Origin of the sequence: Streptomyces sp. NPDC004667, from assembly GCF_040609475.1 — a bacterium.
Lineage (GTDB): Bacteria > Actinomycetota > Actinomycetes > Streptomycetales > Streptomycetaceae > Streptomyces.
In genome coordinates this window covers 30,615-72,791 of the sequence record NZ_JBEXKC010000040.1, presented here as the reverse complement: position 1 = coordinate 72,791, position 42,177 = coordinate 30,615, and the positions used below count along the sequence as shown (strand labels likewise).

The following is a 42,177-nucleotide window of genomic DNA, read 5'->3' as shown; positions in this document are numbered from 1 at the left end:
GCGGGCGGGGGCGGTGGCAGGGGCGGGGACGGCGGGCCGTGGCGCTCCGGCCGTGGCGGGCGGGCCGGGGGGCCCGGCCGAGAGCCCGGCCGCCGCCGGGGGCGGCGGAACGGAAGCGGGCACCGGGCCGCCCGCGGGGGGCTCCGCCGCGGAGGCCGTCGCCTGCGCCCACCACCCGCCGCTCCCCCGCTCCGGCTCGGGCTCCCACTGCGGCCGGGAACCCGGCACGTGCACGCGTACGGGTTCCAGCGCGGGCACCGCGCCGCCCTCGCCGGTCCCCCAGGAGGTGGCCCGCGATCCGTCCAGCGCGTCGGCGCCGCTCGGCGCGTCCGCGCCCAGCAGCCCCTGGGGCAGCACCAGTACGGCGAGCACCCCGCCGTAGATGTTGGACTTCAGCTCGACGGCGATGCCGTGGCGGCGGGCCAGCGCCGAGACCACGAACAGCCCGATCCGCCCGTCGGCCAGCAGGTGCCGCACGCTGACCTGGTCGGGGTCCCCCAGCAGGGCGTTCATACGGTGCTGCTCCCCGGCGGGCATGCCCAGTCCGCGGTCCTCGACCTCGACCGCGATCCCGGCGGTGACCCGCTCCGCCCGCACCACGACGTCGGTGTCGGGGGCGGAGAACACCGTGGCGTTCTCGACGAGTTCGGCCAGCAGGTGCACCACGTCGGCGACGGCGTGGCCGCGCACCGTGCCGCCCGCCGGCGGCACCACCTTGACCCGTGTGTACTGCTCGACCTCGGCCACCGAGGAACGCAGCACCTCGCTCAGGTCGATGGGCCGGGTCCACTGGCGTCGCGAGGCGGCCCCGCCGAGCACGGCGAGGTTCTCGGCGTGCCGCCGGATCCGGGTGGCGAGGTGGTCGACGTGGAAGAGCTCCTTGAGCAGGTCGGGGTCCTCGACCGTGTCCTCCAGCTCGTCGAGGAGGGAGATCTCGCGGTGCACGAGCGACTGAAGCCGGCGCGCGAGGTTGACGAAGACCTCCACCTTGCGGTCGCTGTCGCTCGGGGCGGCCGGGACGGCCAGTCGCACCAGGGTCGTGTGCGCCTGTTCCCGGGCACCGCGCAGCTCCTGCGCGAGCAGCCAGAACTCGTCCACCCCGGCCGGATCGCCGGCCGCCGGCGGACCGCTGGGCCCCCCGCGCACGGGCCGTCCCGGACTCTCCCCCCGCTCCAGCCGCTCGGCGGCCGTCCGCAGCTCCTGGCGGCCCCGCACGCTGGAGCGGCGCAGGGCCTCGCAGCGGTCGCGCACGGCCTTGGCCGCCCGCTGCGCCCCGAGCAGGGCGCAGGCGAGGGCGCCGACGACGAGCAGGGCGCAGCCGGTGAGGACGGGCCACAGCCGGGCGTCGCGCGCCCCGGCGCCCCCGCCGAGCTGCAGGGTGAAGATGACCGCGGCGGTGCCGCTGAGCCCGGCGGCGAGCGTGGGCAGTACGGCGGCGCGCAGCAACTGGGGGCGTATCTGCCGGCCGGGTCCGGTGACGGCGTGTCTCGACGGGGCGTGGCGGGCGGCGCGGAATCCGGACATCGGCGTCCTCGGTACGTGGGGCCCGGCCACCGGCGGTCCCGGGGCCCGGTGTTGATCACCGGATACCCACGCTAGACCGCATGCTCCCGCCCCTGACGCCCAGTTGGGGAACTTCGGCGGGCTGCTTCCCGCTCCCGATGGAGCGCTCGTACGAGAGGCCGAATGCGCCGGGAGCGCGTGCCCCGGCACGGCCGGGGGGCGTACGCCGCCCGGCCCTCGCTCCCCACGAACGCCGGGGCCCAGGCGTCCCACCGGGCCCCCGCGCCCCCGCGCCACCGGGGGCACCGGGTCCCCGGTCCGCTACGACCCCACGGCCTCCGGCTCGCCCTGTCCGGCCGGTGCCGGGGCGACGGGAGCGGCCGCGGGCCGCGCCCGTACGGGGGTGGTCGTCACCGGGGCCGGGGGCGCGGCCACGAAGGGGCGCCACCAGGCCCGGTCCGGGGCGTCGGCCGCGCCCGGTTCGAAGGGCTGGCCCGGGATCGGCAGGGCGACGGCCGCCCCGGCCGCCCCGGCGGCGGCGACGGTCCCCTCGCCGGGCTCGTCCCACGGGTGCGGGGCCAGGTTGAAGGTGCCCCAGTGGATCGGCAGCATCGTCCCGTGCGGGAGGCCGCCCTGGAGGTCGAGGTGGGCCTGGATCCCCTCCGCGGGGGTCATGTGGATGTCCGGCCAGTACTCGGAGTAGGCGCCGATCTGGATCATCGTCGCGTCGAAGGGGCCGTGCGCGGCGCCGATCTCCTTGAAGCCGGGGAAGTAGCCGGTGTCCCCGCTGTGGAAGATCCGGTGTTCCCCGCCCGTCACGACCCAGGAGGCCCAGAGGGTGAACTGCTGGTTGCGCAGCCCGCGGCCGCAGAAGTGGCGGGCCGGGGTGGCCGTGAGGGAGAGCCCTGCGACCTCGGTCGTCTCGTTCCAGTCGAGCTCGCGCAGCCGGTCCGGCGACACGCCCCAGCGCTCCAGGTGCGCGCCGACGCCGAGCGGGACGGCGAAGACGGTGTCCGTACCGGCCAGTGCCTTGATGGTGGGCAGGTCGAGGTGGTCGTAGTGGTCGTGGGAGATCACCACGACGTCGACCTCGCCGAGGGAGGCCAGCGGCACGGGGACCGGGTGCAGCCGCTTGGGTCCGGCGAACGGGAAGGGGGAGCAGCGCTCGCCCCAGACCGGGTCGAAGAGGACCCTGCGCCCGTCGATCTCGGCGAGCACGCTGGAATGCCCCATCCAGGTCAGGCGCAGCCCGCTGACCGGCGGTTTCGCCAGCTCGGCGAGGGTGGTGGGGTACACCGGGATGGGGGCGCCCGGGTTGCGCCGTACCCGCTGCTCCTTGTGGAAGTAGATCTTGGCGAACTCGACCATCGACCCGGAGGGCCTGGTCCGTGCGCCCACGGGGTTCTGGAAGACGCCGTCGGCGAAGTTCGGCGAGCGCAGGATCCGCTCCAGCCGTGCGCCGGAGGGGTCCGCGCCGAAGGCTTCGGGCCGCAGGGCGCGCAGCCGGGGACGCAGGGGTTGGGAGCCGGTCAAGGCGCCTCCTGGAGGTGCAGGGCGGTGTGGGACGGTCGTACGACCACGACCATCCCAACGCGTACCGGCCCCCCAGGATTCCTCGTCCCGCCCGCGAGTCGGCCGGATCTCCCGGCCGACTCCCCAGGGACCGCCCGTGCGGGCGCTCCTCCGGGCCGCGGGGCCCCGTCGTCACCGTGGCGCCCGGCCCGCGACGCCTTTGACGGCAGGGCCTAGAGCGGCAGCAGGTCCGGGCGCTTGGCCTCGACGTGGTCGCCGGAGGACTCCCCGCGCAGCCGGCGGCCGATCCAGGGCACGAGGTGCTCGCGCGCCCACTGGATGTTGTCCCGGGTGACGTCCACCGATCCGCGCGGCGGGGTGGGCGGCCACGGCTGGTCCGGGTCGGCGGGGATCTCGTAGCCGAGGACCTGTGCGGCGCGGAGCGCGACACGGGTGTGGCCCTCGGGCGAGAGGTGCAGCCGGTCGCCGTCCCAGGCCCGGCGGTCCTGCACCGACTTCAGCGACCAGAGGTCGAGGACCGGGCAGTCGTAGCGGTCCGCGATGGAACGTACGTGCGCGCTGTACGTCGCGACCTTGCCCCGCAGGTGCTTGAGGACGGGGACGCCCCGGGTGTCGAAGCCGGTGGTGATCATGACGAGGCCGACGGCCCCGGTGAGGTCGGCCACCGCCGCCTCGAACCGCTCCGCCACGTCGTCCGGGTCGCTGCCCGGCCGGATGATGTCGTTACCGCCCGCGCAGAAGGTGACCAGGTCCGGGGCGAGGTCCTGGGCTCTGGGCACCTGTTCGGCCACGATCTGGTCGAGGAGCTTGCCCCGCACCGCGAGGTTCGCGTACCGGAAGTCGTGCTCGTCGCGCTGATCGGCCAGGAGGACGGCGAGCCGGTCCGCCCAGCCGAGATAGGAATCCCCGGGTCCCGGGTCCCCCACGCCTTCGGTGAAGCTGTCCCCGATCGCCGCGTACGAGCCGATGGTCTTGAGTGTCGTCTTCGTCGCTGCCACGGGACGACATCCTTCACCCCCGTCACCAACCTACGCCAACGTAATGAGGGGTTGACGGACCGTGATCTATACCACGCGGGGGATAAGGAATAAGTACACGTGGGGCCGGGACCCCCCTCAGGTCCCGGCCCCACGCGTGTCCGTGCCGCTGCCGCGGCTCCCGTCAGACGTTCACGCCCTTGGAGCGGAGGTAGGCCAGCGGGTCGATGTCCGAGCCGTAGGACGGGCCGGTGCGGATCTCGAAGTGGAGGTGCGGGCCCGTCACGTTGCCGGTGGCGCCGGAGAGGCCGATGCGCTGTCCGGCGGTGACGCTCTGGCCCACCGAGACGGACAGCTGGGAGAGGTGGCCGTACTGGGAGTACTTGCCGTCGGCGTGGCGGATGACGACCTCGTTGCCGTACGCACCTCCCCAGCCTGCGGAAACCACCGTGCCCGCGCCGACCGCCTTGACGGTGGTGCCGGTGCCGGCGATGAAGTCGACGCCGGTGTGGTAACCGGAGGACCACATGCTGCCGCTCTGGTGGTACGGGGTGGAGGTGCCGCCGTCGACCGGGGCGACGAAACCGGAACCGCTCGCGGGGGCCGCGGAACCGGCCGGGGCCGTGGGCGCGGAGGGCGCCGGGCTCTGGGCCGGGGTCTTGGCCGCCGGTCCGCGCGAGGCGGCGGACCGCGGTGCGGGGGGCGCGGCGGGGGCGTCGGCGGTGTCCCCGCCGGCCGCGGACGGGGCCTCGTCGGCCGCCGGAGTCCCGCTGGAGGATTCCTCGGCCGCGGCCTCAGGAGCCTTCGGCGCGGGGGTCCCGGCGGGACCGTCCAGCGTCAGCCGCAGGCCCGGGTGGATGAGGGAGGGATTCGCGCCGACGGCCTCGCGGTTGTCCGCGTAGAGCCGCTCCCAGCCGCCCTGGAGGTGGCGCTCCGCGGCGATCTTCGACAGGTAGTCGCCCGGGACGACGGTGTAGACGGCCGGAGCGGCAGCCGGAGCGGCGGCGGGGGCGGCGGCCGGAGCGGCGGCGGGGGCGGCGGCCGGAGCGGCGGCGGGGGCCCGGAGGGTCTGGGGCACCTGCGCGGGCGTCACGGCCCCGGTGGCGGCGTGGGCGCCGGCGGCGACCGTCAGCGGCAGCGCGAGGGCGGCACCACCGGTGCCGGCCACGGCGAGGCCACGGGATATGGAACGGGACTTCGGACGGCGGTGCTTACCCTTTGCGGGCATGGCGAATTCCTCTCCGGCGCCTGCGAGGTGAGCTGTCGGGTTCGGACTGGAGATGTCCGGCCGTACCCGTGGAACACGCGTACGACTTCACCCCGAGCCGCCCGGAAGTGATCCGGAACGGCGACTTACCTGGTTCCCCCGCTCCTGCCGCGCGCGTCGATGGTCGGGTGCGGTTCCCGGGCGGCGGCAGGATGAGGCGGTCCACCCGGATCGATCGCGAAGGTAATCCAGCGGGAGTGCGCACAACAAGCCGTGAATTCCCTGACGGAATAGCAGGCGTGAGGGATCAACGGAATTCCCGTCACCCTCCGTCCATTCCCCTGCGGCAACAACCGCCCTGGCAAGGGAATTCGGATTTCGCGATCAGGCACGGACGGTCACCGTATGATCTGGCTCACGGGGCCTGGCGCGATCTCGCCTCCACATATGGCAAGTTGTTCCCAACCAGATCAATTCGGACACGCAGGACACACGCAGGACACGCGGAGGAGCGCACGTGACCCAGCAGATACCCCAGCCCCCGTCGAGCACCCCGGAGCCGGAGCGCGGGCTCTCCGGAGTGCGCAATTTCCGTGACGTGGGCGGCCTGTCGGCCGCCGACGGGCGGAGGGTCAGGCCGGGACGACTGTTCCGAAGCGGACATCTCGCACATGCCACCGAAACCGATACGGAGTTCCTCGAATCCCTCGGGCTGCACACCGTCTTCGACTTCCGCAACGGAGCCGACCAGGCCCTGGAGGGCCCGGACGTCGAGCTGGCGGGCGTGCGCAACGTGAACATCCCGCTGTCGGATCCGGCCGACGGACGGGAGTTCTGGAAGATGGTCCGCGACGGGGACCTCGCCCGGCTCCGCACCGTCCTGGGCGACGGCAAGGCGGCCGCCCGCATGAGGGACTCGTACCGGACGATCATCCTCACCCGCACCGCCGAGCACGGCCGGGTGGTGCGCGCGCTCGCCGAGGACAGCGTCCCGGCACTGATGCACTGCGCCGCGGGCAAGGACCGCGCGGGACTGTCGATCGCCGTCACCCTGCTCGCCCTGGGCGTCGGGCGCGACGCGATCGTCGCCGACTACCTGGAGTCCAACGCCCCGCACAACCGCTACCGCGTCCGGCGCGGCGGCGACGCGCCCGAGGACCGCTCCCCCGAGGTCATGGAGCTGCTGGCCCCGCTCTTCGAGGCGCGCGCCGAGTACCTGCTCGCGGCGTTCGACACCATCGACGGCCAGTGGGGCGGGGTGGACGGCTACCTCGCCGGGGGACTCGGCCTCGCACCCGCCACGCTGGAGCGGCTGCGCGAACGGCTCCTCGTCGGCTGACGCCGACGGGGCCCGCGGCGGGGGCACACCCGGCCCCCGCCGCCCGCTCAGCGGTTGCCGACCGCCTGCTTGACCAGGGTCCTGCCGAAGTCCCACATCAGGCCGCCCCCGCCGTGCGCCTCGTCCATGACCTCGCGGAACGCCCCGACGAACCGGTCCACGTCCCCCTCGTCCACGATCAGCGGCGGGATGAGCTTGATGACCTCCAGGTGGTCGCCGGAGACCTGGGTCAGGATCCGGTGCCGGTTCAGCAGCGGCGCCACGACCATCTGCGCGAACAGGCCCTTGCGGGCCGCCTGGAGCACGGCCCAGCGGCTGCGCAGCCCCAGGGAGGACGGCCGGCCGAACTCGATGCCGATCATCAGGCCGCGCCCCCGCACCTCGTGCAGCAGCTCGTACTCGTCCACCAGCGCCGCGAGCCGCCCGCGCAGCAGGTCGCCCGTCGCGCGGGCGTTGGCCACCACCTGCTCGTCCTCCATGACGGCGAGGACCGCCAGCCCGGCCGCCATCGCCTGCGCGTTGGAGCCGAAGCTGGCGGAGTGCACCAGCACGCGGTCCATGGAGGAGTAGACCTTCTGGAAGATCCAGTCCTTGCCGAGGGTCGCCCCGACGGGGACGTAGCCGCCGGAGAGGGCCTTGGCCACGCACACCAGGTCCGGTTCCACGCCCGGCTCGTGCTGGTACGCGTAGAAATCGCCCGTCCGTCCGAGGCCGGTCTGGACCTCGTCCGCGATGAGCAGCGCCTTGTGGCGGTGCAGCAGTTCCTGTGCGGCGCGCAGGTATCCGGGCGGGGCGGCGAGCACGCCCTTGCCCTGGACCGGCTCGACGATCAGGGCGGCGACGTCCCCGCGCCGGAGCTCCGCCTCCAGGGCGTCCAGGTCCCCCAGCGCGATCTTCGTGTCGGGGAGCAGGGGGGCGAAACCGTCGCGGAAGCCGCCCTCCCCGTTGACCGACAGCGAGCCCGTGGTGAGCCCGTGGAAGGCGTGGTCGCAGTAGAGGATCCTGGGGCGGCCGGTGGCGTAGCGGGCGAACTTCAGGGCGGTCTCGACGGCCTCGGTGCCGCTGTTCCCGAAGAAGACCCGGTCCAGGTGGGGGCTGTGGCCGAGGAGCTTCTCGGCCAGCAGTCCGGGCAGCGGCTGGCAGTCGAAGCGGGTCAGGTCGGCGAGCTGGGCGTCCAACACGTCGTGCAGGGCGCGGCGCACGACGGGGTGGTGGCGGCCCAGGCCCATCACGCCGAAGCCGGCCAGCATGTCGAGGTAGTCGTTGCCCTCGTCGTCCCAGAAGTGGGCGCCCTCGGCCCGTACGTAGACCTTGTCGAAGCCGATGGTGCGCAGCATCCGGGGCAGCTGGTGGTTGAGGTGGCGGGCGTGCAGCTCGTACCGCTCCCCGCCGCGCTCGGCCAGCAGCGCGGCGAGGTCGAAGCCCCCGCCCCCTCGGGGCGCGGGGGTCATGACGAGCCGGCCCGGTTGCCGCCGATCGTCTCCCGGGCCGCGCGCAGGGACTCCTTGAGGGATCCCATGGTGGCGAGGACGGCGGTGGGCTCGTAGCCGCAGTGCGCCATGCAGTTCGCGCAGCGCGGGTCCTTCCCGCGGCCGTACTTGCTCCAGTCGGTGTCCTCGATCAGCTCCCGGTACGTGGGCACGTAACCGTCGCTCATCAGGTAGCAGGGGCGCTGCCAGCCGAAGAGGGAGTAGTTCGGAATGGCCCAGGCCGTGCAGGGGAAATCCGCCTTGCCTTCGAGGAAGTCGAGGAAGAGCGGGGAGTGGTTGAGCCGCCAGCGCAGCCGGTTGCCTCCGGCGAAGGCCTTCTTGAAGAGTTCCCGGGTCTGTTCGACGCCCAGGAAGTGTTCCTGGTCGGGGGCCTTTTCGTAGGCATAGGCGGGCGAGATCATCATTTCGTCGACCTTGAGGTCGTCGTTGAGGTAGTTCAGCACCTCGATGATCGTCTGGGGCGTGTCGGTGTTGAAGAACGTGGAGTTGGTGGTGACCCGGAATCCGCGGCGCTTGGCCTCCTTGATGGCCGCCACGGCTTCGTCGAAAACGCCTTCCTTGGCCACGGATTCGTCGTGGCGTTCGCGCAGCCCGTCGATGTGCACGGCGAAGGCGAAATACGGGGAGGGGGTGAACTTCTCGATCTTCTTGCGGAGCAGCATCGCGTTGGTGCAGAGGAAGACGTATTTCCGCCTGGCCACGAGCTGCCGCACGATCTCGTCGATCTGCGGGTGCATCAGGGGCTCGCCGCCCGCGATGGACACCATCGGGGCGCCGGACTCCAGGACGGCGCCGACCGCCTGGGCGACCGGCATGCGCTGCTTGAGCACGCCCGCCGGATGCTGGATCTTCCCGCACCCCTCACAGGCCAGGTTGCACGCGTAGAGCGGCTCCAGCTCGACGATCAGCGGGAACTTCTCGCGCTTGCGGAGCTTCTGTTCGAGAAGATAGGTCCCGACCCTGATGGACTGTCGCAACGGCATGGCCATCTGGCTCACCTCCTGGGGAGCAGCAACGAACGGTGCCAGTCATGGAACGCGGGCCGTACGGCACGCAGCACGCGGAAGGCCGATATTCCACCGCGCACCGTGCCGATACGGACGAGCTCGTGCTCCGGAGCGTCCACGATCACCCGAACGGCCGCAAGGGGACGGTCGGCGCCCCCGTGCGCGGTCCACAGGGTGGCCGCGGACTCCATGTCGACCGCGATGGCACCGGTGGCGCGCAGTTGCGCGCGCTCCTGCCCGCGGACGACGTGGTCGGATCCGGTCAGTGCGCCGAGGTGCACGGTCCGGCCGGGCACCGCCCGGGCCAGTGCCTCGGCGAGGAGGGCGGTGCCGGTACAGGCGACCGCCCCGCGCGGGTCCCGGGTCTCCTCGGCGACGACCAGGTCGCCGGGGTGCATCCCGGGGACGAGGCCGGCGCAGAAGCCGGTCGCCAGGACGGCGGCCCGCTCCATGCCCGGCCGCCCCAGGGCCCGGGTGAGGGCGCGCTCGGCCGCGCGCGGGCCCATGCCGGTGCGCAGCAGCGCCCCCTGCGGTGCGCCGCCGCGGCCCGCGCTGCGCAGGGCCGCCTGCTCGATGCGCAGGGCGCAGGCGATCAGCAGCGGGGGCCGGGGCGGCGGCGCTCCGGCGGCCATCACGCCCCTCCGGCCGGCCGGCGCGCCCCGCCCGCGCGCGGACCGTCGGGGCCGAACGGTTCTCCGTGGAGGTAGCGGCCCAGGGCGGTGAGGGGGAACACCTGCCGGTAGAGGTGGTAGTTGATGGAGAAGTCCCAGGGGAAGCCGGTGCCGGTGAAGTACGGCTCGTCCCAGGTCCCGTCGGGGCGCTGGGTCCTGACCAGGTACGCCAGCCCGCGCTCGACGGCCCCGCCGTCGCGCTCCCCCGCCGACAGCAGCGCCATCAGCGCCCAGGCGGTCTGGGAGGCGGTGGAGGCGCCCTTCCCGGCCCAGGAGCGGTCCTGGTAGGAGCGCTGGTCCTCGCCCCAGCCGCCGTCCTCGTTCTGTACGGATTCCAGCCAGCCCACGGCCCGCCGGATCGCGGGGTGCGAGGGGGCGGTGCCGGCGGCGGTGAGGGCGGGGACCACCGAACCCGTCCCGTAGACGTAGTTGGTGCCCCAGCGTCCGAACCAGGCGCCGTCCGGCTCCTGTTCGGCGAGCAGCCAGGCGATGCCGCGTCGGGTGCGCGGGTCGGCGGCCTTGCCCTCGAAGGCGAGCATCTCGACGACGTGGGCGGTGACGTCGGCCGAGGGCGGGTCGATCACCTCGCCGAAGTCGCAGAAGGGCAGCCGGTTGGGGAAGGGGCTGGTGTTGTCGGCGTCGAAGGCCCCCCAGGCGCCGTTCTTCGACTGCATGCCGAGGTTCCAGGACACCCCGCGGGCGATGGCGGCCTCGACCTTCGCCGGTTCGGGGTGGTGGATGCGGCGCAGGGCCAGGACGACTTCGGCGGTGTCGTCGATGTCCGGGTAGTTGTCGTTGTGGAACTCGAAGGCCCAGCCGCCCGGTTCGAGCCCGGGGCGGCGCACGGCCCAGTCTCCGCTGCGCCGGATCTCCTCGCCGAGCATCCAGTCGGCGGCCTTGACCAGGGCGGGGTGGTCGGGGCGCACCCCGGCGTCGGCGAGGGCGATCGCGGCGAGGCAGGTGTCCCACACGGGGGACTGGCAGGCCTCGATCATCCGGGCGCCGTCCTCGCGCCAGACGGCGAACCGGTCGAGGGACTCCAGTCCGGCCCGCATCACCGGGTGCCCCAGGTCGTAGCCGAGCAGGTGCAGGGCGATGACGGAGTACACCGCGGGTGGCTGGATCCCGCCCCAGCAGCCGTCGTTCTCCTGGCGCTCGACGATCCAGCGGCCGGCGGCCGTCATGGCGGCCTTGCGCAGTCGGCCCGGGGCGAACCGCCGGTAGACGTGCAGGGCCTTGTCCATGCGCTGGAAGGCCCCTTCCCAGGTGGCGAGCGGAGCGGTCGGCCTGGCCGGGAAGGGGTTGCGCGCGTCGGTGTGCAGCTCGTCGAGCGCGAAGGGGGCCGGGCGGACGGGCCGCAGGGCCGAGACGACGGTGAGCGGGACGATGGTCTGGCGGGCCCAGCAGCCGAAGTCGTAGATGTTCAGCGGCACCCAGGAGGGCAGGAAGACCAGCTCGGGCGGGAGTTCGGGCAGGTGGTCCCAGTTCCACCAGCCGAACAGGGCGAGCCAGATCCGGGTGAACACCCGGGCGGCGGCGATCCCGCCGTGGGCCCGGATCCAGGCCGAGGCGCGGGCCATGTGCGGGCTGCCGGGGTCGTCCCCGGCGAGGCGCAGGGCGACGTACGCCTCGATGGTGGCGGAGAGTTCGGGCGGGCCGCCGTGGAAGGTGGCCCAGGTCCCGTCCTCGCGCTGTTCGCCCCGGATGAAGAGGGCGGCGGCGCGCGTGGTGGCCTCGTCCCGGATGCCGAGGAACTGCCGCAGCAGCAGGTCCTCGGCGTCCATGGTGACGTTGGTCTCCAGGTCGCCCTTCCACCACCCGGCCGGGTCCTGGCGCTCCAGCAGCGCGCGGACGGCCTTGTCGGCGGCCTCCTGGACACCGCGCGGCGGGCCGCCGGGCCCGCCCCCGCCCCCGGGCGGCCCTCCGGGCGCACCCGTCGGCGCGGCGGGCACCGAGGTGGTGGGCGCCGGGCCGGCCGTCCCGGCCGGCCCTTCTGCGCGCTCCGGATCCGCACCGCGGGCCATCGCACCGGCGCCGTCGGTCGTCGCTGTCATGGCTTCCCCTTAGAACAGTGTCCTCTGCTGTGCTGGGGTCTGCCGTCGGCCGGTGCGCGCTAGCAGGTGGCGGCGCCGGCCGGCGACTCGCGCTTCATATCCGCTGCCGGGTGGCGATCACCTCTTGCGCACGACGACGAAGTCGGCGAGGGCGACGAGCTGGTCCCGTACCCGCTGCGGCATGTTCACGTCGTCCAGGGCGCGGATCGCCACCGCGTGCTGGCGCCGGGCCTCGTCGGCGGTCCACTGGCGGCCGCCCGCGGCCTCGATGAGCGCGGCGCGGTGGGCGAACTCCTCCTCGGAGAAGTTCTCGAAGTCGTTGCTCTTGGCGTCGGCGGCGAGCAGCCGGGCGAGTTCCTCGCAGGCGGGTCCGCCGGCCGCGAGGGCGGCGACCACGGGCAGGGACTTCTTGCGCTGGCGCAGGTCGCTCCAGGTCTGCTTGCCGGTGGCGTCCGGGTCGCCCCAGATGCCGAGGAGGTCGTCGACGGCCTGGAAGGCGAGGCCGAGGTGGTAGCCGTACTCCTCCAGCTTGTCGGCGGTGCGGTCGTCGGCGCCGCCCAGGACGGCACCGATGGAGACCGCGCAGGCGAGCAGGGCGCCCGTCTTGTTGCCCTCCATCTCCAGGCACTCCTCGACGCTGACGCTCTCGCGGTGCTCGTAGGAGATGTCCTGGGCCTGGCCGTCGATGAGCTTGCGGCTGGCGGTGGTCAGGCGGCGGGCCGCGCGGCCCGCCTCGACGGTGCCCAGCTCCAGCAGGACCTCGTTGGCGAGGGCGAAGAGGGCGTCGCCGACGAGGATCGCCAGCGCCGGTCCGTGGACCTTCCAGACCGTGTCGCGGTGGCGGCGCTGTTCGTCGCCGTCCATCAGGTCGTCGTGCAGCAGCGAGAAGTTGTGGACGAGCTCCACGGCGACGGCGCCGGGGACGCCGACCTCGGCGGAGGCGCCGGCGGCCTCGGCGGAGAGCAGGGCGAGGGCGGGCCGGACGGCCTTGCCCCCGTCGCCGTCCGCCGGGTTGCCCTGGGCGTCGATCCAGCCGAAGTGGTAGGCGGCGACCGTGTCCATGGGCGCCGCGAGCCGGTCTACGGCGGCGCGGAGCACGGGGGTCGACAGCGTGCGGCCGCGTTCCAGGAGGGCGAGCGTGTCCGCCTGCTCCCCGCCGGCCGTGCCCACACTGGCAGCCGTGTTCTCGACGGCCGGGTTCCCCGGGTTCACTGGCTCTCCTCTGGTTCCTGTACGTGCTGTGCCGGTTGTGCTGGTGGTCGTGGTCGTCATGCCGCCTCCCACGGAGGACGTCCGGCGGGGCGGCCCAGGGCGGTGAGTGCCGCCCGTGCCGCACCGGTGCCGCTGCGGACCGCGCTCTCCATGGTCGCGGGCCAGCCGGTGGCGGTCCACGCACCTGCGAGATAGAGGCCCGGCGTGTCGGTCCGGTTGCCGGGGCGCAGCCGGCCGACGCCCGGACTCGGGGCGAAGGTGGCGGTGCGTTCCCGGGTGACGAAGAAGTCGCGCACCTTCGCGCCGCGGGCGGCGGGCAGCAGCCGCTCCAGCTCCGGCAGGTACTTGGCGCGCAGGACGGACACCGGTTCGTCGATGTCGTCCTGGGCCACCGACTGGGACAGGGCCAGGTACTGGCCGCCGTCGGTGAGCCCGGAGGAGTCGGTGCGGTCGAAGACCCACTGGACCGGGGAGCCCAGGGCCGCGAAGAAGGGCTGCCTGAGCACCTTGCGGTCGTAGACGACGTGGACGTTGAGGATGGGCGCGGTGCCGATGTCGAGGAGCTTGTCCGGGTCGGCCAGCGCCCCGGGCGGGAGCAGCCCGTGGGCCTCGCGCTGCGGGACGGCGAGGACGACGGTGCCCGCCGCGAGGGACTCCTCTTCGGTGTCCACCCGCCAGTTCCCGTCGTCCGTACGGGAGACGCAGGTGACGCGGGTGCGCAGTGCGGTGCGCACGTCGGCCGCGTCGAGGGCCTTGCGGGCGAGGGTGTCGTGGAGGTCGCCGAGCGGGACGCGGGCCCAGCCGATGTCTGCGGCGCCGTTCTCGGAGAGCAGGCCGGTCTTGAAGACCATGGCGGCCAGGCCCAGCGAGGACTGGTCGGCGGTGGCGTTGAGGGTGGCGATGCCGACGAGGTCCCAGAGGGCCTCGACGGTGCGCGGGGACTGGCCGTAGCGGGCGAGCCAGGTGGCGAAGTCCAGGCCGTCGAGGGCCGGGTCGGCGGGGTCGAGGCGGCGCAGGGCGAGGGCGGCGCGTCCCACGGCCGCCCGCTCGGCGAGCGAGAGGTGCGGGTAGGTGGCCAGGGAGGCGGCCAGGTGCAGGGGGACGGGCAGGGCGCTGCGGCGCAGCCGGCCCAGGCGGGGTCCCCGGGGGTGGGCGACGTCGAGGACGGGGACGTCGAGCCGGTCCTGGACCGGGGCGAGGTCCGCGCCGCCGACGCGGTCCAGGAACCACCGGTAGGCCGTGCAGCAGCGGAGGTAGACGTGCTGGCCGTTGTCGACGGTCAGCTCGCCGCGCTTGAAGGAGAACGCGAGGCCGCCGAGCCGGGGGCGGCTTTCGAGCAGGGTGACCCGCAGTCCGGCGTCGGCGAGCCGGAGCGCGGCGGTGACTCCGGCGAGTCCGCCGCCGACGACGACGGCGTGCCGGGCGGCGTCCTGGTCGGCGTCTCGCCGCGGGCTCCGGTCGGCGGTGCTCATGCGTCCTCCCCCGTGGTGCGGTGGCCCTGGCGGGCGGTGGGGGCGGGCACGCCTCGGTGCGCCGCGGCCCGGCGCGGACCACGGCCTTCGCCCGCCCGGAGAGACGCCGCCGCGGCGGCCGGGGTTGCCCGGCCGTCGGCCCGATCCGCCGCGGGGCGGGCCGGGGCGGGGGTCCTGGTGCGCCGCATCAGACGCGCCTGCGCGTGCTCTGGCGGGAGATGGTGCGGGCGTCGAGGCCCGAGAGGCCGCGCACGGCGACGTACGCCTTCTCGTGGGTCGGCAGCGAGACGCGCCCGCGCAGCACGGCCTCGGGCTCGCGCTCGATGCGGTCCAGGAGGCGGCGGTAGATGCCGGCCATGGCGGCCACGCAGGCGCCGCTGCGCCGGTCGAGCATAGGCAGCAGCCGGTAGCCCTCGACGAACAGGGCCCGTGCGCGCCGTACTTCGTGGTGGACGAGGCCGGCGAAGTCGGATCCGGCGGGGGCCCGGTCGCCGTGGAAGCCTTCGGAGCAGCCGAACTTGGCGAGGTCCTCGGCGGGGAGGTAGGTGCGGCCGTTGGCCGCGTCCTCGCGGACGTCCCTCAGGATGTTGGTGAGTTGCAGGGCCAGGCCCAGGGTGTCGGCGTACTCGTCGGCGCGGTCGGCTTCGAAGGCGCCGGGACCGCCGGTGCGCACGGTGCCGAAGACGCCGAGGGAGAGCCGTCCGATGGCCCCGGCCACGCAGCGGCAGTAGGCCTTGAGGTCGTCCCAGGTCTCGTACTCCTCGCCGCGGACGTCCATCAGGACCCCGTCGATGAGTTCGTCGAGGCCGCCGAGGGGGATGGGGAAGCGCCGCGAGGCGTGGGCGAGGGCGACGGCGACCGGGTCGGTGTCGTCCTCGTCGACCTCCTCGGCCCGGATGCGGGCGAGCAGGGCGCGCGTCTCCTCCAGCCGTACGAGCTTGGCCTCGGGCGGGAGCGTGCCGTCTCCGATGTCGTCGACGCGCCGCGAGAAGGCGTACAGCGCCGACATCGCGTGCCGCTTGTCGGTGGGCAGCAGCCGGATGCCGTACGCGAAGTTGCGCGCCTGCGTGCCGGTGACGGCCTCGCAGTAGCTGTAGGCCGCGAGGACCGGAGCGGACGGAGCGGACGCGTGTGTGGGGCCCTCCACGTTCGGGCTCACCCCTTTCTCGGCGCTGTGCGCAGGACGGCGGCCACCTCGCGGAGCAGGAGGCTCCGGGTGGGCTTGGGCGGGCCGGGGAGCACGTCGAAGCCTGCGGCCGAAATCGCCCGCAGGGCGGCGCGCCCTCCTCCCACGAACCCCGCGAGCAACAGCCGTAGCCTGCCGTGCACGCTACCCACGAGGGGGGTGCCTTCATTCAGGAGTTCGCGTGCGCGTTCGGCTTCGAATGCGACCAGGGAGCGTACGGACGCTCCGGCGGACGGGGCCCGCAGGTCGTTCTCGGTGACGTGGAAGCGGCGCATGTCCTGCGCGGGGAGATAGATCCGGTCGCGGCCGAGGTCCTCGGCGACGTCCTGGAGGTGTTCGGCGATCTGCAGGGCGGTGCAGACGGCGTCGGAGCGGCGGATCCGCTCGGGAGTGGCGGTACCGGTCAGGGCGAGCACGAGGCGGCCCACGGGATTGGCGGAGAGCTCGCAGTAGGCGAGGAGGTCCGCGTACGTCTCGTACCGCGTGACGTGCTGGTCCTGGCGGTTGGCCTCGATGAGCCCGAGGAAGGGCTCGGGGGTGAGGCCGTGGTCGCGCACGACGGGGCGCAGGGCCAGCAGCAAGGGGTGGCGGGGCGGGCCGTCGGCGGAGCCGAAGACGCGCAGCAGGTCGGCCTCGAAGGCGTCGAGCATGGCGGGGCGGTCGTCCGCCGCGGCCGCGTCGAGGCCCAGGAGCACGGCGTCACGGCCGCCGGGGGCGAGGTCGCCGTCGCCGATGTCGTCGACGAGGCGGGCGTAGCCGTAGACCGCCGTCAGACCCTCGCGCCAGGCGCGGGGCAGGAAGGCGGGGGCGACGGGGAAGTTCTCCGCCGCGGCCTTGGCGAGGGTGGCGCGGGCGTGGGGGTCGAGGACGGCGTCGCAGGAGCCGGGCCGGATGCCGGGCCCGGCGGTCACCGCCCGCCGCCCGCGGCGGGGACGGCCACTGCGTCTGGGGACCGCAGAATTCCCGTAGCCATTGCCGTCACGTCTCCCGTTCTACACTGCCGACCCAAGTCATCCCATTTCGGACACGCCGCCGAAGTTTACCCGGGAGTATCCGGGGAGAACCGGTTGTGGGGAATCGTCCCCTCTTGGCGTGATTGAGAACTGCTTCAGCTTACGCTGTACAACGCCGCGGGGGCCTATCGGGTGTCCACGGCACCTCGGAATGTCGGCCCCGGCCGGATCCCGCCGCACGGCGAGGCCCCCGGCGCGCGGAGCGACGGGGGCCTGCGACGGCCGGATCCGGCGGGCCGGAGCGTCCGGTCAGTGGCTGGTTGCCTTCTCGTACGCGGAGACGACTTCCTCGGTGGGCCCGTCCATCAGGAGTTCGCCCTTCTCCAGCCACAGCACCCGGCTGCAGGTGTCGCGGATGGAGTTGTTGTTGTGGCTCACCAGGAAGACCGTGCCGGCCTTCTCCCGCAGTTCACGGATGCGCGCCTCGGAACGGACCTGGAACTTGCGGTCACCGGTGGCGAGGGCCTCGTCGATCATCAGGACGTCGTGGTCCTTGGCGGCCGCGATCGAGAAGCGCAGGCGCGCCGCCATGCCCGAGGAGTAGGTGCGCATGGGAAGGGAGATGAAGTCCCCCTTCTCGTTGATCCCCGAGAAGTCGACGATGTCCTCGTAGCGCTCCTTGATCTGCTCGCGGGTCATGCCCATCGCGAGACCGCCGAGGACCACGTTGCGCTCGCCCGTGAGGTCGTTCATCAGGGCGGCGTTCACGCCCAGCAGCGAGGGCTGGCCGTCGGTGTAGACCTTGCCGGACTCGCAGGGCAGCAGGCCCGCGATGGCGCGCAGCAGGGTGGACTTGCCGGAGCCGTTGGAGCCGATGAGGCCGATGGCCTCGCCTCGGTACGCGGTGAAGGAGACCCCGCGCACGGCGTGGACCCGGCGGACGCCCGGGGAGTCGCCCTTGCCGCGGCGGAGTATCTTGCTCAGCGCCGCGGTGGCGCTGCCCTTGCCGGAGCTGCCGGTGTTGACGCGGTACACGATGTGCACCTCGTCGGCGATGACGGTGGGCACGTTGCCCTTGGTGATCTCAGCCACGGCCGTAACGCTCCTCAGCCTTCCAGAAGTACACGAAGCCGCCGGCGCCGATGAGGACGGCCCAGCCGACCGCGAAGAGCCAGACGTGGGGCGGCAGGTTCGAGGCGCCGTAGTCCTCGATCAGCGAGAAGCGCACCAGGTCCATGTAGATCGCCGCGGGGTTCCACTGGAGGACGTCCGCGATCCAGGCCGGCTTGTCCTTCAGCATCGTGCCGATCGAGAACATCACGCCCGAGGCGTACATCCACGTGCGGGTGAGGAAGGGCATCAGCTGCGCGAGGTCGGGGGTCTTGGACCCCATCCGCGCGAAGACCAGCGCGAGGCCGGTGTTGAAGACGAACTGCAGGGCCAGCGTCGGGATCACCAGCAGCCAGGACAGCTGCGGGTAGTTCCCGAAGGCGACCGCGACGATGACCACGACGATCATCGAGTACAGCAGCTGCTGGAGCTGCTGCATGGAGAAGGAGATCGGCAGCGAGGCGCGCGGGAAGTGCAGCGCGCGCACCAGGCCGAGGTTGGTGGGGATCGCCCGGACGCCCGCCATCAGCGAGTTCTGGGTGAAGGTGAAGACGAAGATGCCCATCACCAGGAAGGGGATGTACACCCCCTTCTCCATGCCCCGGCCCGCGTTCAGGATGAGGCCGAAGATGAGGTAGTAGACGAGCGCGTTGAGCAGGGGGGTCGCCACCTGCCAGATCTGGCCGAGCTTCGCCTGGCTGTACTGCGCCACCAGCTTGGCCCGCGAGAAGGCCATGATGAAGTGGCGTCGGCCCCAGAGCTGCCGCACGTATCCGCCCAGGCTGGGCCGAGCGCCACTGACCGAGAGGCCGTACTTCCTGGCGAGCTCGGCGGGGCTCAGGCCCGCGTCTTCGGACGGCGGCTTGCTCGTGGCGAGGGCGCCGTCGTGGGTTGTGTCACTCACAAGTTGAAACTTTCCGTCTTCAAGATGCGGCAGGAGGGGCATCGGGGCTGGAGCGCCGGACCCGTGATGGGGCCCATGCTCCCAGACGTGAGCTTGTCAGATGACAGGCGGTCGGCCCAGCCGGGTCAGCTTCCAGACCGTACGCCACCTCATGGGGCGCCGGGGACCGCAGGGGGTGGTCCAGCCCTCCTTGAACCCGCCGAACCAGGCCTTGAGCGCCGGCGCCGAGGGCCTGCGCACGAGCGTCAGCGCGAGCCAGACGCCCAGGTAGAGCGGGACCAGCGGGGCGGGCAGGTTGCGTCGGGCGAGCCACACCCGGTTACGGGCCACCATACGGTGGTAGACCGCGTGCCGGGACGGGGCGGTGGTCGGGTGCAGCAGCACCATGTCCGCCCGGTAGTCGATCAGCCACCCGGCGTCGAGCGCCCGCCAGGCCAGGTCGGTCTCCTCGTGCGCGTAGAAGAACTCCCCGGGCAGCGTTCCGACCTGCTGGAACACCGTCGTGCGGACGGCGTTGGCGCCGCCCAGGAAGGTGGTCACGCGGGAGGAGCGCATCGGGTCGGAGGCGCGCAGCCGGGGCACGTGACGGCGCTGGGTGGCGCCGGTCTCCGGGTCGGCGATGCGGAAGCTGATGATCCCCAGCTCCCGGTCCTCGGCGAAGGCCTGCCGGCACAGCTCGGCGGTGTCGGTCCGGTCCAGGAGCCCGTCGTCGTCGAGGAAGAGCAGGACGTCCACGTCGGCGCCGCCGGGGCCGAAGGCCTCGATGCCGACGTTGCGGCCGCCCGGGATGCCGAGGTTCTCCGGCAGCTCGACGGTGCGCACGCCCTCGGGCAGGCCGGGGACCGGCACGCCCTGGCCGACGACGACCACCTCGACGGGGTCGCCGTCCTGGCGGGCCACCGACTCCAGCAGCGCCTTGAGCTCGTCGGGGCGGTTGCCCATGGTGATGATCACGGCGCCCAGCCGCATCGGCGCGGTCACTTGAGCCTGCTGGAGGCCAGGATCGACACCAGGTGCAGCACGGTCTGGAGCAGCGCGATGCCGGCCAGGACGGCCACGCCGAGCCGGGTGAAGAACAGGTCGCCGCGGACCTGGTCCAGGACGGCCAGCACCAGGATGAGCAGTGAGGCCTCGATGCCCAGCACCAGGCGGTGGAACTTGAGCGCGGAGGCGGCCCGGCGGGCCAGGGCCATGCCGGAGGAGCGGGGCTCGGAGGCGGCCTCCTTGACCGGCTCCTTGCCCGTCTGGTGGCGGGCGACGCCGACCAGGTCGGTCTCGGCCTTGATCAGGATCGCGCCGAGCGCCGCGAGGGTGCCCAGGAAGGCCCACAGCCAGTCGATGCGCCCGCCGCCCCACAGGTCGCTGGCGCGCAGGCCGAAGCCGACCAGGACGGCCGCGTCGCACAGGTAGGCGCCGACCCGGTCCAGGTAGACCCCGGCGAGCGAGTACTGCTTCTTCCAGCGGGCGACCTCGCCGTCGACGCAGTCGAGCAGCAGGTACAGCTGGACCATGACCACGCCGAGGACGGCGCCCCAGATGCCGGGCACCAGGAGGGCGGGCGCGGCGAGGACACCGGCGAGGGTCATCACGTAGGTCAGCTGGTTGGGCGTGACCTTGGTGCCGACCAGGAGACGGGTGATGCGCAGGGAGATCTCGCGCATGTAAAGGCGGCCGCCCCAGTGCTCTCCACTGCGCCGGTCCTTGACGCCCGGCGGGTGAACGACGGGCCGGAGTTCAGCTACGGATGGTCTGGGCATAGTCGGCGTAAGCGTCCCTGATCTCGGCTGCGGACAGGTTGAGGTGCTCCAGGATGGTGAAGCGTCCCGGGCGGGTCTGGGGGGCGTAGTCGACGGCCGCGACGAACTCGTCCACGCTGAACCCGATCTCCTCGGGCAGCACGGGCAGCCCGTGGCGGCGCAGGACCTCGGCGAACAGCCCGGACTGCTCGCCGGCGCCGCGCAGGTGCATGGCGAAGGCGGCACCGATGCCGACCTGCTCGCCGTGGAGCGCGGAGCGTCCCGGGTAGAGCAGGTCGAAGGCGTGGCTGATCTCGTGGCAGGCGCCGGACGAGGGCCGGGTGTCGCCGCTGATCGACATGGCGATGCCGGAGAGCACGAGGCCCTCGGACAGCACGGTGAGGAACTCGTCGTCCCCGCATCCGCCGGGGTGGCGCAGGACCGACTCGCCCGCCGTGCGGGCCATGGCGGCGGCCAGGCCGTCGACGGCCTCTCCGGTGATCGCGTGCGAGAGCTCCCAGTCGGCGATGGCCGAGATGTTGGAGATCGCGTCGCCGATGCCCGCGCGGATGAACCGCACCGGCGCGTCCTTGATCACATCCAGGTCGATCACCATGGCGATCGGCGTGGGCACGCCGTAGGAGCCGCGCCCGTTGTCGTTGTCCAGGATGGACACCGGGGAGCAGATCCCGTCGTGCGACAGGTTGGTGGCGACGGCCACCATGGGCAGGCCGACCCGCGCCGCGGCGTACTTCGCAACGTCGATGATCTTGCCGCCGCCCAGGCCCACGACGGCGTCGTAGCGGCGGCCCTTTATGTCGTCGGCCAGCTTGACCGCGGAGTCGATGGTGCCGTCGACGACCGGGTACCAGTCGGCGTGCGGCAGGACGGGCTCCAGCTTGGCGCGCAGCGCCTGGCCGGAGCCCCCGCTGATCGCCACCGCGAGCTTGCCGGACGCGGAGATGCGCTGGTCGGCGAGGAGGCCGGCCAGGTCGTCCATCGCCCCTCGGCTGATGTCGACGACAACGGGCGAGGGGATCAGCCGCGTCAGTACCGGCATGCGATCGTCCGGCCCTTGGCGAGGTCGTCGTGGTTGTCGATCTCGACCCACGCGACGTCTCCGATGGGCGCGACGTCGATGGTGAAGCCGTCGTTGACGAGCTGCTGGTAGCCGTCCTCGTAGTAGAGGTCGGGGTCCCGCTCGAAGGTGGTCTTCAGCGCCTCGGCGAGCTGCTCGGCGGCCTCGGGCTCGATGAGGGTGACGCCGATGTACTCGCCCGTCGCGTCGGCCGGGTCCATCAGCTTGGTGATCTTTCGCACTCCCAGGCCGTCGGCGGTGACGACCTTCATCTCCTCGTCGGCCAGGTTCTTGACCGTGTCGAGGGCCAGGATGATCTTCTGGCCGTTGCCGCGGGCGGCGAGGAGGGTCTTCTCGACGGAGACCGGGTGGACGGTGTCGCCGTTGGCGAGGATCACGCCCTGCTTCAGGACGTCACGCGCGCACCACAGGGAGTAGGCGTTGTTCCACTCCTCGGCCTTGTCGTTGTCGATCAGCGTGATCTTGACGCCGTACTTGGCCTCCAGCGCCTCGCGGCGCTCGTAGACGGCCTCCTTGCGGTAGCCGACGACGATGGCGACCTCGGTGAGGCCGACCTCGGCGAAGTTGCCCAGGGTCAGGTCGAGGACCGTCAGGCTCTCCTCCTGCCCCTCGGGGCCGACCGGCACGAGGGCCTTGGGCAGGGTGTCGGTGTAGGGACGCAGGCGGCGTCCGGCACCGGCAGCGAGTACAAGGCCGATCATGCTGGTTCTCCTTCGTCATGTACGGCGGGTGCTCCGGCGGAGACCCAGAAGCGGATGCTCTCCACGAGCACCACCAGAGCCACGAACACGGCCGTGACCGTGAGCGCGACGGGGAAGTCCGCCGCGCGCGACGCCAGGACGGCGGCCAGCACCGCGGTGAGCAGCACCCGGCCCTCGTGCCCGCCGATCGTCCGCACCAGCCAGTGCGGGGGCGCGCCGGTGCCACCGCGGATGCGGTAGACCGTGTCGTAGTGATGGTAGGCGACCGCCGCGATCAGGCCGAATGCCGCCGGGAGCGCGCCGGGGACGTCCGCCTTGACGGCGAGGACCAGGACGGTGGTGTATTCGGCGGCCCGGAACAGCGGCGGCAGCAGCCAGTCCAGCGCGCCGCGCAGCGGGGCGCCGACGGCGTCGCCGCTGAGCAGCGCGTACAGCAGGGCGGCGTAGACGACCGTCATCGAGCCGAAGGGCTCGTAGCAGGCGGCGGCGACCACGAGGACCGCGCCGAGCACGGCGAAGGGCAGGCGCAGCGTGCGCGCGGGGTGGGAGACGAACCTGGCGACCAGCTCGGCGAGGGGGCCGGAGTCGGTGAGGTCCAGGAGTGCCTGCGCGGCCCGGTCGGTGCGCTTCGCCTTGCGGGTCAGGGAGCGCAGGACCCGGCCGGCGGTGGTGTAGAGGGCGCCGAAGGCGCAGCCGACCAGCAGGGCGTAGAAGACGATGCGCGGGGTGGTGAAGGCGGTCAGGACCGCGATCATGGCCCAGCGCTCACCGATCGGCAGGATGATCATCCTGCGGACCCAGACCGTCCAGCCGACGCTGTCGAGCCGGCCGGACAGGGCTGCCGTCGGGCTCGTGTTGGCGGTGGCGTCGTGGTTGGCCTCGTTGAAGGCGAAGTCGACGACGTGCCGGCAGGTCATGAGGATCATCGCGCCGAGTGCGAGGGCCCACACGTCGTCGCCGTTCCTGGCGGAGCCGAGCGCGAGGCCCGCGTAGAAGGAGTACTCCTTCGCGCGGTCGAAGGTCGCGTCGAGCCAGGCGCCCATCGTCGAGTACTGGAGCGAGTAGCGGGCGAGCTGCCCGTCGGTGCAGTCCAGGACGAAGGAGACGAGCAGCAGGACGCCGGCCACGACGTAGCCCCAGCGGTCGCCGGTGGCCGCGCAGCCCGCCGCGATCAGGGCGGTGACCAGCGAGGCCGTGGTGACCTGGTTCGGGGTGAGGCCGCGGCGCGCGCACCAGCGGGCGATGTAGCGCGAGTACGGGCTGATGCAGAAGGTGGTGAAGAAGCCGTCGCGGGACTTCACCGCGGTGCGCAGCCGCACCGCTTCGTCGTCCACGGCGGCGACGGCGGCGACGGCCTCGGCCCGCTCCGCATCGGTGCCGGGCACGGCGGCGACCAGGGTGCCGAGCTCGGGCCGCTGGACGGTGGTGCCGTCGGCCTCGACGGCGGCGGCGAGCCGGTCGGCGTAGGGTCCGGCGCCCGCGGGCGCGAGGGCCGCGGCCCGGTCGAGCGCGGCGCGGGCCCCGGGCCGCACGGTGAAGGCTCCGGTCACGGCGCAGGCGTCGAAGCGCGGGTCGGTCAGCGCGAGGCGCAGCGCATGCGGGTGCCCGACGAAGGCGCTGTCGACGACGGCCACCCGCTGGTCGGCCGGTACGTCGGCCAGCGCGGCGGCGGTGCCTTCGGGACCGGTGACCGGGCGGACGTCGAACCCGAGCGACCGGAGCTCGTCTTCAAGCGGTGATCCGGGGACCGGCAGGCCGGTGAGGATGACGGTCGACAGACGGACTCACTCCTTGCAGCGAACTTCTCGACGGGGCGCCCGGTGGGGCGGCGCGGCACGTCGGCAGAGGCTATCGGATGAATGGAACGCCGTATTCATCAGCCTTTCGGGCCCCTCCAGGGGGCTTTGGCCTCGGATGTTAGGGTGGTCGTCGGCGTGTACGAATACCCGTGAGCACGTCCCGGAACGAGGAAAGAGGTGGATTGATGACCGTCGCAGTGGTCGCTGCCGAGCGCGGCGAACTCCGGTACGTCCCCGTTTCCTCCCTCCGGGCTTCCGGCCGGGCCTGAGCACACCGTTCGGTCCCGTCGGCCGGAGCCCCCTGTCCAAGGGCTCACGTTGACCGACCACACCGACCACACCGACCACACCCACATCTCCGACAGCGCCGCCGCCACCGGCTCCGCCTCCGCCCCCTCCGCCGCCTCCGGTCCCGACGGGGCCTTCCTCGCGGCCTTCATGGAGCTGCACCACGGCCTGCCCCGGCAGTCCCCCGGCTCCGACGGGACCACCCGCCACCTGCTGTCCCTGTGCGGACCGCTGCCCGAGCGGCCGCGCGTCCTGGACCTGGGCTGCGGTCCCGGCAGCAGCGCGCTGCTGCTCGCCGCCGAGGCGGGCGGGCCTGCCGGGACCGGCCTCGCCGAGGTGACCGCCGTCGACCTGCACGAACCCTTCCTCGCCGAACTGCGCGCCGCCGCGGAGGCCCGCGGCCTCGGCGGCCGCGTCGAGGCGGTCCGGGCGGACATGGGCGCGCTCCCGTACGAGGACGGCTCCTTCGACCTCGTGTGGGCCGAGGGCTCCGCCTACTGCATCGGCTTCGACCGGGCGCTCGCCGAGTGGAAGCGGCTGCTGGCACCCGGCGGCACCCTGGTGCTGACCGAGTGCGAGTGGACCGCCGAGGAGCCTTCCGCCGGAGCGCGGGCCTTCTGGGACCCGCAGTGCGCGCTGCGGTCCGCCGCCCGCAACACCGCCGCCGCCCAGGCGGCCGGGTACCGGGTGCTGGGCACCCACCTCCAGCCGGACTCCGACTGGGCCGGGTACTACGGCCCGCTGGCCGACCGGGCCGGGGCCGCGCGGGCCTCGACCCCGGCGGCCGAGGCGGCCCTGGCCGCCACGCGCGAGGAGATCGCCGTACGGGAGCGGCACGGTCACGAGTACGGCTACCGGGGCTACGTCCTGACGCCGGTGACCGCCGGGGACGGGGACCGCTGGCCGGTCCGGCCCGAGACCGCGGCGCAGGCGGCGGCCGTGCGGGCCGTCAACCTGGCGGCCTTCGACACCCCGCTGGAGGCTGATCTCGTGGACGCGCTGCGCGCCGACGCCGCCTGGCTGCCGGGGCTCTCCTACGTGGCCGGGCGTCCCGACGGCTCGGTGGCGGCGCACGCCCTGCTGACCCGGTGCACGGTGGACGGCGCACCCGCGCTGGCGCTCGCTCCGGTGGCCACCGATCCCCCGGCGCAGCGGTCGGGCGCCGGCAGCGCGGTCGTCCGGGCCCTGCTCGCGGCGGCCCGGGAGCGGGGAGAATCGCTGGTCCTGGTCCTCGGGCACCCCGCGTACTACGCCCGCTTCGGGTTCGTACCGGCCTCGCTCTTCGGGATCCGGGCCCCCTTCGAGGTGCCCGACGAGGCGATGATGGCGCTGGTCCTCGACGATTCCGTCCCGGTGCCGGGGGGAACCATCACCTACCCGGCCCCGTTCGGGATCTGACGGCGCGGCCCACCCGTCCGCCCCCGCCGCGTGCCTAGCACGTGGCGGGGGCGGACATGCGCTGATCTCCGAAGTGGGGACAAGACTCTTTTGTACGGCAGACTGAAGGCCGGAGTCCGAAGCGAAGGATGGGTATGCCGACCACACCAGCCACCGACGCCAGCAGCGCGTCCGCCGGCACCGGAACTCAGGAATCGATCATGCTTGAACTGGTCGACGAGTCCGGCAACACCATCGGCACGGCGGAGAAGCTCTCCGCCCATCAGGCGCCCGGCCTGTTGCACCGGGCGTTCTCCGTGTTCCTCTTCGACGAGCGGGGCCGGCTGTTGCTCCAGCAGCGCGCCCTCGGGAAGTACCACTCCCCCGGCGTCTGGTCGAACACCTGTTGCGGCCACCCCTACCCCGGTGAGTCCCCGTTCGCGGCTGCGGCCCGGCGGACCCACGAGGAGCTGGGGCTGTCGCCCTCCCTGCTCGCCGAGGCGGGGACGGTGCGCTACAACCACCCGGACCCGGCGTCCGGGCTGGTCGAGCAGGAGTACAACCACCTGTTCGTGGGACTGGCGCAGGCGGCACCGGATCCGGATCCGGAGGAGGTCGGCGACACGGCCTTCGTCACGGCCGAGGAGCTGGCGAAGCGGCATGCCGAGGTGCCGTTCTCGGCCTGGTTCATGACGGTCCTGGACGCGGCCCGGCCCGCGATCCGCGAGCTGACGGGCGACGCGGCGGGCTGGTAGCCGCGACTCCCTCCGGCCGGGCTCCCGTACCGGCTCCCGTCCTTTCGGGCCGGGCTCGTCCGGGGCGGGCTCGTCCAGGGCCGGCTCGGCCGGGGCGCGTCCGTCCGGGGCGGGCCGGCTCAGAGCCCGGGGGCCGGTGCGGTGAGCGGCAGGGCGGCCCAGATCACCTTGCCGCCGGTCGAGGTGTGCTCGACGTCACACACCCCGCCGGCCTCCCGCGTGACCTCGCGGACCAGCAGCAGGCCCCGGCCGCCGGTCTGGCCGAAGTCGGCCTCCAGCGCCTTGGGCCGGTACGGGTGGTTGTCCTCGACGGCCACCCGTACCCATTCCCGGCCCACCGCCACCTCGACGGCGACCTCCGGGGAGAGCAGGGCCGCGTGCCGGACCGAGTTCGTCACCAGTTCGGAGACGATCAGCAGCAGGGAGTACACCAGGTCCTGCGTGGCCGGCACCCCCTGGCGGCCGAGCAGGTCGCGGACCGCGCGGCGGGCCTGCGGAACGGATTCTTCTACCGCCGGCGCGGTGAAGCGCCACACCCCTTCGTACGCGAGGGGGTCCGCCGGAGCCGGCGCCTCCCCCTCCCTGGCTGGCGGGACGCTCCCGCTGTCGTTCATCTTCCGGCCCCCGTCTTCGCGCTCGATCGTCTCCACGTGCCAAGAGTGGGGACGGGACCGGTCCGGACCTCGTCGCTGACCAGAAGTCAGCGCCTTTCGGACACTTTTTGACCGGTGGCGTATGACAGAGTCAGTTGTACGACCGTTCTTGATCCGGCGCGGGGTCCTGCGCAGCGGTCTCCCGCGCCCCGTCCACCGCGCCCGGCCCATGGCCCCTCGTCCGCCCTGACCAGGCCGAGGACGCGCCGCGCGCCCGTCACGCCCGTCCCGCCCGGGGACGGACTCCCCTTGATCGCGGCATCGACCGGCCGGGATAGCATCCGGCGCATGGACGCAGCCCTCCGCACCACCGTCGCCGACGGCGTGGCCACCGTCGTCATCTCGCACCCTGCCAAGCGCAACGCCATGACCGCCGCGATGTGGCGGGCCCTGCCCGAGCTGCTGCCGCGGCTCGCTGCGGACCCGGACGTCCGGGTCCTGGTGCTGACCGGGGACGGTCCGACTTTCTGCGCGGGCGCCGACATCTCCTCCCTCAGGGGCGACGACGATCCGCAGGCCCTGTCGGTCGCCGCGGAGGAGGCCCTGGCCGCTTTCCCGAAGCCGACCGTGGCGGCGGTCCGGGGCTTCTGCGTGGGCGGCGGCAGCCAGCTGGCGGCCGCGTGTGACCTGCGGTTCGCCGAGGAGGGCGCCTCCTTCGGGGTGACCCCGGCGAAGCTGGGGATCGTCTACCCGGCCTCCTCGACCCGGCGGCTGGCCTCCGTGGTCGGCCCGGCCTGGGCCAAGTACCTGCTGTTCTCCGCGGAGTTGATCGGCGCGGAGCAGGCACTGCGGGCCGGGTTCCTGCACGAGCTGCTGCCGGCCGGGCAACTGGACAAGCGGGTGGCCGATTTCACCCGGATCCTCACCACCCGCTCGTGGCTGACGCAGGCGGCGGCGAAGGAGTTCGCGGACGGCCGCACCGACCGGGACGCGTACTGGGCGGAGCGGGCGGCGGCGAGCAGCGACACCGCGGAGGGTGTCGCCGCCTTCCTGGAGCGGCGGGCACCGCGCTTCGGCCGGCCGCCGGCGGACTGCTAGCCGCGCCGTCTCATGACATCGGTTCCTCACGGTCGGGCCCGGCGGCGTAGGACGTGAGGCGATCGGCGAGCGCGATGACGAGGTCGCGGAGTTCATCGGGGCGCTCGATGACGAACGGCCGGTCGAGTGAGGCGAGTACCGGGGGCAGCCAGTCGAGCCGCTCCGCCCGCAGCTCGACGCGCCGCCAGCGCTCGGTCGCGCCGTCCTCGCCGGCCGCGGACTCGCACTCCTCCAGGCTCGCGACGGCGGCCGGAAGGCGGGCGCGGATCTGCTCGACCGTCCCGTGGATCCGCAAGGTCACCTCATTCCGGTACTCGGCCGTGGCGAACCCCGACAACACGCGCTGTTCCGGACCGGGACCCGCCGGCGCTTCGAACGAGCCGGGCAGGGCCCGCGCGTCCGCGATGCGATCGAGCCGGAAGGTTCGGTCCTCGCCGATCCGGGCGTCCTGGCCCGTCACGTACCACCGGCCCGCATGGGCGACGATCCCGTACGCGTGCAGCGTGCGTTCGCTGCGCCGTCCGTCACGGTCGGTGTAGCGGATCGAGACCGGTCGGTGGTGGCGCACCGCATCGGCGATCGTGAGCAGGACCCCGGCGTCCGGGGTGTCGAACCCGCCGGGCCGCTCCGTGAAGGCGAGGGCGTCCAGGAGCGTGTCGACCCGACGGGCGATGTGCTTGGGCAGCACCCGCCGGATCTTCGCCGACGCCGTCTCGCTCGCCGCGCGCTCCGCCGTCGTCAACCCCGCTCGGCGGCCCGCGACCAGGCCGAGCACCACGGCCAGCGCCTCGTCGTCGCTGAGCATGAGCGGAGGCAGGCGGTACCCGGGAGCCAGCCGGTACCCGCCGTAACGGCCGCGCACCGATTCCACGGGCACGTCGAGGTCGATCAGCTGGTCCACGTACCGGCGCACGGTGCGCCCTTCGACGCCGAGCCGGTCGGCGAGTTCGGCCACCGTCCGGGTGCCGCCCGACTGCAGCAGCTCCAGGAGTGTCAGCACGCGGCCGGTCGGTCGAGGCATGTCGGCAGCCTAACGCGAATACCGGACCGATTCTGTCCACTATTCCTCCTAGCCTGCGACGTACACGCCTCCAGCACGGCCAAGGAGATTCCCATGCACTTCGTCTCGATCCGCATCATCACCGGCGACGTCGCACGCCTCGTCGACTTCTACGAGCGGGCCACGGGGGCGCGGGCGACCTGGGCCACCGAGGACTTCGCCGAACTCCGGACCGAGGGCGCCACCCTCGCGATCGCCGGCACCCGCACCGTCCCGCTGTTCGCCCCGGGATCCGCCCGCCCGGCGGACAATCACAGCGTGATCACCGAGTTCCTCGTCGACGACGTGGACCGCGTCCACCAGAACCTGACCGGCTTCGTCACCGAGTTCGTCAACGGGCCCACCACGATGCCCTGGGGCAACCGGTCGCTGCTGTTCCGCGACCCCGACGGCAACCTCGTCAACTTCTTCACCCCCGTCACCCCTGCGGCCATCGAGAAGTTCACACGCTGACGCCGCGCACAGCCGCGCACAGCCGCTCACGCGGGAGCCCTGAGGTCCCGGGGCTCCCGGTGAACGCGGGCTCCTCGAACGACCAGGGTCCCGGGACACCACGACCGGCTAGCGCACGGCGCCGCGCAGCCGGGCGACGATCTCCGCCGGGGCCTTGTCCGGGGACCCGGCGTCGTAGGGCGGCTGCGGGTCGTACTCGCACATCAGCTGTACGGTCTGGGCGTACTCGTCGCCGGCGATCCGGCCGAGCAGGCCGAGGCCCATGTCGATGCCGGAGGACACCCCGGCGGCCGTGACGTACTTCCCGTCGTAGACCACCCGCTCACCGGTGGGCCGGGCGCCGAAGGAGGGCAACCGGTCGAGGTAGAGCCAGTGCGAGGTGGCCCGGCGGCCGTCGAGCAGCCCGGCGGCGGCGAGCAGGAGCGAGCCGGTGCAGACGGACGTGGTCCAGGTGGTGGTGGCGTCGACGGCGCGCAGCCAGTCGAGGACGGCGGGGTTCTTCATCTCCTCCTCGGGGTGCGGCCCACCGGGCACGACGACGACGTCGGGCCGGGTGACCTCGTCGAGCGCCTTGTCGGCGACGAGCGCGAGCGACCCGTTGTCGGTGCGTACGGGGCCGGGCCGCTCGGAGACGAACACGGTCTCGGCGCCCTGGAGCCGGCCGAGGGTGTCGAAGGGTCCGATGGCGTCGAGGGCGGTGAATCGGTCGTAGAGCAGTACGGCGATCTGCATGGCTCCTCCGGAGCGGTCGATGATCGGGCCCCGCCGGGAAACCCCCGCCGGAACCACCCCCGGGACACGGCCCGGGGGGACGGAGCCGCACCCGGGGTGACCGGGCACAGCCAGGATGAACGGGCCCGACGCGCACGGCGGCGCACGACCCGCCCGGTCGGGCGCGGCCCCGCACGGTCGGCCACCGGCCCGCGCGGGCCGGCCCTGCGGAGGCTAGGGGCCGAAGCGGCGGCGGTACTCCGTCGGGGGCTGCCCCAGGTGGCGGACGAAGGCGCGGCGGAGTGCCTCCGGGGTCCGGTAGCCGCAGGCCCGCGCGACCTGCGCGACCCCCTCGCCGCCCTCCTCCAGCAACCTGCGGGCGTGCTCCACCCGCACCCGCTCCACGTACCGCCCCGGCGTCACCCCCGTCTCCGCCTGGAAGGCCCGTGCGAAGTGCCGCGGCGACAGCGCGGCCCGCGCCGCGAGCGCCTCCACGCTCAGGTCCCCGCCCGGGTGCTCGGTGATCCACTGCTGCACGTCGCGCAGCGGCTCCCGCCGTGCCGTCTGGGCGGCCAGCTGGGCGCTGAACTGCGCCTGGTTCCCCGGCCGGCGCAGGAACACCACCAGTTGGCGGGCGATCAGCAGCGCCACGTCCCGCCCGAGGTCCTCCTCCACCAGCGCCAGCGCCAGGTCGATCCCGGCGGTGACCCCGGCGGAGGTGGAGACCGGGCCGTCCCGTACGTAGATGGGGTCCGGTTCCACCGACACCCGGGGGTAGTCCCGCGCCATCTGCTCGCAGCAGTACCAGTGCGTCGTCGCCCGGCGGCCGTCGAGCAGCCCGGCTTCGGCCAGCAGCAGTCCGCCGGTGCACACCGACACCAGCCGCCGCGCGCGTCCCCCGTACGCGCGCAGCCAGTCGGTGAGCCGGGGCTCGAAGTCGCCCCGGTACCGGCCCCCCGGCACCAGCAGGGTGGTGCCGGGACCCGGCCGGGCGCCCTCCAGGTCCCCGTCGGGGACCAGGGTCAGCCCGCTGTCGGTCCGGACCGGCGCCCCGCCCGGGGACACCGTCCGGATCGCGTACCCGCCGCGGCCGCCCGGACAGCGCGCGGCCGCGGCGAACACCTCGACCGGCCCGGTGACGTCCAGGCTCTGCACCCCGTCGTAGAGGACGACGAGCACGTTTGGCAACGACATGCCTCCATGGTGTGATCCGGGTCCGATGGCCGCAATGACGGGGATCCCACCTATCCGGACATCACCCCACGGCGGCGGGCCCGCCCCGGCGCGCGGATAGGATCGGGGCATCATGACTGCAACCCTCGTCGCCAAGGACCTCACCGCCGCGCACGGTGAGCGCACGCTCTTCGCCGATCTCGACCTCGTCGTCGCGCCCGGCGACGTCATCGGACTCGTCGGCGTCAACGGCGCCGGGAAGTCGACCCTGCTGCGGATGCTCGCCGGGCTGGACACCCCGGAGACCGGTGAGCTGCGGCTCTCCCCGCCCGGCGCGGCCGTCGGGCACCTCCCGCAGGAGCCGGAGCGGCGCCCCGGCGAGTCGGTGCGCGAGTTCCTGGCCCGCCGTACCGGCGTCGCCGCCGCGCAGGCCGCTCTCGACGAGGCCACGCAGGGCCTGGTCGACGGGACCCCGGGCGCGGACGACGCGTACGCGGACACCCTGGACCGCTGGCTGAACCTGGGCGGCGCCGACCTCGACGAGCGGGCCCAGGAGGTCGCGGACGAGCTGGGCCTCGCCGTGAGCCTGGACCTGCCGATGGCGGCCCTGTCCGGTGGCCAGGCGGCCCGCGCCGGGCTGGCCTCGCTGCTGCTGTCCCGCTACGACGTGTTCCTCCTGGACGAGCCCACCAACGACCTGGACCTGGCCGGTCTGGAGCGGCTGGAGCAGTTCGTGAAGGGGCTGCGCGCGGGCACGGTCGTGATCAGCCACGACCGCGAGTTCCTGACCCGGACGGTCACCAAGGTCCTCGAACTCGACCTGGCGCAGCAGCAGATCAACCTCTACGGCGGCGGCTACGAGTCCTACCTGGAGGAGCGGGAACGGGCGCGCGGCCACGCCCGCGAGGAGTTCGAGGAGTACGCGGGCAAGAAGGCCGCCCTGGAGGGCCGGGCCCAGATGCAGCGCAACTGGATGGACAAGGGCGTGCGCAACGCCCGCCGCAAGGCGAGCGACAACGACAAGATCGGCAAGAACCTGCGCGGGGAGTCCAGCGAGAAGCAGGCCGCCAAGGCCCGCCAGACGCAGCGGGCGATCGAGCGCCTGGAGGTCGTCGAGGAGCCGCGCAAGGAGTGGGAGCTGCGCATGGAGATCGCGGCGGCCCCGCGCTCCGGCTCGGTCGTCGCGACCCTGCGCGAGGCGGCCGTCAAGCGGGGGGACTTCACGTTCGGCCCGGCGAGCCTGCAGATCGACTGGGCGGACCGGGTGGCGATCACCGGGGCCAACGGCGCCGGCAAGTCCACCCTGCTCGCGGTCCTGCTCGGACGGCTCGCCCCGGACTCGGGCTCCGCCACCCTCGGTTCGGGGGTGCTGGTCGGCGAGGTGGACCAGGCCCGCGGGCTGTTCCTCGGTGACGAGCCGTTGCTGGAGGCCTTCTGCGCGGCGGTCCCGGACACCGAGCCGGCGGAGGTGCGCACGCTGCTCGCCAAGTTCGGCCTGAAGGCCGCGCACGTACTGCGCCCGGCGGCCACCCTCTCCCCCGGCGAGCGGACCCGGGCGGCGCTGGCTCTGCTCCAGGGCCGCGGGGTGAACCTCCTCGTCCTGGACGAGCCGACGAACCACCTCGACCTGCCGGCGATCGAGCAGCTGGAATCGGCCCTGGAGTCCTACGAGGGCACCCTGCTGCTGGTCACCCACGACCGCCGCATGCTCGACGCCGTCCACGTGACCCGCCGCCTGGAGGTCGCGGACGGCAGGGTCACCGAGCTCTAGCTCCGTGCTCCGAGGGTCGTCGAGACCCGCTCCGCGCCCGGCAGACGCGGCCGGACCCCACCCGTGGGCGGGGTCCGGGGCGCTGTGGGAACGGCCGGCGGACTAGCGGACCCTTCCGTAGAGGTTCGGGTTGTAGTCGCTGAAGGAGGAGATCCGGACGTTCTTGCCCGGACGCGGGGCCTCCAGGTACTTGCCGTCGCCGAGGTAGATCGCCACGTGGTCGACGCCGGAGGCGCGGCCGTTGTTCGACCAGAACACCAGGTCGCCGCGGCGGAGTTCGGAGCGGGAGATGGGGGTGGTGGCCCGGTACTGGTCGTCGGCGACCCTGGGGAGCGGGATTCCGGCGCTGCCGTAGGCGGCCTTCACCAGGCCCGAGCAGTCCCAGCCGTACGGGCCGTTGCCGCCCCAGACGTACGGGTGGCCGAGCTTGTTCATGGCGAACGATATGGCGGCCTCGGTGCCGTGCCGCACCGGGGTGCCGGAACCGGAACCACCGCCGCCGGGCTTCGAGGACCCGCCGGCAGTGGAGCCGCCGCCCGTGGAGCCCCCGCCCGTGTTGCGCTCGTACTTGTCCTTGTGGCCGGTCCACCACCAGTGGCCGTTCTTCTTGTACCAGTACACCCGGTCGATCTGGTCCCAGCCCTGCTTGCCCCGGAACACCGGCTCCGAGGTACGCGCCCCGGACGCGGACGACCCGGACGACCCGGACGACGACGAGCCGCCGGCCTTGTCGCTCTGACCGGTCTTCGCCAGGTACTTGCTGTGGTGCGAGGTCCAGCGCCACCAGCCGGTCTCGTCCTTGTACCAGTACTTCGACCCGTCCCAGCCGGCGTGGCTCGGTGCCGGTTCGGCCGAGGCCGCGCCGGCACCGGTACCGACCAGCACGGCGGCGCCGACCGCGGCGACCACGGCCCCGCGCAGCGTGCAGCGGGAGCGGGCGGCGGCGGTGCCGCGGCCGGCGGCCGTGCGGACACAGCCGACGCAGTCGCAGCGTTCCTGTATCTCCTCGGTGAATGCGGGCGCGCGCATGGGTGCTTCCTCTCTCGGGGATGGCGAAACGGGTTCAGTGGGCGTCGGCGGCGGTGCCGCGCGCCGTGTAGAAGGCCACGGTCAAGTCCTTGACCAGGGCCTTGCGTTCGTAGTCGTCGAGGCTGACGAGGCCCCGGTCGGACATGCGGTGGACGGTGTCGTCGACCGCGTCGATGACCGAGGTGAGGACGGAGTCCCGGTGCCGGGCGTCGATGGCCGCGATCCGGCGGCGCTGCATGGCCCGCGCGACCTCCGGCGCGTACTCGATGCGCACGGGGCGGGCGGAGAACACCTCGATGCCGACGGCACGGCATTCCGCGGCGAGCAGCCGGGTCAGCGCCTCGCCGACCGCCTCGGTGTCGCGCAGGGTTTCCCGCCCGGACTCGTCGAAGGAGTCGGCCGGCACCCGGGACAGCACCCGGGCGGTCGCGGACTCCACCTGTTCCCGCAGGTAGCCGGCGTGGTCGTCGACGGACAACAGCGCCCGGGCGGTGTCCTTGACCCGCCAGACGACCAGCACCACGGCATGCAGCGCGGTGCCTTCGGCGTCGACCACGGACAGCGGTTCACTGCGCCAGTGCCGCAGCCGTACGTCGATCCGGACACGGCGGAGGAACGGGGCGGCCCACGTCAGTCCGGTGCGCCGCACCGTGCCCCGGTAGCGTCCGAACAGGGTCAGCACCGTGGCGTGACCGGCGCGGCCGCGCCTCAGGCCGACGAGTGCCAGGAGGGCGAGCAGCACGCAGCCGGCCAGGGCCGCGACGGGCCGGGCATCGACGGGGAGCGACGGGCGCGGCACCCCGTAGCGGACCACGAGCAGGCCCGCCCCCGTGCCGGCGGCGGCGGTGGCCAGCAGTGCCCACCAGCCGGAGCACGCCCGTGCGGGCCGTTCGGCGAGCTCGCGGTCGACCGCCGGGGGCAGGGTCCGGCGTTGCGCCTCGGAGGCCGGGGCGCGGGCGGGACCCGGTGTACGGGCGGGACCCGGGGCGCGGGCGGGAGCGGGGACCGCGCCGCGGGGGGCCCGCGGGTGGACGGGCCCGGTCCACGCGGCCGCCGGTACGGACGGTCGCTCGACGGTGTCGGGGTCGGGGTCGGCGGGCGGGACGGGCGGGGCCACCGGGGCCTCGTCGCGGAACAGCGGCCCCGGCCCGACGGGATCGCGGTAGGGCCGGACCAGCACCCCGGGTACCGCACCGGTTCCGGTTCCGATTCCGGTTCCGGTCCCCTTCGTTCTCTCCGACACGGGCACCCCACAGCTGCAAAGATGATCAAGGATGGATCGATCTTCGCCCGATGGGGCAAGGCGCACATACGGCAAAAGTCCCTAAAGATCGGGGCTTTGGCCCCGACTCGAACCCGGCGGGGGCCCCGGGCCGCCGCGGCTACTGCTGCGGGGCACTCCGCTTCCGGGGGAGCCTGCGGGCCACGAAGCCCCGCGGCAGGTGCCGTGCCGCGAGGGCGTACGCCTGGTAGTGCCGGCCGGTGATGCTGACCGGCCGGCGGCGGGCCAGGTCCCGCAGGGCCTTGTCCACGACCGCCTCAGGCTCCAGCCACACGGCGTCGCGCAGGGCGCTGACGTCCATCCCGGCGCGCTCCTGGAACTCGGTACGGGTGAAGCCCGGGACCACGGCCAGCACCCGGACCCCGTAGGGCTCCATGTCCACCCGCAGGGACTCGCTGAAGGCGGTGACCCAGGCCTTCGCCGCCCCGTACGTGCCGGTCGGGAGGAGTCCCGCGACGGAGGCGATGTTGAGCACGGCACCCCGGCGGCGCTCGCGCAGGCCGGGCAGCAGGGCGTGGGTGAGCCGGAGCGGGACCTTGACCAGCAGGTCCAGCATCCGTTCCTCGTCCTCGACCGGGTTGTACGGGAAGGGCGCGGGCAGCCCGAAGCCGGCGTTGTTGACCAGCATGTCCACGGGCTGGGCCGGGTCGGCGAGCCGGGCCTCGACGGTGGCGCACTGCTCCGGGTCCAGCAGGTCGGCGGGCAGTACCTCGCAGGCGGCCCCGAACTCGTGGCGCAGGCCGTCGGCCACGGATTCCAGGCGGGCCTTGTCGCGGGCGACGAGGACCAGGTCGCAGCCCTTGGCGGCGAAGCCGCGCGCGAAGGCCGCGCCCAGGCCGGCGCTGGCTCCGGTGATCAGAACGGTGGTGCTCAAGGGTGCGTCACTTCCTGTGCGGATCGGTGGTGAAGGCGGTGGTCTCGGGGGAGGCGTAGGCGCGGGCGACGTCGACCAGGAACCTGGCCTCGTCCTCCAGTCCGCCGCCCTCCTCGAAGGTCCGCATCGCGGCCGGGAGTTCCAGGGCGGTGGCCCGGCCGGGCCGGCCGGAGCCTCCGGCGAGCTTCGCCCGTCGCGCCTCCTTCAGTACGCAGGCCAGCGCGGCGGCCGTGAGCCGCTGTTCGGGCACCAGGCTGCCGGCGACGTGGCGGCGGGCCCGTTCCGGCAGGCCCGGGGGCACGTACTCGCCGAGGATCAGGATCGCGTCGCGGGTCTCGATGACCTTGCGGTAGACCAGCAGGTTGCGCGGTACCGGCGGCCAGAGCAGCTCCAGGACCCGGCCGGTCCGGGGCTCGGAGAGGACGACGTGCGGGACGGCCTGGACCAGCTCGCGCCACAGGGGCCACAGCCGCCAGGCCATGACGGTGTCGGCGGTGGTGCGGCGCAGCGTGAACAGGGTGGGCACCACGATCGCGGCGGCGCGCAGCAGGCCGTGCAGGTTCATCATCAGCGGCAGGGCGGGCATCGCCCAGGTGCTGCCGAACAGGGCTTTGAGCAGGTACGCGAACCAGAACAGCCCGGCCAGCGCGGTGCCCAGCCCGAACAGCCGCAGCCCGGCCGCCAGGGCCCGGCTCTCGGCGCGCCGGCCGTAGCGCCAGCAGACGTACATGCAGACGGTGTTGGCGATGAGGTGGGCGGAGATGAGGACGAGCCAGTACGCGAGCGAGGGTACGGGCGGTCCGGCGGGCGGGATCGTGTGCGCGGTGTGGCCGGGCGCGGCGGCGTCCAGGGCCACGAGGGCGCCCAGCCAGAGCAGGGTTCCGGCCCAGGCGGCGAGCTGGAGCCTGCGGCCCCGGGTGGCGGCGGCGACGAAGTAGAGCACGGCGCCCGCGGACAGCACGCCGATGAGGTTGCGGACGAGGCCGACGGCGTGCGCGTAGCCGGGGTCGCGGCTCGTGGCGTAGGTGACGACGGCGGGCAGGTTCAGGGTCATCGCGGCGGCCGCGGTGGCGACCGCGAACCACAGTCCGCGCTGCTGCGGGGAGCGCAGGGCCGCGGGGGCGCGCAGCAGGACGGCGACCCACAGGCACACCACGCTGGGGACGGCGAGCCAGTCGCCGAGGGCGGCGAGGTCAGCTGCCATCGCGCGGGCCCCGCTCGTACCCCATGGCGGATTCGAGGCGGGCGAGGGCGCCCCGGGGTGCGGCGGTCGTGCGCGGGTGGCCGGAGCCCGCGGTCCGGGTGCGGATCATGCTCGCGAGCATCTCCGCCTCCCGTTCCTGGCGGGTGGTGTAGTTGGTGCGGCCGAGGACCACGGGCGCCCGGCCGTCGGTCTCCTGGCCTTCCAGGGAATGGTGGCCGAAGAGGATGTGGCCGAGCTCGTGGAGCACGATGTGCTCCCGGTGCAGGGGGGTGGTGTGGGCCTCGTAGAAGACGTAGTCCACGGTCTCGGTGCCCACCCACAGTCCGCAGACGCCGGATTCGGCGGCCTCCGGGGGCAGCGGGTGCAGCCGGATCGGGCGGCCGCGCTGTTCCGCGATGCGTGCGCACAGGGCGTCCAGGGAGAACGGGTGCGTCAGGTCCATGTGACCGAGAATCGTCTCGCACCGTTTGCGCAGGCTGGGGTTCCGGTGGGGCATGTGTTCCCTCTGCGGACCCTTTCTCGGGCAGCGTCGATAGGCGTGGGGGGTGGGCATCGGCATGGCGTCCTGTGCCTTGAGGCGGCCTCGGGAGGGCGGTTCCCGGGGCCGGAAATGCGGAAGCCCGTCCGCGGGTGACGAACGGGCGTTCCACCATGCCTACAGATCAACTACGCGGATTGGCAAGGTCCGTTCCCCGGTGAGGTAGCTATTCGGCCACTCTTGCCGGTCTGCCGGAGCCTTGCCTTCCGATCGCGGTCCTACGAGCGCCCCCGGCGGTCGTCCGGGCCGGTGAGACCGGCGCGGCGCAGGGCGTCGGCCATGGCGCTGTTGGCGGGCGCGGGCGCGCCGGAGCGCTGACCGCCGCCCTGCCCGCCCTGCTGCCGGCCACTCTGGCCGCCCTGACCGCCCTGGCCGCGCCGGCCCTGTCCCTGGCCCTCGCCCTGCCGCTGGCCCTGCTTCTGTCCCTGGCCCTGACCCTGGCCCTGTCCCTGGCCGCGCTGCTGCGGGGGCCGGCCTCCGCCGCGGCGCTCCTGGCGTTCCTCACGGGGGCGGGGGGTGCCCGCCGTCCGCTCGGCCTCGTCCTCCAGCCGCAGCGTGAGCGAGATCCGCTTGCGGGGGATGTCCACGTCCATGACCTTGACCCGGACGATGTCGCCCGGCTTCACGACGTCCCGCGGGTCCTTGACGAAGGTCTTCGACAGGGCCGACACGTGCGCCAGGCCGTCCTGGTGGACGCCGATGTCGATGAAGGCGCCGAAGGCGGCCACATTGGTCACCACCCCTTCCAGGATCATCCCGGGAGCCAGGTCGCCGATCTTCTCCACGCCCTCCTTGAAGGTGGCCGTCTTGAAGGCGGGGCGCGGGTCGCGGCCCGGCTTCTCCAGCTCGCGCAGGATGTCGCCGATGGTCGGCAGGCCGAAGGCCTCGGTGACGAACTGCTCCGGCCGCAGGGACCGCAGGACGGTGGAGTTGCCGATCAGGGCGGCCACCTCGGCGCCCGCCGTCTTGCCCATCGCCCGGACCACGGGGTAGGCCTCGGGGTGCACGCTGGAGGAGTCCAGCGGGTCGTCCCCGCCGCGGATGCGCAGGAAGCCCGCGCACTGCTCGTACGCCTTCGGGCCCAGGCGGGCCACGTCCTTGAGGCCGCGGCGGCTCCGGAAGGGGCCGTTGGCGTCGCGGTGGGCCACGATGTTCTCGGCGAGGGTGCCGCTGATGCCCGACACGCGCGAGAGCAGCGGCGCGGAGGCGGTGTTGACGTCCACGCCGACGCCGTTCACGCAGTCCTCGACGACCGCGTCGAGGGAGCGGGACAGCTTCATCTCGGACAGGTCGTGCTGGTACTGGCCCACGCCGATCGACTTCGGGTCGATCTTGACCAGTTCGGCGAGCGGGTCCTGGAGGCGGCGGGCGATGGACACCGCGCCGCGCAACGACACGTCCATGCCGGGCAGTTCCTGCGAGGCGAAGGCGGAGGCCGAGTACACGGAGGCGCCCGCCTCGGAGACCATCACCTTGGTGAGCCCCAGCTCGGGGTGACGGGCGATGAGGTCCCCGGCCAGCTTGTCGGTCTCGCGGGAGGCCGTGCCGTTGCCGATGGCGACCAGCTCGACCGCGTGCTCCTTGGCGAGGCGGGCCAGGGTGGCGAGGGAGGCGTCCCACTTGTTGGCGGGAACGTGCGGGTGGATCACGTCCGTGGCCACCACCTTGCCGGTCGCGTCGACGACGGCCACCTTGACCCCGGTGCGGAAGCCCGGGTCCAGGCCGAGGGTGGCGCGGGTGCCGGCCGGCGCGGCGAGCAGCAGGTCGCGCAGGTTGGCGGCGAAGACCCGTACGGCCTCGTCCTCGGCGGCGGCGCGCAGCCGCGTCCGCAGGTCGATGCCCAGGTGGACCTGGATCTTGGTGCGCCAGGCCCAGCGGACGGTGTCGGCCAGCCACTTGTCGCCGGGGCGGTCGCGGTCGGCGACGCCGAAGCGGCGGGCGATCAGGCCCTCGTACGTGGACGGGCCGGGGGCGTCGGCCGGCGGCTCGGGCTCCAGGTCGAGGGTGAGCACGTCCTCCTTCTCGCCACGGAGCATGGCGAGGACCCGGTGGGAGGGGAGGGCGGTGAAGGGCTCGGCGAAGTCGAAGTAGTCGGCGAACTTCGCGCCGGCCTCCTCCTGGCCGTCGCGGACCTTCGCGGCGAGCCGGCCGCGGGTCCACATGCGCTCGCGCAGGTCGCCGATCAGGTCGGCGTCCTCGGCGAACTTCTCGGTGAGGACGGCGCGGGCGCCCTCCAGGGCGGCCGCCGCGTCGGCGACGCCCCTGTCGGCGTCGACGAACGCGGCGGCGGCCACCGCCGGTTCGACGGAGGGGTCTGCCAGCAGGCCCTCGGCCAGCGGCTCCAGGCCGGCCTCGCGGGCGATCTGGGCCTTGGTGCGGCGCTTGGGCTTGAAGGGCAGGTAGATGTCCTCCAGCCGGGCCTTGGTGTCGGCCGCGTGGATCCTGGCCTCCAGTTCGGCGTCGAGCTTGCCCTGCTCGCGCACGGAGTCGAGGATCGCCGTGCGGCGGTCCTCCAGTTCGCGCAGGTAGCGCAGCCGCTCCTCCAGGGTGCGCAGCTGGGCGTCGTCGAGCATCTCGGTCGCTTCCTTGCGGTAGCGAGCGATGAACGGCACGGTGGAGCCGCCGTCGAGCAGCTCGACGGCGGCCTTGACCTGCCGTTCCCGTACGCCGAGCTCCTCGGCGATCCTGCCTTCGATGGACATCGTCACTGTGCGGTCCCGCCTGCCTTCGTTTGCGTGGAAGGCTGCCAATTGTGGCAGGTGGCGGTGCCGGACGGCGGGAGCCCCTCAGGCCTTTCCGGTGAGGTCGCGCGGGAAGGCTCCCGCGCCGACGGCCCGGCGGACGAATGCGCCGCCCAGTTCGTGGAGGCGGGCGAGGCCGTCCGCGCCGAGGTGCTCGTACGGGGCCGCGTCGAGGCGGTCGGTCTCGGCCTCCAGCCGCTCGCGCAGGGCGGTGCCCTCGTCGGTGAGCTCCCCGTCGGCGTCGAGGACCCCGCGGGCGCGCAGCCGGGCGGCCGCGGCGTCGAGGTCGTCCTGCTCCCAGCCCCGGATGGCCTTGTCCCACTTCGGGGTCATGCCGCGGCCGGTCGCGGCGTGGCTGACCAGGGCCTCCACGGGGTCCAGGCCGGTGAGGAGCAGCGCGGCCACGTGGCCGTCGCCCCGGTGCTCGCGCAGCAGGGTGGTGGCGTGCCACAGGCGCAGGTGCGGCTCGTCGGGGACGGGGAGGTCGGCGTGGGCGGCGTAGAGGGTGCGGCCGGAGCGGATGCAGCCCTCGGTGGCGCGCATCGCGAGGCCGGCGGCCTCCGCGAGTTCGGGGGAGGCGATGGCCTCGGGGCCGAGGAGGCGGCGCAGGGTGGTGTCGGCGGCGCGCAGCCGGGCGGCGAGGGCCTGCTCCGGGGTGATGGTGTCCCAGACCGCGGGGAGGTGCGCGGTGACGTAGTCGTGGCGGTAGTTGTAGAAGGTGGCGGTCACCGCACCGGGCCCGACGGCGCCCAGGGCGGCGGAGCGGCTGGCGAGGTTGACGGCGACCCGGTGGGTGACGCCGAGGGCCGCGAACTCGGTGGCGAGGTCGGGCGAGAAGTAGATCGTGGCGTGCAGGGGGTTGATCGCGGCGTGCCAGCAGTGCCGGGCGGCGTGCGGAGGAAGCGTCATGCGCCGCAGGTTACCGACTGCTCAGTATGTGGGGTAGCCCTGGGCCCCCGCCCGGAACGCCGCCCCGCGGCCCGGGCGGCCCCGACCGGACCCCCACCACCGACGCGCACCGCCCGGGAGCCGCTCACCCACCCGAACCCACCCAGCCCACCCGGGGGCTGGGGCACCGCCCCGGGGGCTGGGGGCCACCCCAGGGGCTGGGGGCACTGCCCACAGGTCCAGGCACCGCTGAGAGGCTGGGCACCGCCCACGCTCGGGCACCGCCCACACTCGGGCACCGCCCACACTCGGGCACCGCCCACACTCGGGCACCGCCCACACTCGGGCACCGCCCACACTCGGGCACCGCCCACACTCGGGCACCGCAC

36 protein-coding genes and 1 riboswitch are annotated in these 42,177 nt (G+C 73.5%); of the genes, 6 read left to right on the top strand and 30 right to left on the bottom strand.

The annotated features are described in order from the left end of the window. The 4 genes from ABZW32_RS22535 to ABZW32_RS22520 form a co-directional block, all read right to left on the bottom strand. On the bottom strand, window positions 1–1,524 hold a 1,524-nt coding region (locus ABZW32_RS22535; RefSeq protein WP_356218417.1), incomplete at its 3' end, for an ATP-binding protein. Window positions 1,525–1,824: 300 nt separating this feature from the next. Continuing rightward, window positions 1,825–3,036: an MBL fold metallo-hydrolase gene (locus tag ABZW32_RS22530; protein ID WP_356218415.1), complete on the bottom strand. Its 1,212-nt coding sequence runs from the start codon at window positions 3,034–3,036 to the stop codon at window positions 1,825–1,827. A gap of 212 nt (window positions 3,037–3,248) precedes the next feature. After that, window positions 3,249–4,034: an SGNH/GDSL hydrolase family protein gene (locus ABZW32_RS22525; protein ID WP_356218413.1), complete on the bottom strand. Its 786-nt coding sequence runs from the start codon at window positions 4,032–4,034 to the stop codon at window positions 3,249–3,251. 163 nt (window positions 4,035–4,197) lie between these two features. Continuing rightward, a complete protein-coding gene (locus tag ABZW32_RS22520) occupies window positions 4,198–5,241 on the bottom strand; it encodes a LysM peptidoglycan-binding domain-containing M23 family metallopeptidase (RefSeq protein WP_356218411.1) in 1,044 nt (347 codons plus the stop codon). Window positions 5,242–5,245: 4 nt separating this feature from the next. Beyond that, a riboswitch (cyclic di-AMP (ydaO/yuaA leader) is annotated at window positions 5,246–5,410 on the bottom strand. A gap of 327 nt (window positions 5,411–5,737) precedes the next feature. Between ABZW32_RS22520 and ABZW32_RS22515 the strand changes: the two genes are divergently transcribed. Next, entirely contained in the window at window positions 5,738–6,559 is an 822-nt protein-coding gene (locus ABZW32_RS22515) for a tyrosine-protein phosphatase (protein WP_356218409.1), read from the top strand. 47 nt (window positions 6,560–6,606) lie between these two features. Here the strand turns inward: ABZW32_RS22515 and ABZW32_RS22510 are convergent, their stop codons facing one another. The 15 genes from ABZW32_RS22510 to ABZW32_RS22440 all read right to left on the bottom strand — a co-directional run bounded on the left by ABZW32_RS22510 (window position 6,607) and on the right by ABZW32_RS22440 (window position 23,932). After that, window positions 6,607–8,010, bottom strand: coding sequence for an aspartate aminotransferase family protein (locus tag ABZW32_RS22510; RefSeq protein ID WP_356218407.1), 1,404 nt, complete (start codon window positions 8,008–8,010; stop codon window positions 6,607–6,609). Continuing rightward, window positions 8,007–9,038, bottom strand: a complete 1,032-nt coding sequence (gene hpnH / locus ABZW32_RS22505) for an adenosyl-hopene transferase HpnH (protein WP_356218405.1) — start codon at window positions 9,036–9,038, stop codon at window positions 8,007–8,009. Before hpnH ends, ABZW32_RS22510 begins: the two co-directional genes overlap by 4 nt. 5 nt (window positions 9,039–9,043) lie before the next feature. Then, a complete protein-coding gene (locus ABZW32_RS22500; protein ID WP_356218403.1) occupies window positions 9,044–9,688 on the bottom strand; it encodes a 1-hydroxy-2-methyl-2-butenyl 4-diphosphate reductase in 645 nt (214 codons plus the stop codon). Continuing rightward, window positions 9,688–11,781 (bottom strand): squalene--hopene cyclase, encoded by a 2,094-nt coding sequence (gene shc, locus ABZW32_RS22495; protein ID WP_356218401.1) that lies wholly within the window; start codon window positions 11,779–11,781, stop codon window positions 9,688–9,690. The genes ABZW32_RS22500 and shc overlap by 1 nt, the downstream gene beginning before the upstream one ends. A 117-nt stretch (window positions 11,782–11,898) precedes the next feature. Further along, the gene (locus ABZW32_RS22490; RefSeq protein ID WP_356218399.1) at window positions 11,899–13,053 is read right to left on the bottom strand and encodes a polyprenyl synthetase family protein; all 1,155 of its coding nucleotides are present in this window, start codon (window positions 13,051–13,053) and stop codon (window positions 11,899–11,901) included. Beyond that, window positions 13,050–14,465, bottom strand: coding sequence for a hydroxysqualene dehydroxylase HpnE (hpnE, locus tag ABZW32_RS22485; protein WP_356218397.1), 1,416 nt, complete (start codon window positions 14,463–14,465; stop codon window positions 13,050–13,052). The genes ABZW32_RS22490 and hpnE overlap by 4 nt, the downstream gene beginning before the upstream one ends. A 187-nt stretch (window positions 14,466–14,652) precedes the next feature. After that, complete coding sequence (hpnD, locus tag ABZW32_RS22480; protein WP_356218395.1) at window positions 14,653–15,612, bottom strand: presqualene diphosphate synthase HpnD; 960 nt, start codon at window positions 15,610–15,612, stop codon at window positions 14,653–14,655. Window positions 15,613–15,620: 8 nt separating this feature from the next. Continuing rightward, on the bottom strand, window positions 15,621–16,544 hold the full coding sequence (gene hpnC / locus ABZW32_RS22475; RefSeq protein ID WP_356218427.1) for a squalene synthase HpnC: 924 nt from the start codon (window positions 16,542–16,544) through the stop codon (window positions 15,621–15,623). Between the two features lie 369 nt (window positions 16,545–16,913). Then, entirely contained in the window at window positions 16,914–17,696 is a 783-nt protein-coding gene (locus tag ABZW32_RS22470; protein WP_356218393.1) for an ABC transporter ATP-binding protein, read from the bottom strand. Then, complete coding sequence (locus tag ABZW32_RS22465) at window positions 17,689–18,618, bottom strand: ABC transporter permease (RefSeq protein WP_356218391.1); 930 nt, start codon at window positions 18,616–18,618, stop codon at window positions 17,689–17,691. Before ABZW32_RS22465 ends, ABZW32_RS22470 begins: the two co-directional genes overlap by 8 nt. Window positions 18,619–18,714: 96 nt before the next feature. Then, entirely contained in the window at window positions 18,715–19,587 is an 873-nt protein-coding gene (locus ABZW32_RS22460) for a glycosyltransferase (RefSeq protein WP_356218425.1), read from the bottom strand. A gap of 8 nt (window positions 19,588–19,595) precedes the next feature. Beyond that, window positions 19,596–20,375, bottom strand: coding sequence for a CDP-alcohol phosphatidyltransferase family protein (locus ABZW32_RS22455; RefSeq protein WP_356218389.1), 780 nt, complete (start codon window positions 20,373–20,375; stop codon window positions 19,596–19,598). Further along, on the bottom strand, window positions 20,353–21,414 hold the full coding sequence (locus ABZW32_RS22450) for an iron-containing alcohol dehydrogenase family protein (RefSeq protein ID WP_356218387.1): 1,062 nt from the start codon (window positions 21,412–21,414) through the stop codon (window positions 20,353–20,355). Before ABZW32_RS22450 ends, ABZW32_RS22455 begins: the two co-directional genes overlap by 23 nt. Then, window positions 21,402–22,154, bottom strand: coding sequence for a phosphocholine cytidylyltransferase family protein (locus ABZW32_RS22445; RefSeq protein ID WP_356218386.1), 753 nt, complete (start codon window positions 22,152–22,154; stop codon window positions 21,402–21,404). The genes ABZW32_RS22450 and ABZW32_RS22445 overlap by 13 nt, the downstream gene beginning before the upstream one ends. After that, a complete protein-coding gene (locus tag ABZW32_RS22440) occupies window positions 22,151–23,932 on the bottom strand; it encodes a DUF5941 domain-containing protein (RefSeq protein WP_356218423.1) in 1,782 nt (593 codons plus the stop codon). The genes ABZW32_RS22445 and ABZW32_RS22440 overlap by 4 nt, the downstream gene beginning before the upstream one ends. A gap of 459 nt (window positions 23,933–24,391) precedes the next feature. Between ABZW32_RS22440 and ABZW32_RS22435 the strand changes: the two genes are divergently transcribed. Together ABZW32_RS22435 and idi are read left to right on the top strand one after the other, a co-directional pair. Next, window positions 24,392–25,639, top strand: a complete 1,248-nt coding sequence (locus ABZW32_RS22435) for a bifunctional class I SAM-dependent methyltransferase/N-acetyltransferase (RefSeq protein ID WP_356218421.1) — start codon at window positions 24,392–24,394, stop codon at window positions 25,637–25,639. A 134-nt stretch (window positions 25,640–25,773) separates the two neighbouring features. Next, window positions 25,774–26,373, top strand: coding sequence for an isopentenyl-diphosphate Delta-isomerase (idi, locus tag ABZW32_RS22430; RefSeq protein WP_356218384.1), 600 nt, complete (start codon window positions 25,774–25,776; stop codon window positions 26,371–26,373). Window positions 26,374–26,492: 119 nt separating this feature from the next. Here the strand turns inward: idi and ABZW32_RS22425 are convergent, their stop codons facing one another. Next, complete coding sequence (locus ABZW32_RS22425; protein WP_356218382.1) at window positions 26,493–27,023, bottom strand: ATP-binding protein; 531 nt, start codon at window positions 27,021–27,023, stop codon at window positions 26,493–26,495. 291 nt (window positions 27,024–27,314) lie between these two features. Between ABZW32_RS22425 and ABZW32_RS22420 the strand changes: the two genes are divergently transcribed. Next, window positions 27,315–28,064: an enoyl-CoA hydratase/isomerase family protein gene (locus ABZW32_RS22420; RefSeq protein WP_356218380.1), complete on the top strand. Its 750-nt coding sequence runs from the start codon at window positions 27,315–27,317 to the stop codon at window positions 28,062–28,064. A 10-nt stretch (window positions 28,065–28,074) separates the two neighbouring features. Here ABZW32_RS22420 and ABZW32_RS22415 read toward each other — a convergent pair whose 3' ends face one another. After that, entirely contained in the window at window positions 28,075–29,085 is a 1,011-nt protein-coding gene (locus tag ABZW32_RS22415) for a YafY family protein (RefSeq protein ID WP_356218378.1), read from the bottom strand. Window positions 29,086–29,178: 93 nt separating this feature from the next. Between ABZW32_RS22415 and ABZW32_RS22410 the strand changes: the two genes are divergently transcribed. Beyond that, the gene (locus ABZW32_RS22410; RefSeq protein WP_356218376.1) at window positions 29,179–29,577 is read left to right on the top strand and encodes a VOC family protein; all 399 of its coding nucleotides are present in this window, start codon (window positions 29,179–29,181) and stop codon (window positions 29,575–29,577) included. Window positions 29,578–29,685: 108 nt separating this feature from the next. On the opposite strand, the gene ABZW32_RS22405 is transcribed toward ABZW32_RS22410, so the two are convergent. After that, window positions 29,686–30,309: a DJ-1/PfpI family protein gene (locus tag ABZW32_RS22405; protein WP_356218375.1), complete on the bottom strand. Its 624-nt coding sequence runs from the start codon at window positions 30,307–30,309 to the stop codon at window positions 29,686–29,688. A gap of 213 nt (window positions 30,310–30,522) precedes the next feature. Continuing rightward, window positions 30,523–31,482 carry a GlxA family transcriptional regulator gene (locus ABZW32_RS22400; protein WP_356218373.1) on the bottom strand — a complete coding sequence of 320 codons (960 nt, stop codon included), beginning with the start codon at window positions 31,480–31,482 and terminating at the stop codon, window positions 30,523–30,525. 112 nt (window positions 31,483–31,594) lie between these two features. On the opposite strand from ABZW32_RS22400, the gene ABZW32_RS22395 reads away from it, so the two are divergent. Continuing rightward, entirely contained in the window at window positions 31,595–33,232 is a 1,638-nt protein-coding gene (locus tag ABZW32_RS22395; protein WP_356218371.1) for an ABC-F family ATP-binding cassette domain-containing protein, read from the top strand. A 102-nt stretch (window positions 33,233–33,334) separates the two neighbouring features. Here the strand turns inward: ABZW32_RS22395 and ABZW32_RS22390 are convergent, their stop codons facing one another. The 7 genes from ABZW32_RS22390 to ABZW32_RS22360 all read right to left on the bottom strand — a co-directional run bounded on the left by ABZW32_RS22390 (window position 33,335) and on the right by ABZW32_RS22360 (window position 41,809). Further along, entirely contained in the window at window positions 33,335–34,261 is a 927-nt protein-coding gene (locus ABZW32_RS22390) for a C40 family peptidase (RefSeq protein ID WP_356218369.1), read from the bottom strand. Between the two features lie 34 nt (window positions 34,262–34,295). Then, entirely contained in the window at window positions 34,296–35,504 is a 1,209-nt protein-coding gene (locus ABZW32_RS22385; protein WP_356218368.1) for an SPFH domain-containing protein, read from the bottom strand. A 139-nt stretch (window positions 35,505–35,643) separates the two neighbouring features. After that, a complete protein-coding gene (locus ABZW32_RS22380) occupies window positions 35,644–36,417 on the bottom strand; it encodes an SDR family oxidoreductase (protein WP_356218366.1) in 774 nt (257 codons plus the stop codon). A gap of 7 nt (window positions 36,418–36,424) precedes the next feature. Further along, on the bottom strand, window positions 36,425–37,621 hold the full coding sequence (locus ABZW32_RS22375; protein WP_356218365.1) for an MAB_1171c family putative transporter: 1,197 nt from the start codon (window positions 37,619–37,621) through the stop codon (window positions 36,425–36,427). Next, a complete protein-coding gene (locus ABZW32_RS22370; RefSeq protein WP_356218363.1) occupies window positions 37,611–38,063 on the bottom strand; it encodes a hypothetical protein in 453 nt (150 codons plus the stop codon). Before ABZW32_RS22370 ends, ABZW32_RS22375 begins: the two co-directional genes overlap by 11 nt. 314 nt (window positions 38,064–38,377) lie before the next feature. Next, window positions 38,378–40,867: a Tex family protein gene (locus ABZW32_RS22365; protein ID WP_356218361.1), complete on the bottom strand. Its 2,490-nt coding sequence runs from the start codon at window positions 40,865–40,867 to the stop codon at window positions 38,378–38,380. A gap of 78 nt (window positions 40,868–40,945) precedes the next feature. Continuing rightward, entirely contained in the window at window positions 40,946–41,809 is an 864-nt protein-coding gene (locus ABZW32_RS22360; RefSeq protein ID WP_356218359.1) for a hypothetical protein, read from the bottom strand. Between the last annotated feature and the right edge of the window lie 368 nt (window positions 41,810–42,177).

What these genes read in the sequence shown, in the direction of transcription:
- ABZW32_RS22520 (WP_356218411.1), bottom strand. Translation starts at nt 5,241, where the DNA reads ATGCCCGCAAAGGGTAAGCACCGCCGTCCGAAGTCCCGTTCCATATCC.
- ABZW32_RS22510 (WP_356218407.1), bottom strand. Translation starts at nt 8,010, where the DNA reads ATGACCCCCGCGCCCCGAGGGGGCGGGGGCTTCGACCTCGCCGCGCTG.
- hpnH (WP_356218405.1), bottom strand. Translation starts at nt 9,038, where the DNA reads ATGGCCATGCCGTTGCGACAGTCCATCAGGGTCGGGACCTATCTTCTC.
- ABZW32_RS22500 (WP_356218403.1), bottom strand. Translation starts at nt 9,688, where the DNA reads ATGGCCGCCGGAGCGCCGCCGCCCCGGCCCCCGCTGCTGATCGCCTGC.
- shc (WP_356218401.1), bottom strand. Translation starts at nt 11,781, where the DNA reads ATGACAGCGACGACCGACGGCGCCGGTGCGATGGCCCGCGGTGCGGAT.
- ABZW32_RS22490 (WP_356218399.1), bottom strand. Translation starts at nt 13,053, where the DNA reads ATGACGACCACGACCACCAGCACAACCGGCACAGCACGTACAGGAACC.
- hpnE (WP_356218397.1), bottom strand. Translation starts at nt 14,465, where the DNA reads ATGAGCACCGCCGACCGGAGCCCGCGGCGAGACGCCGACCAGGACGCC.
- ABZW32_RS22460 (WP_356218425.1), bottom strand. Translation starts at nt 19,587, where the DNA reads ATGCGGCTGGGCGCCGTGATCATCACCATGGGCAACCGCCCCGACGAG.
- ABZW32_RS22455 (WP_356218389.1), bottom strand. Translation starts at nt 20,375, where the DNA reads ATGCCCAGACCATCCGTAGCTGAACTCCGGCCCGTCGTTCACCCGCCG.
- ABZW32_RS22450 (WP_356218387.1), bottom strand. Translation starts at nt 21,414, where the DNA reads ATGCCGGTACTGACGCGGCTGATCCCCTCGCCCGTTGTCGTCGACATC.
- ABZW32_RS22445 (WP_356218386.1), bottom strand. Translation starts at nt 22,154, where the DNA reads ATGATCGGCCTTGTACTCGCTGCCGGTGCCGGACGCCGCCTGCGTCCC.
- ABZW32_RS22435 (WP_356218421.1), top strand. Translation starts at nt 24,392, where the DNA reads ATGGAGCTGCACCACGGCCTGCCCCGGCAGTCCCCCGGCTCCGACGGG.
- idi (WP_356218384.1), top strand. Translation starts at nt 25,774, where the DNA reads ATGCCGACCACACCAGCCACCGACGCCAGCAGCGCGTCCGCCGGCACC.
- ABZW32_RS22420 (WP_356218380.1), top strand. Translation starts at nt 27,315, where the DNA reads ATGGACGCAGCCCTCCGCACCACCGTCGCCGACGGCGTGGCCACCGTC.
- ABZW32_RS22415 (WP_356218378.1), bottom strand. Translation starts at nt 29,085, where the DNA reads ATGCCTCGACCGACCGGCCGCGTGCTGACACTCCTGGAGCTGCTGCAG.
- ABZW32_RS22410 (WP_356218376.1), top strand. Translation starts at nt 29,179, where the DNA reads ATGCACTTCGTCTCGATCCGCATCATCACCGGCGACGTCGCACGCCTC.
- ABZW32_RS22405 (WP_356218375.1), bottom strand. Translation starts at nt 30,309, where the DNA reads ATGCAGATCGCCGTACTGCTCTACGACCGATTCACCGCCCTCGACGCC.
- ABZW32_RS22400 (WP_356218373.1), bottom strand. Translation starts at nt 31,482, where the DNA reads ATGTCGTTGCCAAACGTGCTCGTCGTCCTCTACGACGGGGTGCAGAGC.
- ABZW32_RS22395 (WP_356218371.1), top strand. Translation starts at nt 31,595, where the DNA reads ATGACTGCAACCCTCGTCGCCAAGGACCTCACCGCCGCGCACGGTGAG.
- ABZW32_RS22390 (WP_356218369.1), bottom strand. Translation starts at nt 34,261, where the DNA reads ATGCGCGCGCCCGCATTCACCGAGGAGATACAGGAACGCTGCGACTGC.
- ABZW32_RS22375 (WP_356218365.1), bottom strand. Translation starts at nt 37,621, where the DNA reads ATGGCAGCTGACCTCGCCGCCCTCGGCGACTGGCTCGCCGTCCCCAGC.
- ABZW32_RS22370 (WP_356218363.1), bottom strand. Translation starts at nt 38,063, where the DNA reads ATGGACCTGACGCACCCGTTCTCCCTGGACGCCCTGTGCGCACGCATC.
- ABZW32_RS22360 (WP_356218359.1), bottom strand. Translation starts at nt 41,809, where the DNA reads ATGACGCTTCCTCCGCACGCCGCCCGGCACTGCTGGCACGCCGCGATC.